46 protein-coding genes (1 of these 46 running past the window's edge) are annotated in these 57671 nt (G+C 62.7%); 26 read left to right on the top strand and 20 right to left on the bottom strand.

Going from position 1 to position 57671, the window contains the following annotated elements; genetic code table 11:
- Nucleotides 1-443, bottom strand: partial view of a M20 aminoacylase family protein gene (locus JQC81_RS15275; RefSeq protein WP_203272661.1) — the 5' end (the start) only. Its footprint begins 727 nt before the window's first position; the window shows 443 of its 1170 coding nt (coding positions 1-443); it begins with the start codon at nucleotides 441-443; its stop codon lies off the left edge, out of view.
- A gap of 99 nt (nucleotides 444-542) precedes the next feature.
- Here JQC81_RS15275 and JQC81_RS15270 point away from each other — a divergent pair, with 99 nt between their 5' ends.
- The 6 genes from JQC81_RS15270 (at nucleotide 543) to JQC81_RS15245 (ending at nucleotide 6484) form a co-directional block, all read left to right on the top strand.
- On the top strand, nucleotides 543-1232 hold the full coding sequence (locus tag JQC81_RS15270) for a phosphoribosyltransferase (RefSeq protein ID WP_203272660.1): 690 nt from the start codon (nucleotides 543-545) through the stop codon (nucleotides 1230-1232).
- Between the two features lie 165 nt (nucleotides 1233-1397).
- Complete coding sequence (locus JQC81_RS15265; RefSeq protein WP_203272659.1) at nucleotides 1398-2438, top strand: ABC transporter substrate-binding protein; 1041 nt, start codon at nucleotides 1398-1400, stop codon at nucleotides 2436-2438.
- Between the two features lie 10 nt (nucleotides 2439-2448).
- Nucleotides 2449-3297 (top strand): ABC transporter permease, encoded by an 849-nt coding sequence (locus tag JQC81_RS15260; protein WP_203272658.1) that lies wholly within the window; start codon nucleotides 2449-2451, stop codon nucleotides 3295-3297.
- Nucleotides 3294-4085: an ABC transporter permease gene (locus JQC81_RS15255; protein WP_376772410.1), complete on the top strand. Its 792-nt coding sequence runs from the start codon at nucleotides 3294-3296 to the stop codon at nucleotides 4083-4085. The genes JQC81_RS15260 and JQC81_RS15255 overlap by 4 nt, the downstream gene beginning before the upstream one ends.
- A gap of 6 nt (nucleotides 4086-4091) precedes the next feature.
- Nucleotides 4092-5159 (top strand): ABC transporter ATP-binding protein, encoded by a 1068-nt coding sequence (locus tag JQC81_RS15250; RefSeq protein WP_203272656.1) that lies wholly within the window; start codon nucleotides 4092-4094, stop codon nucleotides 5157-5159.
- Nucleotides 5159-6484 carry an amidohydrolase family protein gene (locus JQC81_RS15245; RefSeq protein ID WP_203272655.1) on the top strand — a complete coding sequence of 442 codons (1326 nt, stop codon included), beginning with the start codon at nucleotides 5159-5161 and terminating at the stop codon, nucleotides 6482-6484. The genes JQC81_RS15250 and JQC81_RS15245 overlap by 1 nt, the downstream gene beginning before the upstream one ends.
- A gap of 3 nt (nucleotides 6485-6487) precedes the next feature.
- Here JQC81_RS15245 and JQC81_RS15240 read toward each other — a convergent pair whose 3' ends face one another.
- Nucleotides 6488-8362 carry an adenine deaminase gene (locus JQC81_RS15240; protein ID WP_203272654.1) on the bottom strand — a complete coding sequence of 625 codons (1875 nt, stop codon included), beginning with the start codon at nucleotides 8360-8362 and terminating at the stop codon, nucleotides 6488-6490.
- Between the two features lie 80 nt (nucleotides 8363-8442).
- Here JQC81_RS15240 and JQC81_RS15235 point away from each other — a divergent pair, with 80 nt between their 5' ends.
- The gene (locus JQC81_RS15235; protein ID WP_203272653.1) at nucleotides 8443-9366 is read left to right on the top strand and encodes a nucleoside hydrolase; all 924 of its coding nucleotides are present in this window, start codon (nucleotides 8443-8445) and stop codon (nucleotides 9364-9366) included.
- 35 nt (nucleotides 9367-9401) lie between these two features.
- On the top strand, nucleotides 9402-9932 hold the full coding sequence (locus JQC81_RS15230) for an ankyrin repeat domain-containing protein (RefSeq protein WP_203272652.1): 531 nt from the start codon (nucleotides 9402-9404) through the stop codon (nucleotides 9930-9932).
- A 16-nt stretch (nucleotides 9933-9948) separates the two neighbouring features.
- Here the strand turns inward: JQC81_RS15230 and JQC81_RS15225 are convergent, their stop codons facing one another.
- The 6 genes from JQC81_RS15225 to JQC81_RS15200 all read right to left on the bottom strand — a co-directional run bounded on the left by JQC81_RS15225 (nucleotide 9949) and on the right by JQC81_RS15200 (nucleotide 15203).
- A complete protein-coding gene (locus tag JQC81_RS15225) occupies nucleotides 9949-10797 on the bottom strand; it encodes an SAM-dependent methyltransferase (RefSeq protein ID WP_203272651.1) in 849 nt (282 codons plus the stop codon).
- Complete coding sequence (locus tag JQC81_RS15220) at nucleotides 10794-11948, bottom strand: NAD(P)/FAD-dependent oxidoreductase (RefSeq protein ID WP_203272650.1); 1155 nt, start codon at nucleotides 11946-11948, stop codon at nucleotides 10794-10796. The genes JQC81_RS15225 and JQC81_RS15220 overlap by 4 nt, the downstream gene beginning before the upstream one ends.
- Entirely contained in the window at nucleotides 11945-12658 is a 714-nt protein-coding gene (locus tag JQC81_RS15215; RefSeq protein WP_203272649.1) for a methyltransferase domain-containing protein, read from the bottom strand. Before JQC81_RS15215 ends, JQC81_RS15220 begins: the two co-directional genes overlap by 4 nt.
- 7 nt (nucleotides 12659-12665) lie before the next feature.
- Entirely contained in the window at nucleotides 12666-13748 is a 1083-nt protein-coding gene (locus JQC81_RS15210) for a type III polyketide synthase (protein ID WP_312887524.1), read from the bottom strand.
- A 129-nt stretch (nucleotides 13749-13877) separates the two neighbouring features.
- Nucleotides 13878-14798: a DMT family transporter gene (locus tag JQC81_RS15205; protein ID WP_203272647.1), complete on the bottom strand. Its 921-nt coding sequence runs from the start codon at nucleotides 14796-14798 to the stop codon at nucleotides 13878-13880.
- A 93-nt stretch (nucleotides 14799-14891) separates the two neighbouring features.
- Nucleotides 14892-15203 carry a hypothetical protein gene (locus JQC81_RS15200; protein WP_203272646.1) on the bottom strand — a complete coding sequence of 104 codons (312 nt, stop codon included), beginning with the start codon at nucleotides 15201-15203 and terminating at the stop codon, nucleotides 14892-14894.
- Between the two features lie 275 nt (nucleotides 15204-15478).
- Here JQC81_RS15200 and purT point away from each other — a divergent pair, with 275 nt between their 5' ends.
- The gene (gene purT / locus JQC81_RS15195; protein ID WP_203272645.1) at nucleotides 15479-16651 is read left to right on the top strand and encodes a formate-dependent phosphoribosylglycinamide formyltransferase; all 1173 of its coding nucleotides are present in this window, start codon (nucleotides 15479-15481) and stop codon (nucleotides 16649-16651) included.
- Between the two features lie 10 nt (nucleotides 16652-16661).
- Here purT and JQC81_RS15190 read toward each other — a convergent pair whose 3' ends face one another.
- Nucleotides 16662-18128, bottom strand: a complete 1467-nt coding sequence (locus JQC81_RS15190; RefSeq protein WP_246520445.1) for a peptide ligase PGM1-related protein — start codon at nucleotides 18126-18128, stop codon at nucleotides 16662-16664.
- Nucleotides 18129-18407: 279 nt separating this feature from the next.
- Here JQC81_RS15190 and JQC81_RS15185 point away from each other — a divergent pair, with 279 nt between their 5' ends.
- Genes JQC81_RS15185 through JQC81_RS15175 form a run of 3 tightly spaced genes read left to right on the top strand, consistent with a single transcriptional unit; the run spans nucleotide 18408 to nucleotide 22728 of the window.
- Nucleotides 18408-21248, top strand: a complete 2841-nt coding sequence (locus JQC81_RS15185; protein ID WP_203272643.1) for a PAS domain S-box protein — start codon at nucleotides 18408-18410, stop codon at nucleotides 21246-21248.
- On the top strand, nucleotides 21248-21679 hold the full coding sequence (locus JQC81_RS15180) for a response regulator (protein ID WP_203272642.1): 432 nt from the start codon (nucleotides 21248-21250) through the stop codon (nucleotides 21677-21679). Before JQC81_RS15185 ends, JQC81_RS15180 begins: the two co-directional genes overlap by 1 nt.
- Nucleotides 21676-22728 carry a sensor histidine kinase gene (locus JQC81_RS15175; RefSeq protein WP_203272641.1) on the top strand — a complete coding sequence of 351 codons (1053 nt, stop codon included), beginning with the start codon at nucleotides 21676-21678 and terminating at the stop codon, nucleotides 22726-22728. The genes JQC81_RS15180 and JQC81_RS15175 overlap by 4 nt, the downstream gene beginning before the upstream one ends.
- Nucleotides 22729-22818: 90 nt before the next feature.
- Here JQC81_RS15175 and JQC81_RS15170 read toward each other — a convergent pair whose 3' ends face one another.
- Both JQC81_RS15170 and JQC81_RS15165 read right to left on the bottom strand, forming a co-directional pair.
- Nucleotides 22819-25242: a cellulose binding domain-containing protein gene (locus JQC81_RS15170; RefSeq protein WP_203272640.1), complete on the bottom strand. Its 2424-nt coding sequence runs from the start codon at nucleotides 25240-25242 to the stop codon at nucleotides 22819-22821.
- Between the two features lie 201 nt (nucleotides 25243-25443).
- Nucleotides 25444-25686 (bottom strand): hypothetical protein, encoded by a 243-nt coding sequence (locus JQC81_RS15165; RefSeq protein WP_203272639.1) that lies wholly within the window; start codon nucleotides 25684-25686, stop codon nucleotides 25444-25446.
- 512 nt (nucleotides 25687-26198) lie between these two features.
- Here JQC81_RS15165 and JQC81_RS15160 point away from each other — a divergent pair.
- Entirely contained in the window at nucleotides 26199-27842 is a 1644-nt protein-coding gene (locus tag JQC81_RS15160; RefSeq protein ID WP_203272638.1) for a Na/Pi cotransporter family protein, read from the top strand.
- An 8-nt stretch (nucleotides 27843-27850) separates the two neighbouring features.
- On the opposite strand, the gene JQC81_RS15155 is transcribed toward JQC81_RS15160, so the two are convergent.
- The gene (locus tag JQC81_RS15155; protein WP_203272637.1) at nucleotides 27851-28051 is read right to left on the bottom strand and encodes a hypothetical protein; all 201 of its coding nucleotides are present in this window, start codon (nucleotides 28049-28051) and stop codon (nucleotides 27851-27853) included.
- Between the two features lie 140 nt (nucleotides 28052-28191).
- Here JQC81_RS15155 and gcvA point away from each other — a divergent pair, with 140 nt between their 5' ends.
- Complete coding sequence (gene gcvA / locus JQC81_RS15150; protein WP_203272672.1) at nucleotides 28192-29118, top strand: transcriptional regulator GcvA; 927 nt, start codon at nucleotides 28192-28194, stop codon at nucleotides 29116-29118.
- Between the two features lie 17 nt (nucleotides 29119-29135).
- On the opposite strand, the gene mdoH is transcribed toward gcvA, so the two are convergent.
- Nucleotides 29136-31331 carry a glucans biosynthesis glucosyltransferase MdoH gene (gene mdoH, locus JQC81_RS15145; protein ID WP_203272636.1) on the bottom strand — a complete coding sequence of 732 codons (2196 nt, stop codon included), beginning with the start codon at nucleotides 31329-31331 and terminating at the stop codon, nucleotides 29136-29138.
- On the bottom strand, nucleotides 31307-32857 hold the full coding sequence (locus JQC81_RS15140; RefSeq protein WP_246520442.1) for an OpgD/OpgG family glucan biosynthesis protein: 1551 nt from the start codon (nucleotides 32855-32857) through the stop codon (nucleotides 31307-31309). The genes mdoH and JQC81_RS15140 overlap by 25 nt, the downstream gene beginning before the upstream one ends.
- Before the next feature lie 205 nt (nucleotides 32858-33062).
- On the opposite strand from JQC81_RS15140, the gene glmU reads away from it, so the two are divergent.
- Nucleotides 33063-34436, top strand: a complete 1374-nt coding sequence (glmU, locus tag JQC81_RS15135; protein WP_203272635.1) for a bifunctional UDP-N-acetylglucosamine diphosphorylase/glucosamine-1-phosphate N-acetyltransferase GlmU — start codon at nucleotides 33063-33065, stop codon at nucleotides 34434-34436.
- Between the two features lie 110 nt (nucleotides 34437-34546).
- Nucleotides 34547-36373, top strand: a complete 1827-nt coding sequence (gene glmS / locus JQC81_RS15130; protein WP_203272634.1) for a glutamine--fructose-6-phosphate transaminase (isomerizing) — start codon at nucleotides 34547-34549, stop codon at nucleotides 36371-36373.
- 152 nt (nucleotides 36374-36525) lie between these two features.
- Here glmS and recG read toward each other — a convergent pair whose 3' ends face one another.
- The gene (gene recG / locus JQC81_RS15125; RefSeq protein ID WP_203272633.1) at nucleotides 36526-38643 is read right to left on the bottom strand and encodes an ATP-dependent DNA helicase RecG; all 2118 of its coding nucleotides are present in this window, start codon (nucleotides 38641-38643) and stop codon (nucleotides 36526-36528) included.
- A gap of 88 nt (nucleotides 38644-38731) precedes the next feature.
- Here recG and JQC81_RS15120 point away from each other — a divergent pair, with 88 nt between their 5' ends.
- From JQC81_RS15120 to JQC81_RS15110, 3 genes are all read left to right on the top strand, one after another.
- Nucleotides 38732-39028: an FAD assembly factor SdhE gene (locus JQC81_RS15120; RefSeq protein WP_203272632.1), complete on the top strand. Its 297-nt coding sequence runs from the start codon at nucleotides 38732-38734 to the stop codon at nucleotides 39026-39028.
- Nucleotides 39029-39205: 177 nt separating this feature from the next.
- Entirely contained in the window at nucleotides 39206-42727 is a 3522-nt protein-coding gene (mfd, locus tag JQC81_RS15115) for a transcription-repair coupling factor (protein WP_203272631.1), read from the top strand.
- Nucleotides 42727-43602 carry a serine hydrolase domain-containing protein gene (locus tag JQC81_RS15110; RefSeq protein WP_203272630.1) on the top strand — a complete coding sequence of 292 codons (876 nt, stop codon included), beginning with the start codon at nucleotides 42727-42729 and terminating at the stop codon, nucleotides 43600-43602. Before mfd ends, JQC81_RS15110 begins: the two co-directional genes overlap by 1 nt.
- On the opposite strand, the gene JQC81_RS15105 is transcribed toward JQC81_RS15110, so the two are convergent.
- The gene (locus tag JQC81_RS15105) at nucleotides 43599-43943 is read right to left on the bottom strand and encodes a hypothetical protein (protein WP_203272629.1); all 345 of its coding nucleotides are present in this window, start codon (nucleotides 43941-43943) and stop codon (nucleotides 43599-43601) included. The genes JQC81_RS15110 and JQC81_RS15105 overlap by 4 nt on opposite strands.
- A 127-nt stretch (nucleotides 43944-44070) precedes the next feature.
- A complete protein-coding gene (locus JQC81_RS15100) occupies nucleotides 44071-45879 on the bottom strand; it encodes an extracellular solute-binding protein (protein WP_203272628.1) in 1809 nt (602 codons plus the stop codon).
- A 213-nt stretch (nucleotides 45880-46092) separates the two neighbouring features.
- Here JQC81_RS15100 and JQC81_RS15095 point away from each other — a divergent pair, with 213 nt between their 5' ends.
- Nucleotides 46093-46938: an invasion associated locus B family protein gene (locus tag JQC81_RS15095; protein WP_203272627.1), complete on the top strand. Its 846-nt coding sequence runs from the start codon at nucleotides 46093-46095 to the stop codon at nucleotides 46936-46938.
- 72 nt (nucleotides 46939-47010) lie between these two features.
- Here JQC81_RS15095 and hspQ read toward each other — a convergent pair whose 3' ends face one another.
- Nucleotides 47011-47340, bottom strand: a complete 330-nt coding sequence (gene hspQ, locus JQC81_RS15090) for a heat shock protein HspQ (protein ID WP_203272626.1) — start codon at nucleotides 47338-47340, stop codon at nucleotides 47011-47013.
- 208 nt (nucleotides 47341-47548) lie between these two features.
- Between hspQ and JQC81_RS15085 the strand changes: the two genes are divergently transcribed.
- A complete protein-coding gene (locus JQC81_RS15085) occupies nucleotides 47549-48517 on the top strand; it encodes an AEC family transporter (RefSeq protein ID WP_203272625.1) in 969 nt (322 codons plus the stop codon).
- On the opposite strand, the gene JQC81_RS15080 is transcribed toward JQC81_RS15085, so the two are convergent.
- Nucleotides 48514-49722 (bottom strand): UbiH/UbiF family hydroxylase, encoded by a 1209-nt coding sequence (locus JQC81_RS15080; RefSeq protein ID WP_246520441.1) that lies wholly within the window; start codon nucleotides 49720-49722, stop codon nucleotides 48514-48516. The two genes, JQC81_RS15085 and JQC81_RS15080, sit on opposite strands and share 4 nt — an antisense overlap.
- Before the next feature lie 204 nt (nucleotides 49723-49926).
- Between JQC81_RS15080 and JQC81_RS15075 the strand changes: the two genes are divergently transcribed.
- The 5 genes from JQC81_RS15075 to pncA all read left to right on the top strand — a co-directional run bounded on the left by JQC81_RS15075 (nucleotide 49927) and on the right by pncA (nucleotide 55381).
- Nucleotides 49927-51474 carry an ABC transporter ATP-binding protein gene (locus JQC81_RS15075; protein WP_203272623.1) on the top strand — a complete coding sequence of 516 codons (1548 nt, stop codon included), beginning with the start codon at nucleotides 49927-49929 and terminating at the stop codon, nucleotides 51472-51474.
- Complete coding sequence (locus JQC81_RS15070) at nucleotides 51464-52540, top strand: ABC transporter permease (RefSeq protein ID WP_203272622.1); 1077 nt, start codon at nucleotides 51464-51466, stop codon at nucleotides 52538-52540. Before JQC81_RS15075 ends, JQC81_RS15070 begins: the two co-directional genes overlap by 11 nt.
- A complete protein-coding gene (locus JQC81_RS15065; RefSeq protein ID WP_203272621.1) occupies nucleotides 52537-53454 on the top strand; it encodes an ABC transporter permease in 918 nt (305 codons plus the stop codon). The genes JQC81_RS15070 and JQC81_RS15065 overlap by 4 nt, the downstream gene beginning before the upstream one ends.
- A gap of 103 nt (nucleotides 53455-53557) precedes the next feature.
- The gene (locus JQC81_RS15060) at nucleotides 53558-54640 is read left to right on the top strand and encodes a BMP family ABC transporter substrate-binding protein (protein ID WP_203272620.1); all 1083 of its coding nucleotides are present in this window, start codon (nucleotides 53558-53560) and stop codon (nucleotides 54638-54640) included.
- 105 nt (nucleotides 54641-54745) lie between these two features.
- Nucleotides 54746-55381 carry a bifunctional nicotinamidase/pyrazinamidase gene (pncA, locus tag JQC81_RS15055; RefSeq protein WP_203272670.1) on the top strand — a complete coding sequence of 212 codons (636 nt, stop codon included), beginning with the start codon at nucleotides 54746-54748 and terminating at the stop codon, nucleotides 55379-55381.
- Between the two features lie 11 nt (nucleotides 55382-55392).
- On the opposite strand, the gene rimO is transcribed toward pncA, so the two are convergent.
- Nucleotides 55393-56709, bottom strand: a complete 1317-nt coding sequence (rimO, locus tag JQC81_RS15050; protein ID WP_203272619.1) for a 30S ribosomal protein S12 methylthiotransferase RimO — start codon at nucleotides 56707-56709, stop codon at nucleotides 55393-55395.
- Nucleotides 56710-57671 lie beyond the last annotated feature (962 nt).

Here is a 57671-nt window from a genome sequence, read left to right as displayed (position 1 = left end):
CCATCCTCCACCATCGCCTTCGCCCCGCCCCGGCCTTCCTCCGCCGGCTGGAAGATGAAATGGACCGTACCGGAAAAGTTGCGGGTCCTAGCCAGGTAGCGAGCGGCTCCGACGAGCAGTGTGGTGTGCCCGTCATGCCCACAGGCATGCATCTTGCCGGGGAACTTCGACTTGTATGAACGCTCCGCCTGCTCCGGCATCGCCAGCGCGTCCATGTCGGCGCGAAGGCCAATGGTGCGCGTGCCGTTGCCGATCTGCAGGGTGCCGACGACGCCTGTCTTGCCCAGTCCCCGATAAATTCGAAGGCCTGCCTCCTCCAGCAGGGAAGCGACGATGCCGCTCGTCCGCTCCTCCTCGAACCCCAGTTCCGGATGGGCATGGAGATCCTGGCGGAGGCTGCGCAGGAATGGTAGGTCCGCCTGGATGAGGTCCTGAAGGAGCATGGTACTTTGATCCTGGATATGCCGGGTGGAATCGTTCGATAACCCGGCAGAGGACAACCCACAATCATTCTTCCCGCAGCCGACCGACAGGAACGATCAATGCAGCCCTACGAGTTCTGGCAGGAGATCCATCCGCCGTCGACCTTCGACGGACAACCGGCGGATGGGCATCGCGGCTTCTATCCGGCGGAGTTCGAGGATGGACGCCAGTTGCTCCTGCCGATCCGGGAACTGGCGGATGGAGAGCATGCCCTGGCATCTCTCATCATCAACCAGGCTGGTTTTGCCGTGGAGGACGCGCTGTGCGCCGGCCTCGCCGAGAAGGTCCGCGCTTTCGCCCCGGAGGTGGTGGTGGGGCTTCCGACCTTGGGGCTCACCCTGGCAAGAGGCACGGCCAGGAAGCTGGAGCACAGCCGCTATGTTCCCCTCGGAACCTCCCGCAAGTTCTGGTACCGGGAGGATCTGTCCGTGCCGATGACCTCCATCACGAGCCCGGACCAGCTCAAGCGGCTCTATCTCGACCCACGCATGCTGCCGTTGATCGAGAACAGGCGGGTTCTTCTGGTGGACGACGTGATCAGCAGCGGACGTTCCATCGCTGCCGCCCTGGAGCTCCTCTCCTTATGCGGGGTCCGACCCGTCGCCATCGGTGCGGCGATGCTCCAGACGGATGCCTGGCGAGACAAGCTCGCGGCCATCAGCCCGGAATGGCCGGAGCGGGTGGTCGGGGTGCTGCGGACGCCAAGGCTCAAGCGGACGGCTTCTGGGGGCTGGGCACCGGTTTTTTGATTTGCGAGCTTTTTGAGCAGAATGTCTGTAACGTGGGCAAAGTCCGTGAGGGGCAGGGCTTTTCCATGGCCATGGTTGTGTTAATGCCTACGGCACCAGGGCAGGGGCCCCCGACCGGGAGACGACCCTGTCGGCAGCGAAACATTGGAACCTAGGAGATCTGAGATGGTAGGGCGTTGGTACAAACCTCTTGTCAGTACGGCCTTTCTTCTGGCGGCGCTGTCTTCAGCCCCGGCTATGGCTCAGAACAAAACGCTGACGATCTCCTGGTGGGGCTTCAACGGCGACAAGCTGGAAGAGATTGTGCTCAAGCCGTTCCGCGCCCAATGCGGCTGCGAACTGGTCTTCGAGACCGGCAACAACGCCGACCGCCTGAACAAGATCAAGATCCGCGGCGGCAGCGGCGTCGATGTGGTCTATCTCACCGACAGCTTCTCCCAGCTCGGCATTCAGGAAGGCTTGTTCCAGCCGGTCGACCGCTCCAAGCTCCCCAACCTGAACGGCATCTATGAGCTGGCCCGCGCACCGCAGGGGCAGTTCGGTCCCGCCTACACCATCGGCCGCGTCGGCATCATTTACGACAGCGCCAAGGTGAGCGCACCGATCACGTCCTGGAACGACCTATGGCGGGATGACCTGAAGCGCCGCATCTCGCTGCCCGGCATCACCACCACGGCCGGTCCGATGACCGTTCTGGTTGCGGCCAGCAAGGCGGGTGTCGATCCCTATAAGGACGAGAGCGCAGCCTTCAAAGCCCTCGAACAGCTGAAGCCCAACGTGGTGAAGAACTACAATACCGGCTCCGAGCTCGTGAACCTGTTCTCGACCGGCGAAGTTTCCGTCGCGATGGCGCAGGATTTCACCCTGGCCCAGATCCAGGCGGCCGTTCCGACCGTGCGCTGGGCGGAGCTGAAGGAGGGCGACTACGCCACTCTCAACACGGTGAACATTGCCAAAGGCGCGGCGAACCCCGACCTTGCGCATCAGTTCATCAACTTCATCCTCGATCCGAAAATCCAGCAGACGCTGGCCGAGCGCGGCGTGGATGCTCCGGTCGCCACCGCGGTGCAGCTGAAGCCCGAGGAGGCTGCCCGCTGGACTTATGGCCAGAAGATGATCTCGTCGCTCAAGCGCCTCGATTACGAGAAGCTCAATGCGGCCAAGAGCGATTGGATCGACGCCTGGAGCGAGGTCTTCGGGAAGTAATCCAGCGATCATGACCTCAAGACGTTTTTGGCGCCGCAGCGGCGCAACCGGGTGGGCGCTTTCCGCGCCCGCCACGCTCGCCGTCATCGGCTTCCTGCTCATCCCCATCGGGGCTGTGATCGCCGGCACCTTCATGGATCCGCGCGGGGTCTTTGCTCCCTATATTTCCTATTTCAACAGCGGCTTCCGCACGACGGTTCTGTTCCGGACGCTGCAGATTGCCGCCATCACGACGATCATCTCCCTGATTTTCGGCTTCATGACGGCCTATGTGGTCTCCCGTGCGCCGGGAAAGCTGAAGAGCCTGCTCATCGTCGCGGCCGTGTTCCCGCTTCTGACCGGCGTCGTGGTCCGGGCCTTTGCCTGGCTCATCATCCTGGGCCGCAACGGGATCCTAAACCAGACCCTGCTGGGGCTCGGCATCACGAGCGAGCCGCTGGAGATGCTCTATACGCAAGGAGCCGTCATCATCGGCATGGTTTATCTCTTTGTGCCGCTGATGGTGCTCTCGCTTGTCGGCGTACTTGAGAACATTCCCAAAGATGTGCTGCAGGCCTCCTCGTCGCTCGGGGCCTCGCCGCTCGCCACCTTCTGGCAGGTGCTTCTGCCCCTGGCAGTGCCCGGACTGATCGTCGGTGCGGTGCTCGTCTTCACCGGCAGCTTCACGGCCTACGCCACGCCGCAACTGCTCGGCGGCGAGCGCCAGACCGTGCTCGCCACACTGCTGCATCAGCGCGCCATGGTGTCCTTCGACTGGGTCGGAGCTTCGACCATTGCGGCCATCATGACAGTGATCACAATCACCATTGTTCTCGCGATGAGCCACATCGCCCGCCGCATCAATCCCATGGCAACCTGATGTCCGACAGACCTCATCCCTTTCTCATCGTCGTTGCGGGACTGGTCTATCTGTTCCTGATGCTGCCGCTGGTCATCGTGGTCGGCGCAGCGCTCAGCGACACCACCTATCTCACCTTCCCGCCGCAGGGACTGTCCCTGCGCTGGTTCGAAAACATCTTCGAGATCAGCGCTTTCCGGCGGACCATCGTGACGAGCCTGCAGATCGCCTTCCTGGGAACGATGATTGCCCTCCTGATCGGGATCCCTGCTGCCTATGCGCTCAACCGCTTCCGGATCGAGCTCCCGAAGTGGCTCGGGACATTGTTCGTGCTGCCGATCCTTGTCCCCGAGATCGTATTCGGTTTCGCTCTGCTCAAATCGTTCACGGTCGGAACCGGTGCACCGATCTTCCTGTCCCTTCTCATCGGTCATACGCTCATTGTGCTGCCCTATGTGGTCCGTGTGATCAGCGCGAGCCTCGCCTCGTTCGACTTCTCCGTCGAGGAGGCCGCGATCAGCCTCGGCAGTGCGCCTGTGAAGACCTTTTTCACTATCGTGCTGCCGAATATCAGGGCAGGGGTGATCGCGGCCTTCATCCTCGCTTTTATCACCTCGCTCAACGATGTGTCGGTGTCGCTCTTCCTGACCGGGCCGGGGATCAGCACGCTGCCGATCCAGATTCTCGCCCATGTGGAGCAGTTCTTCGACCCGACGGTCGCATCCGTCTCCGTGCTTCTGATGTTCCTCACCGTGGCCGTCATGGCCGTGGTGGAGCGGACCCTCGGCCTCACTTTTCTTGCAAAGTAGCTTTCCGTGACACAGCCCCTCGATCTCCAAGCCGTCTCGGCCCATTACGGAACGACCAAGGTTCTCGAAGACCTCTCGCTCTCGGTGCAGGCCGGTGAGCTCGTTTCGCTTCTCGGTGCCAGCGGCTGCGGCAAAACCACGACCCTGCGCCTGATCGCAGGTTTTCTCAGGCCGACCACGGGCTCAATCCAGCTCGGCGGACGCGACCTGACGCGCCTGCCGCCTCATAAGCGCGATATCGGCCTCGTCTTCCAGAACTACGCACTGTTCCCGCATCTCTCGGTGCTGGACAATGTGGCCTTCGGGCTGAAGCAGAGGGGCCTCGGATCCTCCGAGCGCCGCAAGCGCGCCATGGCCATGCTGGAACGCGTGGGGCTTTCCGCTCTTGCGGATCGAGCGCCCGGGGCGCTCTCGGGCGGTCAGAAACAGCGCGTTGCCTTGGCAAGAGCCCTCGTGATCGAGCCTCCGCTGCTGATGTTCGACGAGCCGCTTTCGAATCTCGATGCGAAGCTGCGCGTCGACATGCGGGTGGAGATCCGCCAGCTGCAGCGGTCGAACGGCACCACCTCGGTCTATGTCACGCACGACCAGGAGGAGGCTTTCTCGATCTCGGACCGTGTCGCCATCATGAGTGCCGGCCGGCTCATGCAGTTCGACAAGCCGGAGATTCTCTACCGGCGCCCCGCCAACACTTTCGTGGCCCGCTTCGTGGGCTTCGAGAACATCATCCCCCTCAAGGTCATCGCACGCGAAGGCGATGTGGTCACCGCTGAAACAGCCGGGGTCACCCTCCGGCTGTCGCAGGCCGTATATGGGGCGATTCCTGACACCTTCCTTCTCGCCACGCGGCCCGACGGCTTGGTGGTGTCGACGGACCCCGCCGCTGAAGGTCTTCCGGCCCGGTTGGGCCTGCGGACCTATCTCGGCCGGGCTTATCAGTATCAGTGCGAGACGGCAGCCGGACCTCTCATCGCCAACGGGAGCCTTACGGCGCCATTGGAGGCCGGCACGGGCGTGAAGCTTGTGCCTATGCCGGAGCAATGCACGATTCTGGCAAGCGAGGGAGCCAGGTAATGGCGTCTGTACTGATCAGGAATGCCTGCCTGCTCCCCATCGACGAACACATGAGTGTCATCGAGACGGGGTGGATCCACACCGAGGGAAGCACGATCCGGGCGCTCGGTTCCGGCGAGCCGCCGCAGGTGGACGGGGCTGAGATCATTGATGCCGAAGGCGACGTGATCATGCCCGGCATGGTCAATCCCCATGCCCATCTGGCGATGACGCTCTTCCGCGGCCTCGGTGAGGATGTCGACGACCGGCTGTTCCGCTACGTGCTGCCGATGGAGCGCAAGTTCGTCACCCCTGAGATGGTGCGCGTCGGTACGCTTCTCGGCGCTCTCGAATCCATCGAGGCTGGCGTCACCACCATCGCCGATATGTACTACTACGAGACGGAGGTCGGGCGGGCTCTCGATCAGGCTGGCTTGCGCGGTGTCGTCGGGCAGACGCTGGCGACCTTCAATCCGCCGGATCACAAGACCATCGACGAGGGCTTTGCGCTGGTCGAGGAACTCGTGTCCGAGTTTTCGGGGCACGACCGGATCACTCCCTCCATTGCCCCTCACGCGCCTTACTCGACCGATATCGAGGTGATGGCTAGCGTCGCCCGATGGGCTGAAGCGCATCGCGACGTGCCGGTGCAGCTCCATCTTGCTGAAATGGACAGCGAGATGGAATGGTGTCGCAAGAACCATGGATTGCGTCCCGTTGCCGTCGTGGAGAAGGCGGGCCTGCTGCTCCCGGGCCTGATCGCCGCTCACTGCCTGCACATCGATCCGTTCGAAATCGAACGCATGGCTAAAGCGGATGTGCGCGTCGCTCATAATGCCCGCTCGAACGCCAAGGCCGGGCGCGGTATTGCGCCTATTGAAGCCATGCGAGCTGCCGGCATCAAGGTGGGCATCGCCACCGATGGTCCGATGAGCGGCAATACGCTGGACCTGTTCAGCCAGTTCGGTTCGGTCTCCATGTTCCAGAAGTTGCTCGGCCACAGCCGCAAGCCCATGCCGGCCGCCCAGGTGATCCGCATGGCGACGCTTGAGGGTGCGCAAGTTCTGGGGCTCGACAGCCGCATCGGCTCGCTCGAGCCCGGCAAGCAGGCGGACCTCATCCGGATCGACCTCTCCGCGCCGCGCCTGCAGCCGGTCTACGACATCTACGCGACGCTCGTGTTCTCAGGCATGCCTATGGACGTGCAGGACGTGATGGTTGGCGGCCGGTGGATCATGCGCGACCGCGATGTGGAAAGCCTGGAGCGCAAGAAGATCATGCGCGATGCCGGGCAGATTGCAATGACCTTCAAGGCCGAGATGGCCCGGATCGACGCGGCGGGCTGACGCCTACCAGACGACCGGGTGCGTCTGCCCGGTCGCCACATTGACGAAACCCTGCGGGGCGGCCTCGCAAGGCGCGACCAGAACCCAGCGCCAAGGAGCGCAGGTGAGGGTGGCGAATTGCAGCCGTTCCGGAAAACCCGGATACCAGCGCGGCGAGAAGGTTGGCTCATAGAGCCATTCGATAGTTTCCGCGGCCGTATAAAGCTGCTGCATGTCAGCATCCAGTTCTTCCGCCAAACGCTGGGTCATCAGTCCACCGATCTCATAGCGCACCTCCGCCAGGACCTTGCCGCCACTGACGAGAACCCAGCCGCCACCGATCTCCGCCACGCGATTGGCCACCATCGCCATGGCTTCATCGGACGAGCCTACGATCCAAAGATTGTGCTTGTCATGCGCCACCGTACAGCCGACCGCGGTGTCAGGTGTCTTGGGCCCGCAGCCGAGCCAGAACATGCGCGAGATCTTTGCCTCACCGGAGAAGCGGTCGACAATGGCAAACTTGGTGATGTTTCGGGCCGGGTCGCGCTGAGCCTCGCCATGCGCGACGTGAAGCTCCATGGTGATGAAGTCGTCATGCCAGTGGAACGGCCGCAGCAGCGCTGCCTGCATGGTGGTCCGGCCCGGCTCTGCGGGAATCGCGAAATCCTGCGGTTCAATGGTGCGCTTGATGTTCACTGTCTTTGAGGCCCAGTCGGGCCAGTCTATGGCAGGCAGGGGACCGAGATACTCCTTGCCCTTCGACACCTGCCGTCCGTCAGCCCAGACCTCCGCGATGGAGACGGTTTCCACATCGTCGAGCAGCACGATATCGGCGAAGCGTCCCGGCGCGATGCTGCCGACCCAGGGCGTCAGACGCATGTGGCGCGCCGGGTTGATGGTCACACATTGAATGGCGATCTCTGGCGACAGGCCGGACTGGATGGCGAGCCGTACATTGTGATCTGTCGCTCCCATCTTCAAGGTATCCGACGCGCTGCGGTCGTCGGTGGCGAAGGCGATCTGAGACCAGTCGGAGAGGCCGCGCTCAAGCAGGCCTTGGATGATCGCCGGCATGGAATGCGGCCTGATCTCGATGAAGATGCCGTGGCGCAGCTTGTCCCACACCTCCTCGGCCGTCCAACCTTCATGATCGGACGCGAGGCCTGCCGCCGCGAAGGCATTGATGGAGTCGAGGTCCCGCAGGCCGGCGCCGTGACCTTCAACCACGCCGCGCTGCTCGAACGTCGCCTGGATCATTCCCCAGAGTCGCTTGTGCGACGGGTTTTCAGGGTTCCAGACGGCAGGCCAGTCCATCACCTCGTCAAGCCCGGCGACCATGATGCTTTGCCTCAGGAAGCTCTCTTGGTCGTCGTAGCCGTAATAGCCGCCACCCCATTCATAGGCTGTGGGCGGCACCGCCGAGCCGGGAAGCGGGAAGATCTTCATGGGCGAGCCATGCCGACGCGCCGTCAGCCAGAATTCCAGATTGTGCGGACCGTCGACATTTGAGAACTCATGGCTTGCCTCACAAGTCCAGGTGTTGCCGCGCGGGAGAACCAGCGCTGCCTCGTATTCCGGCGTGATGTGCGAACTTTCGATATGCTTGTGCACCTCGCCGAAACCTGGACCAGCGGCAAGGTTCGAGCGGTCTTCCTGCGCGAGGGCGGCTCCCGGGAAAGTGCCCGCGGGTCCGGTCCAGGCAATGCGACGGCCGCGGATCGCGATCTCCTGATCATCGAGCCATGTGCGGGTGTGGACATCGAGCAACCGCCCGACGCGCAGGAGCCGATCCGCTGGCCTCTTGCCCAATGCGACCAGAACCAGATCCTGGCGGATTGCCACCTCATCCACGGCATTCACCAGAAGATCGTCGGGAAGTGGGGCGGAACGGGTCACGGCGCACCTGTGGCTATGGTCAAAAGCGGCCCGCTGTCGGATAAGAAACCACACGGACCTGAAAGGTTTCTACCCCGATCATGACTCGCGCAAAACCCCGCCTGACCGTCATCGACACCGATCCCGGCATCGACGATGCCATCGGCATTCTCCTGGCGCTCGCTTCGCCCCAATTCAGCATCGCGGGAGTCACGACGGTGGCAGGCAACATCGGCATCGAAGCCACGACGCGCAATGCAGGCCGCCTTCTCGCATTCGCAGATCGGGAAGATATTCCGGTGTTCCAAGGAGCCTCCGCGCCACTGTCGCGGACAGGCCCCGAGCCGCTGAACCTGCACGGAGAGGACGGCATCGGCGGGGTTGCCCTGCCTGATCCCGCGTGGCTTCCCGAAAGCCAGCATGCCGTGGAATGGCTGGCCAATTTCCTGTTGGAGCAGCCGGCTGGCGCTGTTGACGTGCTCGCCCTTGGGCCGCTGACGAATCTGGCGCGCCTCGCTCTCGAGCGACCCGAGGCGGCAAGGCGCATTGGCCGGATAATCGCCATGGGCGGAGCAATCCATGAGCACGGCAATGTCGGGCCGCGTTCCGAGTTCAACCTGTGGGCCGATCCCGAGGCGGCGGCGGTTGTGGTCGCGTCGGGCCTGCCCCTCGTTCTCATTCCTCTCGACGTCACCCGCCGCGTACGCGCCACACGTGAGTTCGTTGAAACCCTGGCAGCAAACGTAAATCCGATGGCTGCCATGGTGGGCAGCCTCATCGAATCTTATTTTGAAGGTGCGGCGAACCGGGAGAGCCGCCCGCTCCACGATCCTTGCGTGATGCTATACGCCCTTGCGCCCGAACTCTTCCGCATCGAGGAGCTTCGCCTGAGCGTTGACACCGGAAATGGGGAGGCGGCTGGAGCGCTCACGATCAGCCCGGAGGGAAGTCTTGTGCAGGTGGCCCTTGGCGTCGATGGTCCCGCTGCTCTGGATCTTCTCGCCCGGCACCTCACCGCTATCTGAACCAGTACATCGCAGGCGAGAATCGAGAGAGCGCCATGACAGACGAGCCACCGAAGCCGCGCCCGGAGCCGGACGAGGAGACCATCGCCTTCGCTCAGCGCGTTTTCCAGCACGCGCGGGCCGGGCAGGCGCAAGAGTTGGGCGATCTTCTCCACATGGGTTTGCCGCCCAACCTGCGCAACGAGAAGGGCGACTCGCTTCTGATGCTGGCGAGCTATCATGGACATGCCGAGACCGTGCGGCTTCTGCTGCAGCATGGCGCCGATCCGGAACTCGCCAATGATCGGGGCCAGACGCCCCTCGCGGGCGCTGCCTTCAAGGGCGACGTGGCATCGGTGGAGTGCCTTCTCGACGGAGGCGCCGACGTGAACGGCCGGGGTGACGGCGGCAAGACTCCGCTCATGATCGCAGCCATGTTCAACCGGATCGAAATCGTCGAGATGCTGCTGGCGCGCGGAGCCGATCCTCAGGCGCGTGATGCCGGCGGGCTCACGGCAGATGCTCTGGCGAGCGCCATGGGTGCGTCCGATGCGGCGGAATTGCTCGTGCGCTCGGCCAATTCGTAGAGGATTTTTCGCGAGTCTACTTCGGCTTATGCGCCGTCATGAGACCGTAGCGCATCGATCCGGTCAGATAGGCGATCCAGATGCGTGGGACGCTGAGGGCGAAGATGCGGTTCCTGGCTCGGGCGTCCAGCAGATAGCGTCTGTATTGCCGATGGGTCAGGAGCTTCCTTGCCACCCGCCCCGTGCACAGCGCCCAAGTGCGCCTCACCCTGGCGCTGAGGTCTTCGAACCCATCGACCACGAGGCCGGCTTTGCTGGCCCATGCGCAATATTCCGACTCGTTGCCCATACCTGGCAAACGCCCCTCCCGGCAGATCGGCTCCAGCAGGTAGCGTTCCTCCCAGGAGCGGGCGCTATCACGCGCCAGCCAGGCACAGACGGCGAAGCGCCCGCCGGGACGGAGGGTGCGAGAGACCTCGTCGAAGAACCGCTGCTTGTCGGGCATGTGCTCGGAGCTCTCGATGGCGATCACACAGTCGAAGCTCTCGCTCTCAAACGTATTCCCGAGCCAGTCCTGCAGGTTAAAGTGCAGCAGGGGCGATGCGGCGCTACGGGTTTGCGCCTTCCGAAGCTGTACGGACGAGAGCGTGACGCCGGTCACGCGGACACCATAGCGACGCGCGAGCCACTCGGCCGTCGCGCCATAGCCGCAACCGACATCACAGATGTGTTGGCCAGGATGAAGCTCCAGTGCTCCGGCGAGATGGGCGAGGAGGGCCTCGACCGCCTCGCTCAGCGTCTCCCGACCGCTTTTCCAGAGGCCGTGATGGAGATGCTCACCCCAGATCTCGCGGTAGAACGGGTCAAGCTCGTCGTAATGCTCAGCGACAGCAGCGGATGTCTGAACTTTCCGTGGCACGATCATGGCAGTGCCAGTGCGCTTTGCATGGAGCCCTCCCGAAGTCTGGTGAAGGCCGCGACCTGCCGCATGAGGGAAGGCCATGTACGGCAGATCTGAAAGAGCGCCGACTGGCCCGGTCCGTAGCGCGCAGCCTTATTGAGCAAGAAGGCGAGCCGGACCTGCCGCCGTATGTCGGATGCCATCTTCCGATGGAAATCGCCGCCGGTGCAGCTATGGCGAAGAAATATCGAAGCAGCCAGACACCCGCTGTGAAGGGCTATCGACATGCCCTCACCGGTGAAAGAGGGGATAACACCCATCTGATCGCCAAGGCGGTAGAGCCCTTGAGCCTCGATCGCTTCGGGCTGATGAACGAAGCCATAAGGTATCTGGAAGATCGACAGGGGTTTGTCGAAAAGCGCGAGTGCGTCCCGCAGCCGGCCGGCTAAGAGCGGGGACTCACGGACGATATGTTCAGTCAGGCCGGTCCAACTCTTTCCGACATGCTCAAAGCGGTTCCGGGACACGACCAGACACAAGTTGGCGATCCCGCCCTCGATCAACTGCAGACCCGCATAGCCTTCATCGAACAGGACGACCTCGATGGCGCCGTCGAGGGCTGCTCGCTGGCGCTCCGAGAGCCGGTAGTGCATCTTGAAGCCGACGAGATCGTTGATGGATCCCGATGCCGAGCGCTTGACACCCCTGACATCATGCTTGCCGCTGGCCAGAAAGAGTGTTTCCGTCTGGATCTTGCCGAATGGTCCCGCGTCGATCCGAATGCCTGCTTCATCGGCTGCGATGGACCGCACGGTCGCGCCACGCACAACGCGAGCGCCGTACGCCACGGCCTTTTGCAAAAGCGTTTCGTCCAGAACCTTGCGGGAGATTCCGCGGGCCAAGAAGGGCAGCTCTGCGTCAGCCTGTCCCTCACGATGATACAGCCGCAGGCGCGAGATCCGGCTTGCGCCTAGACCTTCGAGATCGATGCCGAGATGGGCAAGATAGGCTTGCGCCTCGACACTGAGGAACTCGCCACAGGTTTTATGACGTAGTTGCAGATCGCGCTCAAGGAGAAGCGCCGAGCGGCCTTCCCGGCCCAGGACGCAGGCGGCCGAGGCTCCGGCGAGCCCTCCGCCTACGATCACGCACTCCTCGGTACGGTAGCCGCTCATTTCAATCGGCTTACGCAGAGGCGGAACGGAACATGCCACCGAATCTCTGCCGTTCCGGGCAAAAGGCCCGCTGCATGCAGGATCCTCTCCCAATCGTCTTTCCGGAAGCTGCGAGCGATGGAGACGGGCCCGTCGTGCTGGACGAAGCGATGCCAGCGAGCGACGCGGGCGAGGGCGCCGAAAGCATGAAACGGGACGGAATGACGGTGCAGGTCGGCAATGTACCAGCCGCGTGCCGCCACCTGTTCCATCCAGCGGATGAAAACTGCCAGCTCCTCATCCGACATGTGATGCGTCGTCTGGGAACTGATGATGAAGTCGATCGGCCGTTCGGGCTCGTAGTCGAAGACGTTGCCGGTTCGGTAATCGATGGAGACATCGGTGGGCGTGACCGCACGGGCAATCGTCTCGCTCATGGGGTTGAGGTCGACCCCAACCAGATCGACGATCCGTCTCTTACGGCGTCTCCAAGCATGGATTTTGCGCAGGAGATCGCCATAACCGTAACCCACATCGAGAACCGTCACACGCCCGCTCGGTGCCAGATTGCGGGTGGCGCGGTCGAGCCATGTCAGGATTGGGCCATGGGTCAGGGTCAAAGCATTGACCGTGGCGAGATCCTTCAGGCAGGCCCGGTAATCCTCGAAACTGACAGCCTCGGTGTCCATCAGCTCCGTCTCGTGGCTGCGCTCGGCGAAGCTTCGGCCCATGGCGGCGTTACCCTGCGATGTCGAACCGGAAGGTTTCGGCGACTAGCCCAGGGCCGAAGGCCATGCCGAATCCTCTCGAATCCGGCGGCGCCTGCTGCATCATGCGACCCAGCACGAACATCAGGGTGGCGGACGACATGTTGCCGAAATCCCGCAGAACCCCGCGGGACCAGCGCAAGGCATCCGGCTCAAGCTCTAGTCCCTGCTCGACCGCGTCGAGGATCGTGCGCCCGCCCGCATGAACGGCCCAGAGGTCGAATTCGTTTTTCTGCTGGCCACGTAGGATGCCTCCGTCATCGTTGCGGGTTGCCTCATGGCGGAGCGATTTCGCGATCTGCTGCGGCACCTCACCGGACAGGCTCATCTGAAAGCCGGCATCGCCGATGCGCCACGTGATGAGATCCCTCGTATCCGGAATGGTCGCGACGCGAAAATCCTTGAGGGCAATGCCGCGTGGCTCGGCCGTCACGAAGCTCGCGGCGCATCCGTCGCCGAAGAGCAGAGCCCCCAGGATCACCTCAAGATCGGAGGTTTCCTGAAGATGAAGGGTACAGAGCTCCAGATTGACGACCAGCACCTTCGCGGAGGGTTCCGACCGGACGATGTGGTGCGCCAACTTCAATGCGTTGACGGCCGCCGCGCAGCCCATGAATCCGACCATGGTGCGCTCGATGGAGGGGGTGAGGCCGAGGCGTGCCATCAGCTGCTGATCGAGCCCCGGAGCGGTAAAGCCCGTGCAGGATGCTACGATAAGATGGGTGAGTGAGGGGAGTTCCTCGCCAAGATCAAGAGCCTCGACAGCCCTCTCGGCAAGATCAACCGCATGGGTTTCAAAACGGCTCATCCGGGCAGCAGTCCCGGCAAACTGCCCCGGTTGGAAGAAACCCTCCTGATCGGCAGCCACGTTCAGGTTCTCACTGGGCGTGAGGGTTGAGTAGCGATGCTCGATGCCGGAGCGCTGCACCATGCGCCTGAACAGAAGCTTGTCCTTTCGCTCGGGCAACAGGTTGTCGACAAAACCGATGAAGGTCTGATGGACGTCATACTCAGGCACAGCCGTGCCGATCCGATTGATATAGGCGCCTGTCACGAAATCCACCCTGCCTGTCTGGCCCTTGACTGAGGACCAAGCCCCAATGATTGCCGCTCAGGGACATAGGGCACGGGGCAGGCGAGTGAACGCGGATGCGGCAGAAGTCGCACCTCTGTGATGTCAGCCTCAGTGCGAGGTGGATGTCGCCGCCGGCGCGGGAGGTACGGTCTCAGGCAAGGAATCTGCCTCCGGCCGGCCACGCTTGAGCGTCTGCTCGCGGGCGAAGATGAACAGGCCGGCTGCAACCACGATCACGATGCCGAACAAGGCCAGTGCGTCAGGCCATTCCTCGAAGAAGATGGCTCCAATTGCCAGGGCCCAGAGGATCTGACTGTACTGGGTCGCCCCGAGGCGGTCGGCCGGAGCGTACATCGTCGCCACGATGAACAGGGCCTGTGCGACGAAGGCTGTCGCGGCAAAGGCGAGGAGCAGGATCCACTGATGCCCTGTGGGCCAGGCAAAGCCCGGAATCATCAGCACCCCAGCCAGGAGGGTCGTCGCCAGGAATACGGTGCTGATCAGGGTGAACCGTTTTTCCGTATGGCCGATCATGCGGCCGGCAATGACCCCTCCGGCTGCGCATAAAGCAGCCGCAAGGGCTGCAATATGACCGGGCAACAGTTCCTTGAAGCCGGGACGTACGATGACCAGCACCCCAACGAAGGCGGCGCACACGGCAAGGCCACGCCGCCAGCGCACATGCTCCTTCAGGATGAAAATGGAGAGGACCGTCACCAAGCTCGGCATGAGGAACAGGAGCGCGAAAGCCTCAGCAAAGGGCAGGCTCCGGAACGCCATGACGCTGAGCGGCGTCGTGGCCGCGATCAGGAAGACCCTGAGCCCCATGAGCCAGGGCCTATTCCAGCGCACCATGTCGAGCACGCTGTCGCCCGTTTTCATGAAAACGGGCGAGAGGATCAGCGGGATGAGATAGCCGAAGAAGGTCACCTCGAACGGGTCGAGGCCATGGCCGATCTCCTTCACGATGGCGTCGCCCCAGGCGAAGACCGCAAAGGCAAGGAAGGCGAGAACGATACCTTTGGCCATGTTCGGGCAATCCCGCTGGAGGAGATGTTAGAAAAGGCAAAGGCGCCAGCCGATCGGGCCAGCGCCACCGGGCGGGAGAACAGGATAACAGGCTTATCGCGGCATGACGAGGCGAGGGCGCTTCCGTTCTACCACCACGACCTTCGAGCCCTCATTACGTTCGGGCATGGAGAAACGGTCTGCCAAGCGCATGGGTCGACGGACCGGAGCCGGAACTGCAGCCTTCATGACCTCGGGGCGGACCTCGTCCTCGGACATTCCCATGAGCTGCGCGGCGATCTCGATCTGGCTCTCAACATCGTCCGTCAGGCCCTGGGCCGCCGCAATCGCTTCCTCAAGGGCAGGAGGGTCGACTCGGGTCACGCGCCGGTTCTGGGTTTCGGAAGATTTCTTCTTGGCTAGCATAGGGTTTCTCCTGGGCAGACCCTTAACTCACGAAGCTCATGTTTGCGTAGTGCATGGTTGAGACGGCAGGGCTGCACTGAGCGCAAGCGAGGCTGAAATCCCCTCGATGCTCATGAACGCCGCTGGACGAAAGCGGATCCATGACGAACCTCGGAAAATGGCCAGGAACAAAGCTTTTTCAGGAGAGGCTCTCACGGTCCGGGATCGACTCGACCCTATGGATCGGCTACGGAATCCGATGTATCGCCGTTCGGTTACAAACGAAGGAGCGCCTCGTGTTCACTGCCAAAATTCTCCTTCTCGGCTCCGGCGAACTCGGCAAGGAGTTCGTGATTTCGGCCAAGCGGTACGGCTGCCATGTGGTGGCCTGCGACAGCTATGCCAATGCACCGGCCATGCAGGTCTCCGATGAGGCCGAGGTCTTCTCCATGCTCGATGCCGATGCCCTGCGGCAGGCTATCGAGAAGCATAGGCCTGACTTCATCGTGCCGGAGATCGAGGCGATCCGCACCGAGGTGCTGCAGGAGTTCGAGGATAAGGGCTTTTTAGTCGTGCCTTCAGCCCGTGCGGCCTCTCTGACCATGAACCGGGACCGAATCCGCGAGCTTGCCGCCACCGAACTTGGGCTGCGCACCTCCAAGTACAGATATGCGGAGAGCCTGGAGGAGGTGAGGGCCGGGGCCGAGCATACGGGTCTGCCCTGCGTCATCAAGCCGGTCATGTCCTCCTCAGGTAAAGGCCAGAGCACCGTTCGGACGGCCGACCAGCTGGAGCAGGCCTGGAACGATGCCGTGGCGAACATGCGGGGCGACCGCAAGAAGGTGATCGTCGAAGAGTTCGTCGCTTTTGAGTATGAGATCACCCTGCTGACGGTCCGCTCCCGCGAGGGCGTATCCTTCTGCGCGCCCATCGGGCATCGGCAGGAGCGGGGGGACTACCAGGAATCCTGGCAGCCGACGCCCATGACCGACAAGCTGCTCGCCGAGGCTCAGGAGATGGCCCGCAAGGTTGTCGACAACCTGGGTGGCTACGGAATCTTTGGAGTCGAATTCTTCGTCACACAGGACGAGGTGATCTTCTCGGAGCTTTCGCCCCGTCCGCACGATACGGGACTCGTCACCCTCCTGTCCCAGAACCTTTCCGAGTTCGATCTCCACGCCCGTGCCGTCCTGGGACTGCCGATCCCGCAGGTTCGCCTGAATGGACCCACCGCATCGGCCGTGATCCTGGCGGACCGTGAGGCCGAACGGTTCTCGATTCAGGGACTGCGTGAGGCGCTGGAGCTTGCTTCCGGGGACGCTGACGTGGAGGTCCGCCTGTTCGGCAAGCCCACGAGCCGCAAGCACCGTCGCATGGGCGTTGCACTGGCGTCCGGCAGCACCGTGGAAGAGGCCCGCGAGCGGGCACGCCAGTCAGCCGATCGGGTGCAGATCACTTACGAAAGCTGATGCAGCGGAATCAGACCGTTGTGCTCTCCCGGTCGAGCACTTCGGTCGTGCGTCTGTAGAGCGCTTCCGTTTCCTCATGAGATGGAGCGATGCAGAGGACACCAAGCTTGCCGAATTCCGACAGGGCGCCGATCAGGTGGAAGACCACGCCCTTCTGGCAGGCTCCATCGAAGTGCAGCCTGTTGATTGCCGCAATGTCGATCAGGTCGCCGGGGGTGAGACCACGATAGAGCGGCGATTCGAGGTTGTCGGAGGCGTAGTAGCAACGGGGCTGACCGGCCGGGGTGAGGAAGCTTCCGGTGGCTGGGTCGTAGCAGCCATCCGTCAGGAACTCGAGCATCATGAACGGATGCGTCGTTCCCCCGCGCCTCAGGTTGATCTCAATGGCGTAGTGGCGCCACTCGTTGCCTTCCAGCACCGACAGGAAATCGATGGCGAAACGCCCGCAGACGCCTTGCTCGGCAAGCGCCCTGGCCGCTTTGAGGCCATCCTGCTGAATATCGAGGCGGTAGTGCTTGTCGGCCGGAAAGGTACAGCCGAGGAAGACCTGCCCGCTGTCGCCCCCGAGAACCTGATCGTGGGTCGAGACAGGCTCGAGCTGCCCGAGCGGGTCGATGCGGAACTGGGCCGAAGGGGAGCGCTTGACCTCTCCTTCAATGAACTCCTCCACGATCCCGCCCATGGCGCGGAGCTTCTCCTCGAACAACTCCCAGGTCATGTCCTTTGCTTCGAAGGCAAGGTGAGGAAGGCGGCTGCGGACCCAGCCTCGCAGGTCGGACACATTGGGGGCTCCCCCATAGGCGAACACCGCATTGCCCTCGCCTGAAAACCCCTCATTGAGCTTCACGACCGCTCGCTTGATGGCAGGCCGGCGCTGCCTTAGCTCCAGCAGCGCGTCCACGATCTGATCCGGCGTGAAGAGATCCTCCAAGCCTTCGGGCATCGCGATGCCGGCCTCACGGAAGATCTTCCTCGAGCCGCTCTTGGAGCCTAGCGACAGAAGGTCGGGATCGCAGCCATAGATCGGCAGATCGAGGCTGAGCGCCAGGTCGCGCTCCAGTTCCGTGACGTTGAAGTAGATCATGTAGGCGGCGGACGGATCGGGAATGGAGTCCCGGATCCGCTGCTGCAGGCGAGGGCGCTCGATGATCTTCTCGGTCAGGGAGGTGCGCGAACCATCGTGGCAGGAGAGAAGGGTCAGGCGCTTCCGGGCGTGCTGCGCAGGGATTCCCGGCAGCAGGTGCAGGTAGTAGTCGACGATCGGCTCCGGGACCGGATGGCTCGTCACATAAATGATCTGCGTCCGGGGCAGCCGCAGGAGCATCAGATAGCAGAGCATCCGCTCTTCATAGTGATGAACGCCCGAGATGTTGGCGAGAACCTCCCGATCCATGGTCAGGCTCGGAACGATGACGACCGTCCGTGGCGTGTCCTGATCCGAAAAGCCACGGAACATGGCAGCCAGGCGAGCCTGCAACTGGGCGAATTCCCCGGCTTCAGAGGAAGGCGCTGATGGGCTCGCTCCGTTCATCATCAACCCTGCATACCCTTCTATAGAGGCAACGGGCCTCAACTTTCAGCGGAACGCTTGTGGTCAAGGTTTTGTTGCGCCGCAGGCGGGATGCCGAGAGTGCCGGATTAGTCACAGATCTGGTCGTCTTTGGCGCATCCCATGGCTCTCGGACAAACAGGGCCTAAATACGCATAAGCTCCGCCCGGCTCAGACAGGGAGGCTGGCTGCTGTCCAGCGCAAGTTTTGAAGACGATTAATTTTGAGGCGCTGTTCAGCGCATCCCCCAATCCGTACGTGCTTCTAGACCTTTCCCTCAATATCGTCGGGATGAATGATGCCTACCTCAAGGTCACCATGCGCGAGCGGGAGGACCTTGTCGGGCGCAACATGTTCGAGGCCTTTCCCAGCGATCCGGACACGCCAAGCCATCGTCAGTTGCGCAACTCCTTCGAGAAAGTGATCCGCGAGAAGTTGGCCGATCATATTCCGATCATCGAGTACGCCATTCCCCTGCCCAACGGCCAGGGTTTCGAGGAGCGCTTCTGGAGTGCGACCCACACGCCGCTCTTCAACCATGCGGGCGAGATGACCTTCATTCTCCAGCATACGGTCGATGTGACCGAGCTGCAGCGTTTGAGAGTTCTGACGCGAAGCTCTACCGTTCCTCCAGTGCATTCCGCCTTGATCGAGACGGACATGTTCCGCAGGGCTCAAGCGGTGCAGGAGACCAATCAGGCTCTGACAGAGGAGCGCCAGCACCTGCGTGGCCTTTTCGAGCAGGCTCCCGGCTTCATGGCGGCTCTTAGCGGTCCGGATCATGTTTTCACAATGGCGAACGCCGCCTATCTGCGCCTGGTCGGTCGTGATGACATCGTGGGCAAACCCGTGCGGCAGGCTCTGCCCGAGGTCGTCGACCAGGGATTCGTCGAGTTGCTGGATCGTGTTTATGACGGCGGACAGCCCTTCGTCGGCCGCAGGATCCGGATCCTGCTGGCGGCTCGTCCAGGTGGCACGCCGGAAGAGCATTTCCTTGACTTCCTGTATCAGCCTCTCCTTGGTCCAGACGGGATGGTGTCGGGCATTTTCGTCCAAGGACATGATGTAACAGAGCAAAACCGAATTGAGGATGCGCTGCGGGCGAGCGAGGCTCGCTTGCGCCTTGCAATCGATGCCGGTCGAATGGCGATTTGGGAGCTCGATGCCGCAAGCGACACGCTGGTCGGCTCGCCGGAACTGTACCAGCTTCTCGGATTCGCCCCCGACGCACAGCCTTCCATCGAGGCGATTCGCGCTCGTTACTACCCTGGGGAGCGTGAGCGCATGCAGGCGGCCGCGCGAGATGTCATGGCCCGCGGTGAGCGGTTTGTGGAGGTTGAGTTTCGCTATATCTGGCCTGATGAATCGATCCGTTGGCTACTGCTGAGAGCCGAGATGAAGCTCAATCCTGACGGAACGCCCTCCAAGATCGTTGGCGTGGCTCTCGACATCACCGAACGGAAGCGGAGTCAGGAAGCTTTGCGCGAAAGCGAGCAGCGCTTTCGCTTGGTGGCAGAGAGCGCTCCGGTCATGCTGTGGATGAGCGATCAACTTGGAAAGTGTGTCTACCTCAACCGCGCGCAGCGGGAATTCTGGGAGGTCGAAGACGCTGACGTTCAGGATTTCAACTGGGGTCCGACGGTCCACCTAGATGACCAGGAAGGCCTTCTTGCTTCGCTGACCCAGGCCGTGCAGACCCATTCTACCTTCACGACCGAGGCCCGTTTCCAGCGCAGCGACGGACAGTACCGGATCATCCGAAGCGATGCCCAGCCGCGCTTCGGCTCAGAGGGCGAGTTCCTTGGGATGATCGGCGTTAACGTGGACATCACGGAAGCCCGTCAGGCCGAAAAGGCGCTGCAGGAGAGCGAAGAGAGATTCAGGGTCATCGCGAACTCGATCGATCAGTTGATCTGGGCGACGCAGCCCGACGGCTTTCACGATTACTATAATCAGCGCTGGTACGAATACACGGGTGTTCCCGAGGGGACGACCGATGGAGAAGGATGGAATGGGATGTTCCATTCAGACGACCAGGACAGGGCCTGGGGTGTCTGGCGCCGATGCCTGGAAACAGGGGAGCCCTACCACATCGAGTACCGGCTTAGGCATCGCTCGGGCGAGTACCGCTGGGTTCTGGGGCGAGCGCAGCCGCTTCGCGGCAGCACAGGACGCATCGTCCGATGGTATGGCAGCTGCACGGACATCCACGATCTCAAACAGGCCCAGGAGGAGATACGGCGGCTTGCATCCATGCTGGCCGAGCGGGTTGCCGAACTGGATGAGGCGAACGAGGAGATCCAGCGCTTTGCCTATATCGTGAGCCACGATCTCAGGGCGCCCCTCGTCAATGTGATGGGTTTCACGAGCGAGCTCGAGGCAGCCCAGGCCGAGGTGGAGCGCTTCTACCGGCAGGTCCTTGGAAAGGATCCTCATCTGGTCACGCCAGAAGCCCGCATGGCCATTGAAATGGACCTGCCGGAGGCAATCGGGTTCATCCGCTCTTCGACCGTCAAGATGGACAAGCTGATCAACGCCATCCTGAAGCTCTCCCGCGAGGGGCGGCGTGTGCTCATGCCGGAGCCGCTCAGCATGCGCCAGCTGCTCGAAGCCCAGTGCCAAAGCGTCGCACACCAGCTCCATGGGCGCGGCGCGGAGCTGCTCATTGAGGCTGTTCCAAACCTCACGAGCGATCGGCTCGCCATCGAGCAGATCTTCGGCAACCTGATCGACAACGCCGTTAAGTATTTGGACTCCAGCCGCCCTGGGCGGATCGTAGTACGGGGCAGGGACCATGGAGTAAGTGTCCAGTTCGAAATCGAGGATAACGGGCGAGGGATCGCTCCCCAGGACTTCGAACGAATCTTCGACCTGTTCCGGCGCTCCGGTGTGCAGGACCAGCAGGGAGAAGGCATCGGGCTTGCGCATGTGCGTGCGCTCGTGCGAAGGCTAGGCGGCACGATTACCGTGTCATCGCGGCTGGGTGAGGGCTCGACCTTCACGGTCGTTCTGCCAAAATACATTTCCATGACTTCGGAAGCTGCCTGATGCCCCAGCAACAGCCTGTCACCATCATCATGGTCGAGGATGATGAGGGGCACGCCCGCCTGATCGAGAAGAACATTCGCCGTGCGGGGGTCTGCAACGAGATCCGGACCTTCCCGAGCGGGACGAGTGCCGTCGACCACCTGTTCAGCGAAGAAGTCCGCAACGCCGGACCATTCCTGGTTCTGCTGGACCTGAACCTGCCGGACATGAACGGGGTGGACATTCTCATCAAGCTGAAAGCGGACGAGAAGTTGAAGCGCGCACCTGTGGTTGTGCTCACGACCACCGACGACCAGCGCGAAATCCAGCGCTGCTACGACCTTGGTGCCAACGTCTACATCACGAAGCCGGTTGAATACGAGTCGTTCTCACAGGCCATCCGGCAGTTGGGGTTGTTCCTGTCCGTCATCCAGGTTCCAGAAACCCTATGACTGAAGGCAATACAGACAGCCCGCAGATCCGGCTCCTGTACATCGATGATGACCACGGCCTTGGTCGGCTCGTCGAGCGCACCCTTTCGCGCCACGGTTTCCATGTGAGGCATGCGTTGAGCGGCGACGAGGGCTTGAGCCATCTCGCTGCGGAGCGTTTCGACGTGATCGCCCTGGACCACTTCATGCCCGGCAAGGAGGGGCTGGAAGTTCTCACGGAGATCCACAAGCTGCCCGACCCTCCACCTGTGGTCTACGTGACTGGCACTGATGAAGGCCGAATTGCGGTTGCCGCGCTCAAGGCGGGTGCTGCCGATTACGTCATCAAGGATGTCGGCGGCGTCTTCCTCGATCTCCTGCGCACGGCTGCCGAGCAGGCGCTTTCCGCCGCTCGCCTCCGGCGCGAGAAGGAAGCGGCCGAGCGTGAAATGCGCGAGGCGCGGGAGCGCGCGGAGATGCTCCTTCGCGAAGTCAACCACCGTGTCGCCAACAGCCTCCAACTCGTTGCATCCCTCGTGGCCATGCAGCAGAGGGCCCTGGGGAGTGACACGGTCGCCAAGGACACCCTCACCGAAACGCAGAGCCGGATAACAGCCATATCGCAGATTCATCGGCGTCTCTACACATCGAACGATGTGCGTTTCGTCGAGATGGATACCTATCTGCAAGGGCTGATCGAGGAATTGGAAGGTGCCATGAGGGCCGCAGGTCGCGTCCACACGATCACCGTCTTGGCGGAACCAATCGCCATTCCAACGGATAAGGCCGTGTCGATCGGTGTCATCGTGACGGAGCTCGTCACCAATGCCTTCAAGTATGCCTACCCGGAGGGTGCGTCGGGCGATATCCGCGTGGCTCTGTCGTCTTCCGGCGAGGAGGTCGTTCTTGTCGTCGAGGATGACGGCATCGGCTGGACGGGAAACGGAAAAGTGCAGGGAAGCGGGCTCGGTACGAGAATCGTGAACGCCATGGCGTCCAACCTGCATTCCGCCGTCAGGTTCGACCTGCAGCACGCGGGAACACGCGCCGTTCTGCCCTTCGCGATCTGAGGGGGATCTTTGAAGGCGTCATTGTCATAGAAAAGAGGCGCGCATGCGCTGCGCACCTCTCATTGCATGGAGTGGTGACGACGGGACCGGTCAGATCACGTAAAAGTAGCTGAATTTCAGTTCGACACCGGCCTTGAGCTTGGCGAACGCGACAGCCTGTCCGTTGCCGGATCCATCTGCATCGTAGGAAAGAACACCGGTGGTCTTGTCGTAGATCACGTGGTCGTTCTTATCCTTGGCCTCGTCGAGGCTGAAGAAGCTCTTTTTCAACTGCTTCGGCTTCGTCGCGTTGCCTGAGCCCAGCTTCTTGAAGATCGCGTTGTCGAGCCAGAAGCGATCATTCTTCACGTCGAAATCGGTGATCGTATCCAGGTTTGCCTTGGACAGGGCGGTGTCGAAGATGAAAGTATCTTTGCCCTTCTTGCCTGTCAGAATGTCCTTGCCTTCGCGTCCGGCGATCTCGTTCGATCCATCATTGCCGATGATGGTGTTGCCGATCTTGTTGCCGGCTAAGTCGATGGCTTTGTTGCCGCTGAGCGCAACCAGCTTCTTGGTGCTGCCGGCAAGCGTGTAGCTCTCGGTCGCAGTTACCTCCTTCATGCCGGCAAGCTCACGGTTGACCAGGCTGAGGGCACCCGCGACACCCGGATCGAGAGTTCGGTCTGTGCCGATCTTGAGTCCCGCCATGAGCAGATTACTATTCTCGACGACCAAGTCGAAGGGAGTGCGCACCGTAAATCCGACCGTGGTCGTCTGGCCCTTCGCAAGGTTGCCGTTCCAGGGGGCATTCTTCAACTCGTAGAGAGAGCTCGTGCTGCCGTCCTGCACCTTCTTGAGCTCGGCGCCCCAGATGGATGTGATCTCGTAGGCACTGTTCAGGAAGAGGTTCCAGCCCCCAAGGCTTGCATCGGCTTTGACCGCGACCGTGACCTCAAAGCCACCCCACCAGTTCTTTCCGGGTGTGATCACGAGCGGCCCGGCGCTCACGCCGCTGCCGGCTGTGGGCTCCGCCGCCTCGAAGAGGGCGCGATACTTCTCTTCGAGGCCAAGGTTGAACCGGAAGTCGAAGCCTTGGTTGAAGATGTCCTTGCCGTCATCGAGGCCATCGGTGTCGCCGTAGATGATATCTGCGCCGCCGCCGCCATAGAGCTTGTCGGAGCCGACACCGCCGACAACGATGTCAGCGCCACCATTGCCGAGGCCCAGATCGTCACCGCGCCCGCCGATCAGGATGTCGCGGGCATTGCCTCCGTAAAGCTCGTCATGGCCATCATTGCCATTGAGCTGGTTGAAGCCCTCGTTGCCGTACAGGCGGTCGTCACCCGTACGCCCGATGAGAGTCTCGGCACCGTTGCTGCCGAACAGATCGAGCGAGTTGCTCGCACGGCCCGAATTGCGACCATTTCCTCCCGCTGTGCCCGTCCATGTATCCTGCAGGGCGGTCGGAACAGGGGAATTCTCGGCGAGGGCGAGGACCTCCTTCATCGACATCCTCTTGCCGTCGGCAAACACGAAGGATGCTCGGGTGCTGTCGCGCAAACCGCCGAAGTCATTGATGATGATGGCGTCGTGAGTCGTGGCGCCCTTGCCCAGGATCAGCACGATCTTGTCATGGCTGGAGGTCTCAATGCGGTTTGTCACGCCACGCACGAAAGTCGCGCCGATGATCTCCGTCGAGCTGTAGCCAATGACGATTGTGTCTTCATCCGGCCTGAAATCCCAGATCAGATCGACACCGTCGCCCTTCGCATAAAAATAGGTGTCGGCACCGTCGTTGCCGTAGAGGTTGTCGCCGATCGTGACTTTCGTGAGGGTTCCGCCATCCCAAGCCAAGCGACCGTAATCCGTACCTCCAACAATGGTGTCGTTGCCGCCTTCACCCTGCATCTCGTCGTTGCCGCGGCCGCCGTGAATGATGTCGTCGCCGTCGCCGGCTTCGATCAGGTCGTCGTAGGAACCGGTCACATCCGGGCCATTTCCGTCCGGAATGGTCGGGTCTAGAACCGGCTGTTGAACAGGAAGCTGGGATGCGACTGCAGTGATCTTGTCGTCAGGTGTGTCGAGACGGAACCCGAAAGTCTGCCCGCTGAGGAGACTCAGCCGAAGCGGCTCACTCGATGCGGGATCGGACAGCGTGAACGTGGTGCTGTAGACCCCATTCGACCCGAACTCCACGAAAGCGTCGTAGGGCCCGCCGTGACCATTCACGTTGCTGGATTCGAAGCCGGCCTTGTCGCCGATCACGCCGCTGCGGCTGATCGAGGCGCCCTCGACGTTCAGCGTAGTGTTCTCGTTGAGATCCAAACCTGCAATGTTGAAATAGAGCGCTTGCAGAGTCGACAGGTTGGGATTGCTGCCCGGAGCGACGGAAACGTCGAAGACCAGCTTGCCACCAGCTTCCGTGATCCTGATGTTGAGGTCCGACTTCCCGTCCGCATGAACCGTGATGAAGCTGGTCGTCCCGGCAGAACTGCTCTGCCCGGTATTCTGCACGCTCGTTTCTACGGTAGCCATGACCTGCCCCAACGCCACGTCATATCTTGTTAAGGTTGGCCATACCTGATCTAGGGTTTAATTCAAATCGATTAGAGACATCTCTTTGAAATTACAGGCGATGTGTCACATCTTCCCCACAGGAATGTGCTGAAAACAGCGACGACATATGTTATTCCGTTGCTGAAAATATCAGATACGACTTTGGCTCTCTATATCAGGCTATTCTTCCATACGCCGCCGCTTCTGCGCTCCTGACAATCTTGAGCGGATTTCACTCACAATGAGATTCAACTCCCTCTGCAGCCGGTTCAGTCGAGACAGGACTTCATGATCAGCCATGTGAGGGGCAGCCGCGTCATCCTCCCTGCTAGGAACCTGCTGGGTCATGCTGCGCAGCTCCTCCAGAGTCGTCGGGCCGATATTGGGCACCGTCAACCATTGGGCGTCGGAGATGCTGGCCACCTCACGGATCGTCGGACATCGGCCCTGGAACTCTGCCAGGATGGCTCCCCGGACACGCCCGGAGCATTTCTCAATCGGGAATGGATCGTCCAAACCCATCTCATACCCTCGCATACTCACCAGTGGGATAGTGTCCATCAAGACTTCGACCCTCGAGACTTCGGCCCTCAAGACTTCAAACCTTAAGACTTGGCCGTGTCGATGTTCATGCGTACCGGCTAATTGTGGAAAAGAGCAGACGTCATTCCGGGGATGAGAGCATGCGTTGGGAGTAGCCAAATTGTTCCACGGCTACATCCGGTTGTCCCTCGGAGGGTAGGCGAAGCCAAATCTTTGAACCTATTAAGTAATTAGGGTTAGATCACTGCCAGGGCCAAGATGCCTCTCGATCTACCCTCATTGGGCAAAGTTCTGCGGCAGACCACCATTATTAGCCGGCAACCTTATTGCCGTCCTGGCTCTTGCGGGATAAGCAAGTCGATCGTGCCACATTGTGAGTTTTCGAGGACTGAATGTCTGCCACCTCCGTCTTGATCCACCTGTTCGGTGAGATTGCCCTGCTTCTCTGGGGCATCACGATGGTCAACAGCGGAGTGCAACGCGCTTTCGGCAGCGATCTGCGCTGGATCCTGGGAATGGCCCTGAGAACCCGCCTGCAAGCCTTCCTGGCAGGCGTCGGCGTCACGACAGTTCTCCAGAGCAGTACGGCTACGGCCCTGATGGTAGCATCCTTCACGGCCGGCGGAGCGGTGGACATCGTTCCAGCCCTTGCCGTGATGCTGGGCGCCAATGTGGGCACGACCCTGATCGTGCAGGTGCTGTCCTTCGATGTGTCGCTGATCTTCCCGGTGCTTGTCTTCGGTGGGTTCATGGCCTTCCGGCGCGGAAAGACGAGCCGGACGAAAGATCTGGGGCGCGTCGCCATCGGACTTGGGCTGATGCTGCTGTCGCTCCACCTGCTCAGCGAGACGATTCACCTGATCGAGAACTCGGTCGTCCTCAAGGAACTTCTTGCATCCATCGCCGCGGACCCATTGATCATGGTGTTCCTGTCGGCATTCTTCGCCTGGATGGCCCATTCCAGCGTCGCTGCGATGCTGCTTGTGATGTCCCTAGCCGCAGCTGGCGTTATCGGACCGGCAGCAGCTCTCGTGATGGTGCTTGGCGCCAATCTGGGCAGCGCACTCAATCCCTTCCTGGAAGCCATGGGAGGCGACCCCGCTAAGATCCGGGTGCCGGTCGGCAATCTGGCGACGCGGGTCGTCGGTTGCGCGGTGGCGCTGCCGCTGATCGATCCGATTCTGGCTGCCATGACGATGATCGACCCGGACCCGGCGCGTCTTGCAGCGAACTTCCACACGATCTTCAATGTGGTGCTGGCTGCCATCTTCATCCTGCCGCTGCCATGGATCGCAAAGCTGCTCGTCAGGCTGTTCCCGGAAAAGCTCCAGGCCTCCGATCCGGGCGTGCCGCAATATCTCGACAAGGATGCCCTGGATACGCCTTCAGTCGCCCTGTCCAACGCAGCCCGGGAGGTTCTGCGGATGGTCGATACGGTCGATGCGATGCTGCGCAGCTCACAGGATCTCTTTCGGGAGGACGACATCAGCCGCGTCGATCAGGTCAGCCGGACTGACGATGTACTGGACCGGCTGTTCAGTGCCATCCGCCGTTATCTCAGCTCCATCAATCACGAAGCTCTGAGCGAGGCGGAGGCGAAGCGCCTCTCGGACATCCTCGCCTTCGCGATCAATCTGGAACATGTGGGAGACATCATCGACAAGAACCTGATGGAGCTGGCCGCCAAGCGCATCAAGAACCACCTGCGCCTGCCCAAGGACAGCCTGGAGGACATCGCCAGCATGCATGCCAAGTTGCTGGAGCACCTGCAACTGGCGGCGTCCGTTCTCATGTTCCAGGATATCGGCTCGGCCCGCCGGCTCGTCTCCGAGAAGGAGCGGTTCCGAGATCTTGAGCGGGCGGTGGCCCAGAAGCATCTCGATCAGCTTCGGTCCGGCCGGACGGCAGGCGATACAGGCACGCTTCAGCTCGACATCGTCCGTGACTTGAAACGAATCGAGGCTCACATCGCCTCCACCGGCCATTCCCTGCTGGAGCAGAGCGGGGAGCTGAAGCCGAGTCGCCTGACATCCTGAACGCCGGGCTACTTCTGATCCTTCAGGATCCGCCAATCCATGTAGCGGACCGGTTCGGGCAGTCCGATATCGCGCCGCTCATGGTCGGACAGATGGCTCAGATCCGAGATAACCGTATCGTTTCTGAGAAGACCCGGGCGCAGCCAGAGCTTCAGGCGCAGCCAAGCATTCTCGATACCGCGCGAGCGGCGAGTCTCTTCGTACCTCATGACAGCCTACCGATTTGTTTGGCCAGAGGGCTTTCAGCACCCTCGATTGAGCACCTGTACGGTGCTCCTGTTTCAGGAGCTTGACAAAGCAAATGCCGATAGGCTGGCATAAGGCAGCCTTATGGATAATCATGCCCAAGATGCCGTCGAAATTGCCTCCTATGAGTGCCGTCCGAGTCTTCGAGGCAGCCGCGCGGCACCAGAGCTTTACGCGGGCGGCCGAGGAACTGGGCATGACCCAAGCCGCCGTGAGCTATCAGATTAAGGTTCTCGAGGACCGGATCGGCGCGCCCCTGTTCGTTCGCTTGCCGCGCCAGGTGGTCCTGACGGCGAAAGGGCGGCAACTTGCTCCTGCCGTTACAGAGGCGTTCGAAGCATTGCGCACTGCCTTTGCAGGCATCGAAGCATCGGCTCAAACGGTTCTCTCGATCTCGACGCTGACCACTTTCGCAGCCAATTGGCTCGTTCCCCGATTGGGGCACTTCCAGCAGCTTCATCCGACCATCGCCGTTCAGATCAATATCTCAGGGCAGGTGGTGGATTTCGGCCAGAGTGACTTCGACCTGGGGATCAGGAGCGGCAACGGGAACTGGCCCGGCCTGGAGGCGCATCTTCTGTTTCCGAACCTGTTCACGCCGGTCTGCAGTCCCGAGCTCATCCGGGGCATCACGCTCAAGGAGCCATCGGATATCCTGAAATTCCCGATCATCTCGCCGAACGATCCGTGGTGGCAGGACTGGTTCTCGGCCGCAGGGGTGAAGGACTTCGACCCGTCGCAGCGCCCCGACAACTATCTTGGCGCTCAGCAGTTCGAGGGCATGGCCGCCATGGCGGGGCAGGGCTTTGCCCTGATCAACCCGTATTTCTTTCCGGCGGATCTCGCGGCAGGTCGCCTCGTTCAGCCCTTCGACCTGCTCGCCACGTCCGAGCGGGGTTACTGGCTGGTCTATCCCAAAGCCCGCCGGCGCTCCCCAAAGATCGAAGCCTTCCGCGACTGGGTCCTGAGTGAAGTGGCAGCGGATGCGGAGAAGACATCCGCCCTCAGCCCCGTGGAGGCTGGGGCCTGACAGGCTCTGGATCCGGGTTACTCCGCAGCTTGGGCTTCGGCCGGTTTGGGCTTCAGATGCACCAGCATGTCGATGAGAGCGCGGTCATGGAGGACGACCATGCGTTCCTTGTTGTGGAGCCAGTTCACCGCATCGTCGATGGTCTCGGCATCAACGAGCTTGGCCTCCGCAAGGGCGCGTTCCGTCTCGATGATCCCGCGCTTGCGCGCCGGCGCCGGCGGAAGCATCTCGATGTGGCGCTCCCTCAGGGTCGGATCCTCGTAGATGGCCCTCAGGCTGTCCGCGTCGTCGAAGCCGAAGGTGATGTTGCGGGCCTGAAGCTCGTTGGCGCGCGTGGCGATGGCCGGAGGCTGATACTCCTCAGGCGTCCTGAGGAGCCCAAGCCGCTTGAGGGCGAGACCCGCTCCCAACTGGCCGCTGAGCCAGGACAGAGGGATCGCCAGAAGAAGACCGATGATCGTCGGTGACATCCACAGGAAGAGGGACGTGGCGATCATGAACGCCGAGAGACCCGCAAGGGCTCCCAGCACCGTATGAGCCCTGTGGCGACGGACGATGTCCTTGAACGGAATGGAACCGTCGTCGCGACGCTGCGGCTGCCAGCCCGTATCGCGTCCGAGCAGGATCTGAAACACCGAACCGGACTGGATGAGCATGAGGATCGGCGCCAGGAGGGCCGACAGGATGATCTCGATGGTCGAGGAGATGATCAGCCGGATGCCGCCGCCCGATGCGCGCCGATCGCTGCTGCGGATGAGCATCAGGATCAGGCCGAAGAGCTTCGGCGCAAGCAGGATCCCCATGGTCACGGCGAACAGCGTGAGGGCTCGCTCGGGGTCGAAGCGCGGCCAGATCGGATAGAGGCGGAAGTCACGGGCGAAATATTCCGGCCGGATGTAGGTGGTCTGCAGGACCAGGGCGATACCGACGATCAGTTGGAACAGCCAGAACGGCGAGGCGAGATACGACATGATGCCGGTGGCGAAGTGTTGCCGGGTCGGCAGCTTCAAGCCCTTTGCCGTGACCACCCGCATGTGCTGGAGATTGCCCTGGCACCAGCGCCGGTCACGGGCCGAGAGGTCGATGAGGGAGGGTGGGCTTTCCTCATACGATCCCTGCAAGTCCGCCAGCATGTAGACCGACCAGCCTGCGCGGCGGAGCAGGGCCGCCTCCACGAAGTCGTGGCTGAGGATGTGCCCGCCGAAGGGCGGTTTGCCCTTCAGGTCCGGCAATCCGCCATGGGCCGCGAAGGCCTTGGTGCGGATGATGGCGTTGTGGCCCCAGTAATTGCCATCGCGTCCCATCCAGACCGCAAGGCCCATGGCGATCACCGGGCCAGTGACGCGGGCGGCATATTGCTGGAGGCGGGCAAAGAGGGTGTTGCGGTTGATGATCAGCGGCAGCGACTGGATGATGCCGGCGTCGGGATCGGCTTCCATGGCGGCAGCCAGGCGCACGATGCACTCGCCGGTCATGAGGCTGTCGGCGTCGAGCACCAGCATGTGCTCGTAATGCCCACCCCAGCGGGAGACGAAGTCCGCGATGTTGCCGGCTTTGCGGTGATGGTTCTTCTGGCGATGGCGGTAATAGAAGCGCGCGCCGGGTCCCAGGCGCTCCCTCAGGGCGAGAAAGGCACGCTCTTCCGCAACCCAGGCATCCGGGTTGGTGGTGTCCGAGAGGATGAAATAGTCGAAACTGTCCCCGAGCCCGGTCGCCTGAACCGATTCATAGATCGCCTCCAGAGCCGCGAAGGTGCGGTCCGTCTGCTCGTTGTAGACCGGCATCACTATGGCGGTCTTGTGCAGGAGCGTCGAAGGCAGGGGGCCCTGATGTCCTGGGCGACGGAGCAAGGCGAGGAAACCCAGGAGCGCGCTCGTGAACGCAACGGCGATCCACGAGAAATTGACCGTGAACAGGCCGAGGAGCACCCACTGGAGCGCCGTGGTGCGGCTGACCGACACGACCTGATACATTTCCCAGGTGCCGTAGGCCGTAATCAGGAGGCCGCCGCCGAACACGAAGAGGCGCGCGAGCCATGTTCCGAGCTTCGGATGCTGCAGAAGGGGCTTGCGCTCCTCGGACGCCGACCAGCGCCGGAGCGACTGGGTCGGCATGTCGAGGTGCTTTTCGGGAGGCATAGCGGCTGCAGGCCGCTCAAGGGCGGCTACATTTTCCTTCGAATCGTGACTTACGGTGTCCAACGATACAGCCATGTCTCGCTAATCGGTTTCCCGCCTGCTTCTAGGATCAGGCGCATCTCACACGCGTTTTCGTTGCCCGGGTCAAGCTCGAATGCGACACGTACTGTCTTTCTCTCAGGATATGGCAAAAGTTTGAGGTTTTGGAACGTTCCGGGGCCAACGGTTAAGACGGATTTTAGGTCCCCCGGGAGGTTGTCACCCAGAACGTCGCCACTGAAATCGACCGCGAACCTCCGCCGGCGGCCTCCGCTGCCCCGGCCAGAGCGGGTCTGGGTGACGGTCGCGAGCGGTGGCCGCTCCGGTGCGCTCCAGCCCCAATACTGCCGATAGGCCAAGGCAACCTCGGAGCCTGCCGCCATGGGCGCTCTTGGGCGCCAGTAGGTGAGAATGTTGTCGTTGATCTCGGCGTCGGTCGGGATTTCCAGCAACTGCACGCTGCCCTGGCTCCAATTGCCCAGAGGCTCGATCCAGACACTCGGCCTGCGCTCGAAACGCTGCTCGTCATCCTGGAAGGCCTCGTAGGACCGCTCCCGCTGCAGCAGGCCGAAGCCGCGGGGAGAGTTGTCGACGAAGGCGGAGATCTGGAGCGTCTCCGGATTCTGAAGCGGCCGCCAGAGCCATTCCCCGGATCCGTTCAGCATCTGGAGCCCTGAAGAATCGTGGACAGCGGGTCGGATGTCATCCGCGTTGAGTAGGTCGTTTGGTCCGTAGAGATAGGTCGACGCAAGGCCACCCAACCCGACGTGCTCCAGGTTGACCCGGGGAAACAGGGTCGTCTCTACGTCAACGATGGTCATGTCGCCAGGGCGGAACGTCATGCGGACCGCACCGGTGGTCGACTCCGAATCGAGGACCGCATGGGCCGTGATGCTGTTGCTGCCCACGGCCGGGCGCTCCAGCCAGAAGGCGCGGAAGGCAGGGAATTCCTCACCGCGGGCTTCCGCCGGGCGCAGGGTCAGCGCCCGCGCGATGGCACCGTAGTTCTGCCCACGGGCAATGGCGCGGAAGAAGGTGCCGCCCTGCACGACGGCAAAGTCGAAGGGCCTGCCGTTGCCCATTTGGGCAATCAGCTTGAAGCCGGAATAGCGGATGTCGCCGAGGTTGTTAGGCAGATTGATCCGGCCAAAGTCGAATTGCGCGGGGTTGTAGCCGATCCGGCGAACAGCCCCATCTTCGACCAGGAAAAGCTCGACCCCGTCCCGGAACACGAATCCGCGATGGAGCGGCTCGACGGCGATTCCGCGGGACTCGGAGCTCCAGATTGGCGGCTGTGTGTAGCGAAGGGCTGCGTACTGCTCCGGATTGAGATTCGCGAAGACGTCCGGCAGGTCGTTGGCGGGCGCAGCGAACGGCTTCTTGGCAAGCTGGCGAGCAATGTCGACCACGACCGCCGGATCGAAGCGTTGATTCTCCCCCATCCTGGCCGAAATCGTCTCCTGAGGCGTCTGCGCTCTGAGGGCTGGCGCGAATGCCAGCCCGGCGGCGGAGGCACCGAAATAGGCCAGCATATCGCGCCGGCGAGGATGGAAGGGGGACATGCCCCTTGGCGGTACCGGCACAGTTATACTCTTGCGTGTACGAAGGCTCTTCAGCCAAACAAGTGGAATGCCTTATACATATCGTCAATCGTGAGCACGAAGTAAACGCGGCCATTGGGCAAACTGCCGGATTGCTCATGAAACGATTGCCGATTTACCCCTTCTGATTTAGCTGCACGGCAGTGCCTCACCGGATTGAAACTGTATGACCCTGTCTCACACCTCCCAAGTGTCGTCTCGGAGCTGCCTGGCCATTGTGCTCGCGGCAGGTGAGGGCACCCGGATGAAATCCGCAAAGCCCAAAGTGCTGCATCAGGTCGCGAACCGCTCCATGCTGGGCCATGTACTGGCGACCCTGACCCAGGCGGGCGCTACCAGCACTGCCGTCGTGATTGGGCCGGATCGTGACGATGTGGCCAAGGAGGTCCAGAAAGTCTCGGCCCAGGCCAGAATCTTCGTTCAGACGGACCGGCTCGGCACCGCTCATGCGGTTCTGAGCGCCCGGGAAGCGCTGGCGCAGCCCACCGATGATGTGATCATCGCGTTCGGCGATACGCCCCTGATCCTGCCCGATACCTTCATCAAGCTGAGAGCTCCCCTTGCGGAAGGGGCTGCCGTGGTCGCCATGGGCTTCGAGGCCAAGGACCCAACCGGCTACGGCCGCTTCATCACCTCTGGCAACGAGCTCTTGGCCATTCGCGAGCATCGGGATGCCAGCGAGGCCGAGCGGGCGATTACTCTGTGTAACGGCGGGCTGATGGCAATCCGAGGCGACCTGGCCCTGCCACTCCTCGATCGGGTGCAGAACAAGAATGCCAAGGGCGAGTACTATCTCACCGACATCGTCGAGATTGCCCGCAGCCTTGGTCACAGGACGGCGATTGCCGTTGTGTCGGAGGAGGAGGTGCATGGGGTCAACGACCGGGCGCAGCTCGCGGCCGCCGAGCGCATGATCCAGAACCGTCTGCGCCAGGCCGCCATGGCGTCCGGCGTCACGCTGATTGCTCCGGAGACGGTGTTCTTCAGCCATGACACCCGCTTGGGGCAGGATGTGGTGGTGGAGCCTCACGTGGTCTTCGGGCCGGGCGTGGTGGTGGAGGAGGGAGCCATCATCCACAGCTTCAGCCATCTGGAGGGCGCGCGGATTGCTTCGGGAGCAGGAGTCGGCCCCTTCGCCCGCCTGCGCCCCGGTGCGATGATCGGTCCCAAGGCCAAGGTCGGCAACTTCGTCGAGATCAAGAACACGGATCTCGGGGCAGGCGCCAAGGTCAGCCACCTGACCTATCTCGGCGATGCGAGCGTGGGGGCAGAGGCGAATATCGGCGCCGGCACCATCACGTGCAATTACGACGGCTTCGGCAAGTACCGGACCGAGATTGGGGAAGGGGCCTTTATCGGCTCGAATTCCTCCCTCGTGGCTCCTATTGCCATCGGCAGGGGCGCCTTCGTGGGCTCCGGGTCCGTTATTACGGACAACGTTCCTGATGATGCCTTAGGTCTCGGCCGTGGACGTCAGACCATCAAGGAAGGCTGGGCCATCGGATTCCGGGAAAAGGCTCAAGCCGCCAAGAAGAAATAAGGCTGTTTGTCACAATAGGTTACGCAAGTTGATTCTGCCCTTGAGGCCTCCCTTTGTAAGAGGGATCTCAAGCGTAGCGTTGGTCGCGTCGCAAAAGGAAGTTCTTTATCATGTGCGGAATTGTTGGAATCATTGGGAAAACGCCGGTTGCTCCCCAGATCGTGGAGGCGCTCAAGCGGCTTGAATACCGCGGTTACGATTCCGCTGGCGTCGCGACCCTGGAGGAGGGCCACCTCGACCGCAGGCGTGCCGAGGGTAAGCTGCGAAACCTTGAGACCAAGCTCTCCCAATCCCCGCTCTCGGGCGTCATCGGCATCGGCCACACCCGGTGGGCCACCCACGGCAAGCCCAATGAGATTAATGCCCACCCGCACGCCACCGACAAGCTGGCGGTGGTTCATAACGGCATCATCGAGAACTTCCGAGAGCTGAAGACCGGGCTTGAGGCCAAAGGCATCCGTTTTGAGACCGAGACCGACACCGAGGTGGTGGCCCAGCTTGTCACCCACGAGATGCGGCAGGGCCGCGGACCGATTGAGGCAGTAGCCGTCACTCTGCCGCGCCTGCGCGGCGCGTTTGCGCTCGGGTTCCTGTTCTCCGGCGAGGATGATCTGCTGATCGGAGCACGCCACGGCGCTCCTCTCGCCATCGGTTATGGCCAGGGCGAGATGTATCTTGGTTCCGATGCCCTGGCGTTGGCCCCGTTCACGGATGAGGTCGCCTATCTCGATGATGGTGATTGGGTAATCCTAACCCAGAGGGGCGCTGACATCCGGGATGAGAGCGGTAAGCAGGTGCAACGCACCCGTCACAAGATCCCGGCCGGGTCCTTCATGGCCGACAAGGGCAACTACCGCCACTTCATGGCCAAGGAGATCCACGAGCAGGCCGAGGTGGTGGGGCGCACGCTCGCGCATTACGTCAACTTTGCTGGCGAACGGGTTGAGCTTCCTATTGAGTTGCCCTTCGACTTCAAGGATCTGAACCGGATCTCCATCTCCGCCTGCGGCACCGCCTATCTGGCGGGGTTGATCTCGAAATACTGGTTCGAGCGGCTGGCACGCATTCCGGTCGAGATCGATATGGCGTCCGAGTTCCGCTACCGGGAGGCTCCTCTGGAGCCGGGCGGCTTGGCGCTCTTCGTCTCGCAGTCGGGCGAGACGGCAGACACTCTGGCATCCCTGCGTTACGCTACGGCGGAGAAGCAGCATACGCTTTCCGTGGTGAACGTGCCGACCTCCACTATGGCCCGCGAGAGCAATGTGGTTGCGCAGACCCTTGCGGGTGTCGAAGTGGGCGTCGCCTCGACAAAGGCCTTCACCTGCCAGCTCACCGTGCTCCTGTCGCTTGCCATCGCGGCGGGACGGGCGCGTGGAACGCTGAGTGCAGAGGACGAAAAGGAACTGGTGAACGCCCTGATTGCGGTGCCGGGCCAGATGACCGAGGCGATCAAGCGGGAGCATCAGATCGAGGTTCTCTCCCGCGAGCTCTCGAAGGCCAAGGACGTGCTCTATCTCGGACGCGGCACCTCGTATCCGCTTGCGATGGAAGGCGCCCTGAAGCTCAAGGAAATCTCCTATATCCATGCGGAAGGCTATGCGGCCGGCGAGCTGAAGCACGGACCTATCGCGCTCATCGATGAGACGATGCCGGTCATCGTCATCGCGCCGCACGACAACATTTTCGAAAAGACCGTATCGAACATGCAGGAAGTCGCCGCCCGCGGTGGCCGCATCATCCTGATCACTGACGAGAAGGGTGCCCTGGAGACAGGCCTCGACACCATGGCCACCATCGTGATGCCGTCCGTACATCCTGTCGTGGCGCCAATCATCAATGCGGTTCCGATCCAGCTGCTCGCCTATCACACGGCCGTGTTCATGGGCAAAGACGTGGACCAGCCGCGCAACCTCGCCAAGTCCGTGACGGTGGAGTGAGACAGGCCTTTGCTGTCATTCCGGGCTCGGCCTGTGGCCTCCCGAAATGACAGTGCTGTAAGAGGCACAACGCTGATCGCTCTTTCTTCAGTCGTCGTGTTCATGGATTCCGGGCTCTGCTACGCGTCCCCGGAATGACAGTGGGAGTTGTTCTACCCCGCTCTCAACAGCCGGATCGCGGAATCGCGCTCGAACAGGTAGAGCAGCACCCGCAGCGCCTGACCACGCTCGCTCACGAGATCTGGATCCCGGTCCACGATCAAGCGGGCATCATCCCGGGCCACGCCGAGGAGATCGCCGTCCACCTCAAGCCGGGCCAGCTTGAAGCCCGGGGTGCCAGATTGGCGCGTGCCCAGCACCTCGCCTTCGCCCCGAAGGCGCAGATCTTCCTCGGCGATCCGGAAGCCGTCCTCCGTCTGGCGCATCATTTCGAGACGAGCCTGAGCGACCTGACCCAGCGGGCCCTTGTAGACGAGGAGGCAGGTGGAGGACTTCGAGCCGCGTCCGATGCGGCCGCGCAACTGGTGCAATTGCGCGAGGCCGAAGCGCTCCGCATGCTCGATGACCATGATGGTGGCATTCGGCACGTCGACGCCGACCTCGATCACCGTGGTGGAGACTAGGATCTTGGTGGCGCCGCTGGAGAAGCGCTCCATGGCGGCGTCTTTGTCCCGGCCAGCCATCTTGCCGTGCACCAGGCCGACCTTGTCGCGGAAGAAGCCTTGCAGCATCTCGAACCGTTCCTCGGCGGCCGCGAGATCAATAGACTCGGATTCGCCCACGAGCGGGCAGACCCAATAGACCTGATCGCCACTGGCAATCGCCCGGCCGATGCCGCCCACCACCTCGTCGAGGCGGTCGATGGCGATGAGCTTCGTGGCGATGGGCTTGCGGCCTGCCGGCTTCTCGCTCAGCACCGACACGTCCATGTCGCCGAAATAGGTGAGGGCCAGGGTGCGTGGGATCGGGGTGGCGGTCATGACGAGAATGTCGACGGCCTCGCCCTTGGAGCCCAATGCCAGCCGTTGATGCACGCCGAAGCGGTGCTGCTCGTCGACGACCGCGACGCCGAGATCGTGGAACGCCACGCCTTCCTGAAACAAGGCATGGGTGCCCACCGCGATCTGAATGCTGCCATCGGCAAGGCCCGCGAGGATGTGCCTGCGTGCGACACCTTTCTCGCGGCCGGTCAGAAGAGCGATGGTCAGCCCCGCCTGTTCCGCCATTGGCGCAAGCCGCTCGTAATGCTGGCGGGCGAGAATCTCGGTCGGCGCCATCATGGCAGCCTGCCGTCCGGCCTCGATGGCGCTCGCCATGGTGAGCAGGCCGACGACGGTCTTGCCCGAACCCACATCGCCCTGGAGCAGCCGCAGCATCTTCTTGTCGGACACGAGATCATGGCGAATGTCCTCGACGGCTTTTTCCTGCGACCCCGTGAGACCGAAGGGCAGGGCAGATCTCAAGCGCTCGACCAGACGCCCGTCGCCCGCATTCACCCGCCCCGGCAACCGCCGCATGCGGCTTCGCACGAGGGCGAGAGCCAGCTGGGAGGCGAGCAACTCGTCATAAGCCAAGCGCCGACGTGGGGAAGATTTGGCGAGCGCATCCTCGGACAGCTGAGCGGCATTGTCAGGCCGATGGAGAGCAAACAGCGCCTGTCGGAAATCCGGCAGGGCATTGCGCTCCATCCAGGCAGGGTCCTGCCATTCGGGCAGATGCGGGACCTTTTCAAGGGCAGCACCGATAAACTTGCCCACCATGCGCGAGGAGAGGCCCTCGGTGAGACCATAGACAGCCTCGACGGCCGGCAGGTTCTCGATGCCGCGATCATCGAGGATCCGGTCCGGGTGGACCATCTGCCGGCGCCCATCCCAGAGCTCGATCTTTCCAGAGATGTAGCGGCGCTCGCCCACAGGCAGGATCTTTTCGAGACGCGCCTTCTGGCCGTTGAAGAAGATCAGCGTCACGTCACCCGTCTCGTCCTCCACCAGAATCCGATAGGGCGCCCGGCGGCCGGGCGGGGGCGGTCGGTGCGCGACGACGCTGACCGAGAGAGTGACCGGCTCGCCGACCGGTGCATCCGCCACGGAGCCCTTCATCTCACGGGAAATGCCGCTGCTCGGCAGATGAAACAGGAGATCCGCAACGCGCGTGGGCTTGCCCGGCTCGCCGAGGAGGCGGTCGAGCAGGGGGGCGATCTTTGGCCCGACGCCCGGCAGGGTGTTGGCCGGGGCGAAGAGCGGATCGAGAATGGAAGGACGCAGTGACATTCAAATGGGGTGTAAGTCGAGGGGAGATAGCTATATAGCGATCAAGCCGCCCGGAGGCGACGCAATCTTATCGGATCGGAGCAATGTCATGAGCGGAACGACACGCAGCAGCGCGGGCCTCGACGTTCGCCGCAGGCAGATCCTGTACCGCTCCTGGCACCGGGGCATGCGGGAGATGGACCTGATCATGGGCCGCTTTGCCGATGCGGAAATCGGGGAACTCTCCGAGGAGGACCTCGCCGAATTCGAGCGCCTGATCGAGGTGACTGACCGGGACCTGCTCGGCTGGATCACCGGCGAGATCGAGACGCCCTCGAACTACGACACACCTCTGTTCAAGCGTCTCAAAGCGTTCCACACCCACACGTCGCCAATCCACAGCTGACACATTGTCATTCCCGGCCGGACCGGAGCGGAGGGGAAGGGAATCCACTCACACGCCTGCACGATGGATCCCTTTCCGATCCTGATGGACCGCCAGGGATGACACTGTAAAACCTCTCATCCTCCGAACCGGGCGGAAACGCCCGCGTTCCCTTTGATCTCTGGCCTGATATTCACCATGAAGCCTGCCCTGACCCGTGCCCTCGACGCCCTCAAGAAGGGGCAAAGCCTCACCTTGTCAGGGACACCTGACGGCTTCGATGCGCTTGCCGTCGCCGATCTCGCTCGCGGCCTCTCGGGGCAGGTAGAGGGTCCGGCCGTTCTGGTGCACGTGGCCCGGGACGGGCAGCGGCAGCAGAACTTCGCCAACAGCCTCGGCTTCATCGCGCCTGAAATCGAGATTCTGACCTTCCCGGCCTGGGACTGCCAGCCCTACGACCGGGTGTCGCCGAACGCCGCGATCACCGCGCAGCGCATGACGACCCTGGCGCGGCTCGCCCGTTCCAAGACCTCCGAGGACAAGCCACGCATCCTCTCCACGACGGTCAACGCCCTCGTCCAGCGCGTGCCGCCGAGGGCTCGCATCGCGGCGGAAACGTTCTCGGCAGCGCCTGGCAACGTGGTGGACACGACCCAGCTGGTCAATTGGCTAGAAGCCAACGGCTTTCTCCGGACGGGGACCGTGCGCGACACGGGCGAATACGCGGTGCGCGGCGGCATCATCGACCTTTTCCCGGCAGGACTGCCTAACCCGGTTCGCCTGGATTTCTTCGGCGATGCCCTGGAGTCGATCCGCGCCTTCGATCCGGAGACCCAGCGCACGGTCGGCACCCTGCGGGCTCTCGATCTCGTTCCCATGAGCGAGGTGCAGCTGACCACCGAGAGCATCAAGCGCTTCCGTCAGGCCTATGTGGCAGCCTTCGGGGCGCCGACCCGCGACGACCGGCTCTATGAGGCGATCAGCGAGGGGCGGCGCTATCCCGGCCTCGAGCACTGGATGCCGCTGTTCCACGACCACCTCGACACGCTTTTCGACTATCTGCCAGGCGTCCCGGTGGTATTCGATGCGCTGTCCGATGATGCGGCCGCCGAGCGGTTGTCGCAGGTGAAGGACTACTACGATGCCCGCCGCGAGGGCATGGGCCAGAACCAGGCGGGCGTGGCGCCTTACCGTCCGCTGCCGCCGGATGCGCTTTATTTCAAGCCGGAGGAGTGGTCGGAGCGCACTGCCGCCCTTCCGCTCGCACGCCTGACGCCCTTCGCGCTGCCGGAATCCTCTGGCCGGCTCGTCATCGACTGCGAGGCGCGGCAGGGCCGCAACTTCATCGCCGAGCGGGCGGATGAGAACGCCAATGTGTTCGAGGCGGTGATCCGGCACATCCGCGACCTGCAAGCTGCCAAGAAGCGCGTGATGCTCGGTGCCTGGACCGAAGGCTCGCGGGAGCGGCTCTGTCACGTGCTGCAGGATCACGACCTGCGCCAGACGAAGCCGATTGCGCGCTTCTCGGATGCGCTGGCTTATCCGCGCAACGAGATTCCGGTCGGCATCTGGCCCCTGGAATCGGGCTTCGAGACCGCCGATCTGGCTGTCATCAGCGAGCAGGACATCCTGGGCGACCGTCTGGTGCGCCAGAAGCGGAAATCCAAGCGGCCTCAGGACTTCCTCACCGAGGTGGCGGCACTGACGCCCGGCGACCTCGTGGTGCACGTGGACCACGGCATTGGACGCTTTGAGGGGCTGAAGACCATCGAAGCGGCAGGCGCGCCGCATGACTGTCTCGAGCTGCACTATGCCGGCGGCGACCGCCTGTTCCTGCCGGTGGAGAACATCGAACTCCTGACCCGCTATGGGTCGGAGGAGACGGAGGTTCAGCTCGACAAGCTCGGCGGCGGAGCCTGGCAGGCCCGCAAGGCCCGGATGAAGCAGCGCATCCGCGAGATGGCGGGCGCGCTCATGAAGATCGCCGCCGCCCGCATCCTCAAGGACGCGCCGCGGCTGACGCCGCCGGAAGGGCTCTACGACGAGTTCGCGGCCCGCTTCCCTTACGACGAGACCGAAGACCAGCTCAACGCCATCGAGGCGGTGCTGGACGACATGGGTTCCGGCCGCCCGATGGACCGCCTTGTCTGCGGCGACGTCGGCTTCGGCAAGACCGAGGTGGCGCTGCGTGCGGCCTTCGTGGCCGCCATGGGCGGCAAGCAGGTGGCCGTCGTGGTGCCCACGACGCTCCTCTCGCGCCAGCACTACCGGACCTTCTGCGACCGCTTCCGGGGTCTGCCGCTGAACGTGGCGCAGGCCTCCCGCTTCGTGCCGGCCGCCGAGATGAAGAAGACCAAGGAGGGGCTGGCGGACGGATCCGTCGACATCGTCATCGGCACCCATGCGGTTCTGGGCAAGGCCATCAAGTTCAAGGATCTCGGCCTCATCATCGTCGACGAGGAGCAGCATTTCGGCGTCAGCCATAAGGAGCGCCTGAAGGAGCTGCGCGCGGAGGTCCACGTGCTGACACTATCGGCCACCCCGATTCCGCGTACTTTGCAGCTGGCTCTCACCGGCGTGCGCGAGCTGTCCCTGATCACGACGCCGCCGGTGGACCGGCTGGCGGTTCGCACCTTCATCACGCCCTTCGACCCACTCCTCATCCGCGAGGCGCTGCTACGCGAGCGTTATCGGGGCGGGCAGGCGTTCTACGTGGTGCCGCGCCTCGACGATCTCGGCGACGTGAAAGCGTTCCTCGACAAGGAAGTTCCGGAGGCCAAGGTGGCTGTGGCGCACGGCCAGATGGCGGCGGGCCAGCTTGAGGATGTCATGACGGCCTTCTACGAGGGCAAGTACGACATCCTGCTCTCCACCACCATTGTGGAATCCGGCCTCGACATCCCAACCGCCAATACGCTCATCGTGCACCGGGCCGACATGTTCGGCCTGTCGCAGCTCTATCAGCTGCGCGGCCGCGTCGGGCGCTCGAAGACCCGCGCCTATGCCCTGTTCACGGTGCCGGCCAACAAGTCCTTGACCGTGCAGGCCGAGCGGCGCCTCAAGGTGCTCCAGACCCTGGATACCCTAGGGGCCGGCTTCCAGCTCGCCTCCCACGACCTCGACATTCGCGGCGCGGGCAACCTGCTCGGCGAGGAGCAATCGGGCCACATCAAGGAAGTGGGCTACGAGCTCTACCAGCAGATGCTGGAGGAGGCGGTGGCGCAGCTCAAGGCCGGCATCGAGGAGCCGACGGAAGACCAGTGGTCGCCCACCATTGCGGTCGGCGCGCCGGTGATGATCCCGGAGAGCTACATCGCCGATCTGCAGCTGCGTCTCGGCCTCTACCGCCGCCTCTCCACCTTCGAGACCGACCAGGAGATCGATGCCTTCCGGGCAGAGCTGGTGGATCGGTTCGGGCCAGTGCCGTCGGAGGTCGATCAACTGCTCAAGATCATGGCTATCAAGGTGCTCTGCCGACGGGCAAATGTGGAGAAGGTGGATGGCGGGCCAAAGGGCATCATCATCTCGTTCCGCGACAATTCCTTCGCCAACCCGACCGGCCTCATCTCCTATGTCACCGAGCAGGCCTCCTTCGCGAAGGTACGCCCGGACATGAAGATCGTGTTCATTCGGGACATCGAGACGCCGGACGAACGCATCAAGGCGGCGACCACGATCCTGCGCAGCCTCGCCAGGATTGCGGAGAAGAAGGCGGCCTGATGATCGAAGCCTGGGCCTTGGTTGAGAAGGGCGCCGTGGTCGACAGCCGCGACGCTGATCGCCTCGTGCCCTGGTGGAGCTTTACGAAAACGGTTCTCGCCGCCGCAGCCCTGGTGCTGATTCGCGATGGCCTCATCACTCTGGATGAGCCGGTCGAAGGCAGGCCCTACACCCTCCGCCAGCTGCTCCAACATCGCTCAGGACTGGCAAATTATGGTGACCTTCGCGCCTACCATGAGGCGGTCGGGCGCGGCGACGACCCTTGGCCAGTGCCGGAACTCCTGAACCGGCTCGACGCGCAAAAGTTGCGCTATCCGGCAGGCGAGGGGTGGGACTACTCCAATGTCGGATATCTGGTCGTCGGCCAGCTGATCGAAACCATAGTCGGGTCCGACCTGAATGCCGCCCTGCAGCGGCTTGTCCTGACGCCGCTCGGGATCAGGAACGCGCGTATCGCACGGGACCGGGCGGATCTTGCGGATGTCAGTATGGGCAGCGCGAAGGGCTATCACCCGGCCTGGGTCTACCACGGCCTGATGGTGGGGACAGTGGCAGATGCGGCGCTTCTGCTGGACAGATTACTGGAGACCAGCCTGCTGACGCTCGGCTTGTTGCGGGAAATGCTCACTCCGTTCGTACTTCCCGGCCCCATTGCCGGGCGCCCTTGGCAGAACCCCGGTTATGGGCTGGGCACGATGACCGGCGATACCACCGCGGGTCTCAATGTGGGCGGACACACGGGAGGAGGGCCGGGCAGCACGATTGCGGTCTATCGGAGCCTTGGCGGTTCAGTGTCGCGAACAGCCGCTTTCTTCAGGACGAGCGAGGATGAGGCTGTCACGGAAGAAGGAGCCTTCCGGCTCTTGGACGGCTAAAGATCCGGCGCTGCGGCGACGCGCACGCTGAGCTGGTTCTGGAGCATCGTGGCGGCTCCACTCACGCCTCCCGTGATGATGACCGGGGTTCCGGTCTCTCCCAGGTTCTTGCGGAGACGGCGGGCGAGGTCGAGGAAGCGCCTGCGCTCCGCCCAGTCGGCGTGGCGGGGCATCTGCAGCACGACGGCAGCCGGGCTGGGGATCAGGGCCAGGACGTCGTCGGCAGCCTCGAAGGGGGTGGTCACGCTCGCATAACCCATGCCGGCCAGTTCGGCGGACAGAGCGCCATCGGGGGGGCGCTCGCCGCTATCGACAACGAGGACCTTCGGCATTGCGTTCATGACGATACCCTGCATTTAGACGCGACAGTGGGACAGGAGGTACTCACCTAACGTCGAAGCAGGGCATTAGTTTCATCATCTACATGAATGGAAGCTCAACAATAGACGCGTCGGAGTGCGCTTTGAATCAGCGAGGCTGCTTCCACCACATATCGATATTGGTCCCCATGAGCGGCACGGTCTCAGGCCTCCTGAGATCGCTGCTGTAGGCAAGCCATTGATCCTGCAGATAAAATAACGGGACCACATAGAAGCCCGACAGCAGGGTACGGTCGAGAGCCCGGACGGCCGAGACGAAATCTTCCCGGCCCTTGGCCTCCAGCAGCGCATCGATCAGACGGTCGATCGCAGGTGAGGCTACTCCGGCATGGTTATGCGACCCGCTCCTTTGCGCCGCTGCGGAGCCCCAGCGGTTACGTTGTTCGTTGCCGGGGGAGAGAGAGGCCGCCCAAAGCCATTGGACCATGTCGAAGTCGAATCGGGCCAAGCGCCGCCAGTACTGCACGTCATCGACGAGGCGCACCCGCGCCTGAATGCCAATCCGGCTTAAGGACTGCGAGAAGTTGAGGGCGAGCCGCTCCTGCTGGCGGGAATTGACCAGCATCTCGAAGGTGAAGGGCTCGCCTGTCCCCTTCTTCCGCAGGATATCGCCTTCGAGCACCCAGCCGGAGTCGCTTAGAAGCGCAAGCGCCTTGCGGGCCATGTCCCGATCGCGGCCCGAGCCGTCGCTTGCCGGCGGTTCCCAGCGGCCTTCCAGAATGTCGCCCCGGACAGACGATTGCGTTTCTGCCAGCAGGACACGCTCGCGGGCATCGGCGGGGCGGCCCGTGGAGGCAAGATCCGAACCGGAGAAGTAGCTGTTGGAGCGGGTGAGCTGCCCGAAGTAGAGATTGCGGTTCACCCAATCGAAGTCGAACAGGTAGCTCAAGGCTTCCCGGACGCGCACGTCCTCGAAGAGAGGCTTGCGAGTGTTGAAGACGAAGCCGTTCATGCCCTTGGGCAGCCGGGTCTCTATGGTTTCGAGAAGGACGCGCCCGCTCTTGACGGCCGGAATGTCGTAGCCGGTGGCCCATTGGCCCGGATCGCCCTCGATCCTGAAATCGTAAAGCCCTGCCTTAAAGGCTTCGAACAACGTATTGGCGTCGCGATAGAAATCGTATCGGATCTCGTCGAAATTGTAGAGGCCGCGGGTAATGGGCAGATCCTCGCCCCAGTAGTCCTTACGGCGTGTCAGCACCACCCGCTCCCCCGGTTTGACCTCGGTGAGGACATAAGGGCCCGAGCCGATGGGCGGAGTGAGGGTGGTCTTGTCGAACCTCTCGGGATCCGTCGCGTGAGCCGGAAACACCGACATCATCCCGATCAGGAGCGGCAGTTCCCGATCATTGGAGCCCGAGAGATCGAACCTGATGCGGTGCGGATCGATGATGTCGACCGCCTTGACCTGACTGAAGCTCGACCGATGGAACGGCTTGCCGTTCTTCTTCAGCATCTCGAACGTGAAGCGCACATCCTCGGCCGTGAGCGGGTGGCCGTCGGAAAACCGGGCGCGGGGATCAAGGTGGAAGGTGATGGAGCTCCGGTCCTCCGGCATCTCAACGGAGCGGGCGAGAAGGCCGTAGATCGTGAAGGGTTCGTCGGTGGAGCGCATCATGAGCGGCTGCAGCACATAGCGCGGCACCACATCCGGCGCGACGCCCAGGACGATCAGGGGATTGAGGCTGTCGAAGGTCCCCTGCAGGGCCAACGTGATTCGGCCGCCCTTTGGCGCCTGCGGATCGGCGTAGGGCAGGTGCTCGAAGCCGGGCGCAAGCGCAGGTTCCCCGTGCATCGCGATGCCATGCCGCACTGGCAGCGCCTCCTGGGCGGCGGCCCCGAAGGCCACGAGGGCAAGAGCAGCCGAAAACAGCAGATTTCTGATAAGCCAGCGGCCCATGGCTCTCCCGATGCCAATTCTCACCTGAGCAATGTTGTACAGAATTTTGCCCTGGGTGACTGGAAACCTACCACACGAAAGGTTAAAGGAGCGCCACGCGTCTTGTCTTCGCCACATTGGGCGAGGATTTGACCACGTCATCACAGGTTAAGAACGCGCCGGATCAACGGCCACTTCGAAAGCCGACCTTTCGACTGAAGAGGATCTAACGACATGTCTTTCGCGACACGCTTCGCGAGCCTGGGGGGGACCCGTGGCCTGGCAACAGCTCTGGCCGTTCTGGTGAGCGCACCCGTTCTGGCCCAGACCGCTCCGGCTCAACCTGCTCCGGCTCAGACCGCTCCGGCCCAACGGCCTGCGGCTCCGGCAGCCCAGCCGGCACGTCCCGCCGCTCCGACCGCTCAGCCGGCACGTCCCGCCGCTCCAGCCCAGGCCCAGGGCGCTCAGCCGCAGCAGAATGCCGGTCCGACCGTCGTGCAGGTGAAGGCCGAACCATCGCAGCCGGAATGGACGAAGGTCTGCGGCAAGGACCAGAACACCAACACCGAGATCTGCTACACCACCCGCGATTTCGTGTCCGATCAGGGCCAGCCGGTTCTCGCTCTCGCCGTCTACGACGTGAAGGGTGCGCAGCCGCAGAAGGTTGCCCGCTTCGTGATGCCGCTCGGCCTGCTCCTGCAGCCGGGCCTGCGCTTCACGGTTGACCAAGGCCAGGCGGTTGCCGGCCGCTACGTCATGTGCCTGCCCAACGGCTGCTTCGCCGAGGCTCAGGTGAAGGACGACTTCATCGCCGCCCTGAAGAAGGGCGCCAACCTGAACGTCAGCGTGCAGAACCAGATGGGCCGCGAGATCACCTTCGCCGTCCCGGCTGCCGGCTTCGGCAAGGCCTTCGACGGTCCCCCGATCGACCCGAAGGTGCTCGAAGAGCAGCAGAAGAAGCTGCAGGAAGAGTTGCAGAAGAAGAGCGAAGAGATGCGCCAGCGCATGCTCCAGAGCCAGGGCACGCCTGCCGCCCCGGGTGCAACCGCTCCAGCCGCCCAGGCAGCTCCCAAGCCGTAAGGCCAGACAGCTTTCATCAAACAGAAACGCCGGGCCATGAGCCCGGCGTTTCTGTTTGATGCGCGCTTGTTCTCAATTCGCCAGGATTGGGTGGGCCCTGTAGGTGCCGTTCTTCTGGCGGGTGAACATCTCGCCGATCATCGGGTTGCGCAACGGCTCGCCTGACTCGTCGGGCAGAAGGTTCTGCTCGGAGACATAGGCGATGTACTCGGTTTCCGCGTTCTCGGCGAAGAGGTGGTAGAAGGGCTGGTCCTTGCGGAGCCGGACTTCCTCGGGGATCGAGAGCCACCACTCCTCAGTGTTGTCGAATTCAGGGTCGACGTCGAAGATGAGCCCCCTGAAGTCAAACACCCGGTGGCGGACCACCTGGCCGATCGCGAATTTGGCTGAACTCGCTTTCATGGTCTTAACTCCTGGTCCTTCATATAGTCATCTGGACGGAAATCTCCAAACGCACCCATCTCACGATCAGGAGAGCAGAGTTCTTCCCGGCCAGCCCTGCATTTTAGGACTATGGGTCTGCCGATAGGTGGGATTGCCGCAAGGTTGGAACCTTGCCAGAAGAGATGCTCACGCCTCCGTCTGCCCGTCCATCTGCCTGGAGCCGCCCATGTCCGACCTGATCGGGCTGTTCAACCTGCTCGCCCCCTTCTTCGGCCTCATCGGGCTCGGCTTCTTCTGCGGCAAGGTGGTGAAGCAGCCGGAAGCCGGGCTCGCATGGATGCAGTTCTTCCTGATCTATGTTGCGCTGCCCTGCCTGTTCTACCGGCTCATCGCCGACAAGCCCCTGGACGAGCTTGCGAACTGGCCCTTCATCCTGGCGACGACGTTCTCGACCTTCTGCGCCTTCGCGCTCTCCTTCGCAACCGGATGGCGCTACACCAGGGACTTGCCGCAATCGGTCATGCAGGGGGTGGCCGGGTCCTATTCGAATATCGGCTATATGGGGCCGCCGCTGATCCTTGCGGCGATCGGCGCCTCGGCCAGCGCCCCGGTGGTGCTGATCTTTGTCTTCGACAACTTGTTTCTGTTCTCCGTCGTGCCGCTCCTCATGTCCCTGGCCGGGGTCGAGAAGTTGAGTCTTGCGGCCACGATCCGCAGGATCGTCTGGCGTGTCGTGACTCACCCCTTCAACATCGCGACCGCCATCGGCGTGGCGGCGAGCTACCTGCATCTCCAACTGCCCCAGGCCGCCGACCAGATCGTCACGTGGCTCGCGGGGGCTGCCGCGCCCTGCGCCCTGTTCATCCTCGGTGTCACCGTGGCCTTGAGGCCCCTGCGGCAGATGCCCGGAGAGGTGCCGGTTCTGGTCTTCATCAAGCTGATCCTCCACCCGCTTCTCGTCTGGGTGGTACTCTCGGCCCTGGGCGACTTCGGCCCCGCCTGGATCTATGCGGCGGTCATCATGGCGGCGCTGCCGCCGGCGCTGAACATCTTCGTCATTTCGACCCAGTACAACGTGGGCGTGGAACGCGCCTCGGCCTGCGTGCTCATCGGCACGATTGTCTCGATGCTGACCCTGACCGTCATCCTCTACATCACCAAGACAGGCGCCATGCCTTACGACCTGTTTCCCTAACCGGTCGAAGCGCCCTGCATCAGCCGGGGAGCGCCCACCCGCGGCAGAACCCCCTCGCGCATGACAACCCGGCGCAAAGGACCGATATTGCTGAGCGCCAGGAGGCCGGCCCCGCGCAGGAAGTCCGTTGGCAGCATGCCGGTTAGAAGAGTACGGTTCAGCCCGTCCACGGCGGCCGTCCGCAGGCGGACATCGAGGTCGCGGCTGCTCTGATAGCGGGTCAAGGTTTCCTCGGACCCGGGCTCATGCCCCTCGTTCTGCCCGTCTACGACCGCATCCCGCAGGGAGGCGACATCGCGGAAGCCGAGATTGAGGCCCTGCGCCCCGATGGGCGGGAAGACATGGGCTGCCTCGCCCACGAGAGCGACCCGCCGAGCCCAGTAGCGGTTCACCGAAAGGCCGGTCATCGGCACGAGGCCCCGTGGGCCGTCGACGCGCATGACACCGAGGTGTGACTGAGCCTGCCGCTCGATAGCGGCCGCCAAAGCCGCCTCGTCGAGTTGCGACAGGCGCTCCGCCTCGGCCTTGCTCGTGACCCAGACGAGGCTGGAGCGGCGGCCGGGCAGGGGAACGAGCGTGAAGGGCCCATGGCGGGTATGGAATTCCGTCGAGGTTTCCCTGTGGTCCCGATCATGGGCGAGGATAACGGTCACGGCGGATTGGGGATAGGACCAGGTGCGGGTTCCAATCCCGGCAATCTGGCGCAGCTTGGAATTGCGCCCGTCCGCGGCGACTACGAGGCTCGCCCTGACGGTTCCGCCACCGGCCAGCGTCAGGCTGGCTCCGGTGTCGCTCGCCTCGAAGCCGGTTGCGAATTCCGGCACGTGGGTCAGGTTCACGCAAGCCTGCGCTGCCTCGGCGAGCTTCTCGACCAGGGCGGTGTTCTCGATGTTCCATCCGAAGGCGTCGAGGCCGATCTCTCCGGCCCGGAACGAGGCCGGAGGAGGACGGAACAGGCTGCCCGTGTCGTCGACGATCCGCATGGTCTCGAGCGGAGCGGCCTCCCGAACGATGGCGGGCCATGCTCCGAGCGCCTCCAGAAAGCGCACCGAGCCGTTGAGAAGAGCGACAGTGCGGCCATCCCGGCGCGTATCGAGCCCTCCGACCAGAACGGTCTTGAAGCCGTCGCGGGCAAAAGCCACGGCAGCGCTCAGGCCGACGGCCCCAGCGCCGACAACAGCAACGTTATAGGTGCTTTCGGTCAAAGCCTTGCCTCTTAACCATTTTTGTGCACGGGGAGCGGACTCACAATAAACCATGGATTCGCCATTGCCGACCGGTGCGCCGCATCCCTATGATCGGCTCACGAAGGAGTGACGGACCTCTACGGCGCTTGCCAGCTTCCGTATGAGCCATCATTCATGTGCAGATTCCGACCCGGGTTCAACCTTTAAGTCAGAGACGCTTGTGTGAAGGCAGACGTACCACCCTCGGGAACGCCCCTCGTCGAACTTAAAGGGATCAGCAAGCGTTACGGCGATCTTCTCGCGAATAACGGAATCGATCTTTCGATCGAGCCGGGCGAGATTCAGGCCCTTCTGGGTGAGAACGGGGCGGGCAAGTCGACCTTGGTCAAGATCCTCTACGGGGTGATCGAGCCGAGCGCCGGCGTGATTCGCTGGCAAGGCCGTCCCGTGACCATCGGCTCGCCTGTCGAGGCGCGGGCGCTCGGCCTTGGCATGGTGTTCCAGCACTTCTCGCTCTTCGACGAGCTGAGCGTGGCGGAGAACATCGCCGTGGCGCTCTCCAGCGAATGGAGCCTGTCCAAGGTTCGAGAAAAGCTTGGAGAGATCAGCCGGACCTACGGTTTGGCGCTCGATGCGGACAGGGCCGTTTGGACCCTCTCGGCCGGCGAGCGTCAGCGCATCGAGATCGTTCGATGCCTGCTTCAGAACCCGCGCCTGCTCATCCTCGACGAGCCGACCTCGGTGCTCACCCCGCAGGAGGCCGAGCATCTCTTCACGACCCTCGACAGGCTCTCGGCAGAGGGCTGCTCCATCCTCTACATCTCCCACAAGCTGGAAGAGGTACGCCGCCTCTGCCGCCGCGCCACCATTCTGCGGGCAGGGCGGGTTGTGGCCACCATCGATCCCCGGGCGAGCAGCGCCCGCGAGATTGCCGCCCTGATGGTGGGCAGCGCAGTGGGCGAGATCCGCACCGATGCGCCGCATCACCCGCAGGGGGAGATGCTCAGGGTGTCGAACCTGTCGATGCCGCCGGCCGGCTTACACGGGCAGGCGCTGCGCGACATCAGCCTCGTGGCACGGGCCGGCGAGATCGTCGGCATCGCCGGGGTTGCGGGCAATGGCCAGAGCGAGCTCTTCGCCGCGCTGTCGGGCGAGCGCCTGCCGGATCGGGCTGAGTCCGTCGTCATCAACGGCAAACCCTCGGGCACTCTGGGTATCGATCCGCGCAGACGCCTTGGCGCAGCCTTCGTGCCGGAGGAGCGGCTGGGCCATGCGGCCGCTCCGAGCCATAGTCTGAGCGAGAACACACTGATTTCCCATGCGGCTACCGAGGTGAGCCGGTCCGGCTTCATCCTGATGAATGCCGCTAGGCGGGTCGCCCGGTCCATTGTTCAGAGCTTCGACGTGCGCACGCCCGAAGGAGACCCGCAGGCTCGTAAGCTCTCAGGCGGCAACCTGCAGAAATTCGTCATCGGCCGCGAGATCATCCGACGCCCAAAGCTCCTCATCGTCGATCAGCCGACCTGGGGCGTCGATGCGGGCGCGGCCCGCCTCATCCGTCAGGCGCTGGTCGATCTGGCGCGGGAGGGGAGCGCCGTGGTCGTGGTCAGCCAGGATCTCGACGAACTGTTCGAGGTAGCGGACCGGATGGCCGTGATCCACCAGGGCACTTTGAGTCCGCTGAAGCCCATCGGCGAATGGACCAAGGAAGCCGTGGGTCTTGAGATGCTCGGCGTTGCTCAGGCTCAGGGAGGCGTCCATGCGGTTTGAGCTGACGCCTCGCACCAACTCTTCCACGGTGATGCGCATTTTCGCGTCCATTGCGGCTTTCATCACGGCCTTCCTGATCGCAGGCTTCGTGATCTGGCTCATGGGCCGTTCGCCGCTCGCCGCCTTCGATGTATATGTCCTCCAGCCTCTGAGCGATCCCTGGTCGCTCCAGGAACTCATCGTGAAGGCGACCCCGATGGCGCTCATCGCCATCGGCCTGTCCTATTGCTTTCGCGCCAATCTCTGGAACATCGGCGCAGAGGGTCAGTATGTGATCGGGGCCGTGCTTGGGGGCTGGCTCGCGCTTCGGACCCATGGCACCGATGCCGGACTTTGGGTGCTGCCGCTCATGCTCCTACTTGGTATCCTCGGCGGCGCTCTCTGGGGCCTGATTCCAGCGTTCCTGAAGACCCGGTTCGGCGTGAACGAGATTCTGACCAGCCTCATGCTGGTCTATGTGGCGCAGCTGACGCTCGACTATCTCGTGCGCGGCCCGTGGCGCGATCCCCAGGGCTTCAACTTTCCACAATCCGTCACCTTCGATCCGGCCGCTACCTTGCCGCCGATCCTGGAGGCCGGCCGCGTCCATTATGGCGCTGTCTTCGCAGCTATCGCCGTCGTGGTTACGGCCGTCATCCTCGGCCGAACCCTGTTCGGCTACCGCCTCAAGCTCACCGGCGACGCTCCCAGGGCGGCCCGCTTTGCCGGCTTCAGCTCCAAGGCGACGACGCTGGCCGTCTTCGCGATATCCGGCGGGCTCGCCGGATTGGCCGGCATTTCCGAGGTCTCGGGGCAGATCGGCCAGCTTCAGCCCTCGATCTCCCCGGGCTATGGCTTCACGGCCATTACAGTCGCGTTCCTCGGGCGTCTCAATCCCATCGGCATCCTGGTTGCTTCTCTCGTCGTAGCCCTGACCTTCATCGGTGGCGAGAGCGCGCAGATCATGCTGAAGCTGCCCCTCGATCTCACCCAGGCGTTCCAGGGCATCCTGCTGCTATGCGTGCTCGCGGCCGATGCCATGGTCAGCTACCGCATTCGTTTTGTGACACGGGGAGGGGGCAAGTGACCACTTTCGAGGCCATTCTCCTGACCATTGTGACCGCCTCCACGCCGCTGCTGATCGCAGCTCTCGGCGAACTCGTGACGGAGCGCTCCGGCGTCCTGAACTTGGGTGTCGAGGGCATGATGGTGATGGGAGCCGCCTGCAGCTTCGCTGCTGCTGTGACCTTCGACTCCACGCTTCTGGGCGTGGCCGCCGGCATGTTGGCCGGCGCTCTCATGGCGGCGCTCTTTGCGCTGCTCGTTCTCGGCTTTGCCGCGAACCAGACAGGTTCGGGCCTTGCCCTCACGATTTTAGGTCTCGGTCTCTCCGGACTGATCGGCGCTCCGTTCGTCGGCGCGCGGCGCGATCCCATCGCGCCGGTCGACATCCCGGTCTTAAGCGACATTCCCATCGTCGGGCGTTTGTTCTTCGAGCAGGATCTCTTCGTCTATGCGTCGATCGTGCTGACGGTCTTGGTCGGCCTTTACCTCATGCGGACCCGCTCGGGCCTGACCCTGCGCTCCATCGGCGAGAACCACACCTCGGCCAATGCGCTCGGCCTGCCGGTCTGGCGGGTGCGCTTCTGGGCCATCCTGTTCGGGGGCGCCTGCGCTGGGCTGGCCGGGGCCTATCTGGCCCTCGTGTATACCCGGTTCTGGTCGCCCGGAATGACCGCAGGACGCGGCTGGATCGCCCTGGCCCTGGTCGTCTTCGCGGCCTGGCGGCCTGGCTGGGTGCTGGTCGGCGCCTACATTTTCGGGGCAGCCACGGTGCTGCAGCTTCACGCCCAGGCCGCCCAATTCGGAGTGCCATCGCAGGTGCTCTCGGCGGTGCCGTATCTCGCCACCATCGTCGCCCTGCTGCTCCTCTCCATTCGGCATGGCCGGGCCATCGGAGCCCCCGGTTCCCTAGGGGTGCCCTTCGTGCCTGACCGGTGAGCAACCCGGTGTTCATCTGACCAAAGTGTAGGCAGAGGAATTCTTGCCATAAGCCTCCAGACCTGCGACGGAATATTGGAAACCTAACCTCGAAGGAACGAGCATGTTTTCAGGGAAAGTGTTTGGAGCCTTGGCAGGAGCAACGGTCCTGGCTCTGTCGGCCACGGGCGCAGTTGCCCAGCCAAAGGATAAGATCAAGATCGGCTTCATCTATGTGGGTCCCGTGGGCGACCACGGCTGGAGCTACCAGCACGACCAGGGCCGTCAGGCTATCGAGAAGGCTTTTCCAGGCAAGGTCACGACCACCTTTGTGGAAAGCGTGCCGGAAGCCGATTCCGAGCGTGCCATCGAGCAGCTGGCCCGCACCGGCCATGACCTGATTTTCACGACCTCCTTCGGCTTCATGGAGCCGACCCTGAAGGTCGCCAAAAAGTATCCGAACATCAAGTTCGAGCACGCCACCGGCTTCAAGCGCAACCCGAACCTCTCGACCTATGCGGCGAAGTTCCACGAGGGCCGCTACATCATCGGCCAGATCGCCGGCAAGATGACCAAGTCGAACACCATCGGCTATGTGGGTGCCTTCCCGATCCCGGAAGTGATCGCCGGCATCAACGCCTTCTACCTCGGCGCCCAGTCGGTGAACCCGAACGTCAAGATCAAGATCGTGTTCGCCAACACCTGGTACGATCCGGCCAAGGAAGGCGATGCCGCCAAGGCGCTCCTCGACCAGGGCGTCGACATGCTGGCCCAGCACACGGACAGCCCGGCTCCGATCCAGGCCGCTGAGGCCCGCGGCAAGTTCGGCTTCGGCCAGGCTTCTGACATGGAGCGGTTCGCTCCCAAGGCTCAGCTGACCGCCATCATCGACGACTGGTCCCAGTACTACGTCGCTCGCGCTAAAGCCGTTCTCGACGGCACCTGGAAGTCCGAGGACACCTGGGGCGGCCTGGCCTCCAACATGGTCGTGATGGCGCCCTACAAGAACATGCCCGACGACGTGAAGAAGCTGGCTCAAGAGACTGAGGCCGCCATCCGCTCCGGTCAGCTCAACCCCTTCAAGTGCCCGATCATCGGCCAGGACGGCAAGGAGATCGAGTGCAAGGGCCAGGGCGCCCTGTCGGACCAGCAGGTGCTCGGCATGAACTTCTACGTGAAGGGCATCGAAGACAGGATCCCGAAATAAGCCTTCGCGGATTTCAGCAGAATGGGGCAGCCGGGAGACCGGCTGCCCTTTTTGCTTGGGCCGCTATATTCCATGGCTGAGGAACAGTGATCGGAAGGACAGGGTATCGTGAGGCCGGGTGAGCAGGACATCCTTATCGTGGTGGACGTTCAATACGATTTCCTTCCCGGCGGCGCGTTAGCGGTGCCTGATGGTGATGCCGTTGTTGCGCCCATCAATCGCCTCGCCAAAGCCTTCCAGCACGTGGTGCTGACGCAGGACTGGCATCCGCAGGGACATGCCTCCTTCGCTTCAAGCCATGCCGACAAGCAGCCTTTCGAGCTGACCGACCTGTCATATGGTCCTCAGGTGCTCTGGCCCGACCACTGCGTACAGAGCACGCCGGGTGCCGAGATCTCGCAAGACCTCCACATTCCGCATGCGCAGCTCGTCATCCGCAAAGGCTACAACGCCGGGATCGACAGCTATTCCGGCTTCAAGGAGGCGGATCGGCAAACCTCTACAGGCCTGGAGGGCTATCTCAGGGAACGCCGGTTCCGCAGGGTATTCTGCGCGGGACTGGCTCTCGATTTCTGTGTGGCCTGGACAGCGCTCGACTCAGCTGCGGCCGGATTCGAGACTTATGTGATCGAGGATGCCTCACGGGCCATCGACACCGATGGCTCGCTTGCCAAGGCGCAAAACGACATGAGCGCTGCGGGCGTACTGATCACCCGCAGCGCTCAGATTGTCGATACATAGGGGCAGGGGCCTCAGATCACCGTCCCGTGCAGGTCGTATTCGTCGGAGCTCTCGATCGTCACATTAACGATCTCACCAGGCTTCAGCGGCCTCGTCGAGGCTACATAGACGGCGCCGTCGATCTCGGGGGCGTCGTACTTCGTGCGGCCGGTGGCGACCGTTGCGCCCTGCTCGTCGATGATGACCGGCAAGGTCTTGCCCACTTTGCTTTTAAGGATCTCGGCGCTGACCTTCTGCTGGGTCTGCATGAAGCGATGCCAGCGCTCCTCCTTCACCTCGGCCGGAACGGCACCGGCGATGTCGTTGGCTGGCGCGCCCTGCACGGGCTCGTACTGGAAGCAGCCGGCACGGTCTATCTTGGCCTCCTTCAGCCATTTCATTAAGAAATCCACATCCTCTTCCGTCTCGCCGGGGAAGCCGACGATGAAGGTCGAGCGGATGGCCAGGTCCGGGCAGATCTCGCGCCATTTATGGATACGCTCCAGGGTCTTCTCCTGGTTGCCGGGGCGGCGCATGGATTTCAGAACCCGCGGGGAGGCGTGCTGGAAGGGGATGTCCAGATAGGGAAGGATCTTCCCCTCGGCCATCAGCGGGATCACTTCGTCCACATGGGGGTAGGGGTACACATAGTGCATGCGAACCCACATGCCGAGGTCGCCCAGTTCCTTGGCCAGTTCGAAGAAGCGGGTGCGGACCTCCTGGTCCTTCCAGAGGCTCGGCTGATACCTGATGTCGAGACCATAGGCGCTGGTGTCCTGCGAGATCACCAGGAGTTCCTTGACGCCAGCCTTGGCAAGCCGCTCGGCCTCGCGCAGCACGTCGCCGATGGGGCGGCTGACGAGATCGCCGCGCAGCTTCGGGATGATGCAGAAGGAGCAGCGATTGTTGCAGCCCTCCGAAATCTTCAGGTAGGCATAGTGGCGCGGGGTCAGCTTCACGCCCTGCGGCGGGATAAGATCCACGAATGGGTCATGAGCCGGCGGCACAGCCTGGTGCACGGCCGACACCACCAACTCATAAGCTTGAGGGCCCGTGATGGCGAGAACATTCGGGAACTGGTCTCGGATCTGCTCGGGCTCGGCGCCCATGCAGCCAGTGACGATGACTTTGCCGTTCTCGGCCATGGCCTCGCCAATGGCTTCCAAGGACTCGGCTTTGGCGCTGTCGAGGAAGCCACAGGTATTGACGATGACAACGTCGGCCCCGTCATGCTCCTTGGTTAGCTGATACCCTTGGGCGCGGAGTTGGGTAATGATGCGCTCGGAATCGACCAGGGCCTTGGGACAGCCTAGGGATACGAACGAGACTTTGGGCGCGGGAGCATTCATCCAGAAATCCACTCATTTAAACGAAACTGACCTTCATAACGCGCCCGCATAAAGCCAATTCCGTGCGAATTTAGGGCGGGACGACGTTGCAAATCCACGTCCCACGAGCTCAGACTTGCAAGGGTGATCTCTTGGATCTGTCCCGCGCCTGATGAAAGCGTTCGAAAGATCAAGGAACAGGTGGTCTGAGGACGGTTATGTGCCTTTACAACAAAGGGTCCGCCTTTACAACCTCCGGCATTGACGCAAGACGTGGAGAGTCTTCCTACCTTCGACCAGTACTTCCCCGCCTCCCATTCCACAATCCACTAATACTACAGCTAGGTTTTACGTCGGCGGCGGGTGCGTTTGCGCCAGTGGCATTCTCGCGCCCGCTGCTGATGGCGCCAATGCCACACCGACCAGTGCTCCACTGCCGCAGCCGAAGGTGGCCGCTCCCACACCAGATGCAAAAGCAGCTGTTTCACCTCGGGCACGGTGAACGGCAGCAGCTGCACGGTGACGCGCTTGACGCGGACTCTCCCCGATGGCGTGCTGGCGCACGATGGTGAGATAGGCATGCGCCAGCATAGACAACGTGATGTGCGGGTGCCAGCCCGTCCACAAGCTGCTCTCGAAGAATGTCTACCTCCCGCAGGGCGGTATTGGCACGGTGTCTTTCTTGCGCGGAAACATTTTTTTAGCAGAAGTAACTCGGACTTCGGGACCGCCTTTTTCAGCAGTCTCCTGCAGAGTGGATAGAGGCAGCTCGTGCCAAGCTAGCAATCGTGGCGGGTGGAAAAAGGCCATTCTTGAAGCGCCTGCGGGGTCAGCGGGCATACTGTCTTTGGTTGCCTCTGCTGCCGTCCTTATTGGCAATGCAATTCCGCCGGCCGCAGCCTCGAGCTAAGTACAGCGTCGGAACTCATGTGGGATGTGCACCGATGATGGTGCGCACCTTGTCCGGCGTGTTGTTGCAGCGG

The sequence above is a fragment of the Microvirga arabica genome, assembly GCF_016811235.1.
GTDB classification, from domain to species: Bacteria; Pseudomonadota; Alphaproteobacteria; order Rhizobiales; family Beijerinckiaceae; genus Microvirga; species Microvirga arabica.
This window is presented reverse-complemented; position numbering and strand designations above follow the sequence as displayed.

What these genes read in the sequence shown, in the direction of transcription:
- JQC81_RS15260 (WP_203272658.1), top strand. Translation starts at nt 2,449, where the DNA reads ATGACCTCAAGACGTTTTTGGCGCCGCAGCGGCGCAACCGGGTGGGCG.
- hspQ (WP_203272626.1), bottom strand. Translation starts at nt 47,340, where the DNA reads ATGAAAGCGAGTTCAGCCAAATTCGCGATCGGCCAGGTGGTCCGCCAC.
- JQC81_RS15200 (WP_203272646.1), bottom strand. Translation starts at nt 15,203, where the DNA reads ATGCTAGCCAAGAAGAAATCTTCCGAAACCCAGAACCGGCGCGTGACC.
- JQC81_RS15220 (WP_203272650.1), bottom strand. Translation starts at nt 11,948, where the DNA reads ATGAGCGGCTACCGTACCGAGGAGTGCGTGATCGTAGGCGGAGGGCTC.
- mfd (WP_203272631.1), top strand. Translation starts at nt 39,206, where the DNA reads ATGAAGCCTGCCCTGACCCGTGCCCTCGACGCCCTCAAGAAGGGGCAA.
- JQC81_RS15160 (WP_203272638.1), top strand. Translation starts at nt 26,199, where the DNA reads ATGTCTGCCACCTCCGTCTTGATCCACCTGTTCGGTGAGATTGCCCTG.
- recG (WP_203272633.1), bottom strand. Translation starts at nt 38,643, where the DNA reads ATGTCACTGCGTCCTTCCATTCTCGATCCGCTCTTCGCCCCGGCCAAC.
- JQC81_RS15245 (WP_203272655.1), top strand. Translation starts at nt 5,159, where the DNA reads ATGGCGTCTGTACTGATCAGGAATGCCTGCCTGCTCCCCATCGACGAA.
- JQC81_RS15175 (WP_203272641.1), top strand. Translation starts at nt 21,676, where the DNA reads ATGACTGAAGGCAATACAGACAGCCCGCAGATCCGGCTCCTGTACATC.
- JQC81_RS15225 (WP_203272651.1), bottom strand. Translation starts at nt 10,797, where the DNA reads ATGATCGTGCCACGGAAAGTTCAGACATCCGCTGCTGTCGCTGAGCAT.
- mdoH (WP_203272636.1), bottom strand. Translation starts at nt 31,331, where the DNA reads ATGGCTGTATCGTTGGACACCGTAAGTCACGATTCGAAGGAAAATGTA.
- glmS (WP_203272634.1), top strand. Translation starts at nt 34,547, where the DNA reads ATGTGCGGAATTGTTGGAATCATTGGGAAAACGCCGGTTGCTCCCCAG.
- JQC81_RS15180 (WP_203272642.1), top strand. Translation starts at nt 21,248, where the DNA reads ATGCCCCAGCAACAGCCTGTCACCATCATCATGGTCGAGGATGATGAG.
- JQC81_RS15100 (WP_203272628.1), bottom strand. Translation starts at nt 45,879, where the DNA reads ATGGGCCGCTGGCTTATCAGAAATCTGCTGTTTTCGGCTGCTCTTGCC.
- JQC81_RS15085 (WP_203272625.1), top strand. Translation starts at nt 47,549, where the DNA reads ATGTCCGACCTGATCGGGCTGTTCAACCTGCTCGCCCCCTTCTTCGGC.
- JQC81_RS15155 (WP_203272637.1), bottom strand. Translation starts at nt 28,051, where the DNA reads ATGAGGTACGAAGAGACTCGCCGCTCGCGCGGTATCGAGAATGCTTGG.
- JQC81_RS15110 (WP_203272630.1), top strand. Translation starts at nt 42,727, where the DNA reads ATGATCGAAGCCTGGGCCTTGGTTGAGAAGGGCGCCGTGGTCGACAGC.
- JQC81_RS15230 (WP_203272652.1), top strand. Translation starts at nt 9,402, where the DNA reads ATGACAGACGAGCCACCGAAGCCGCGCCCGGAGCCGGACGAGGAGACC.
- gcvA (WP_203272672.1), top strand. Translation starts at nt 28,192, where the DNA reads ATGCCGTCGAAATTGCCTCCTATGAGTGCCGTCCGAGTCTTCGAGGCA.
- JQC81_RS15265 (WP_203272659.1), top strand. Translation starts at nt 1,398, where the DNA reads ATGGTAGGGCGTTGGTACAAACCTCTTGTCAGTACGGCCTTTCTTCTG.
- JQC81_RS15070 (WP_203272622.1), top strand. Translation starts at nt 51,464, where the DNA reads ATGCGGTTTGAGCTGACGCCTCGCACCAACTCTTCCACGGTGATGCGC.
- rimO (WP_203272619.1), bottom strand. Translation starts at nt 56,709, where the DNA reads ATGAATGCTCCCGCGCCCAAAGTCTCGTTCGTATCCCTAGGCTGTCCC.
- JQC81_RS15205 (WP_203272647.1), bottom strand. Translation starts at nt 14,798, where the DNA reads ATGGCCAAAGGTATCGTTCTCGCCTTCCTTGCCTTTGCGGTCTTCGCC.
- JQC81_RS15095 (WP_203272627.1), top strand. Translation starts at nt 46,093, where the DNA reads ATGTCTTTCGCGACACGCTTCGCGAGCCTGGGGGGGACCCGTGGCCTG.
- JQC81_RS15170 (WP_203272640.1), bottom strand. Translation starts at nt 25,242, where the DNA reads ATGGCTACCGTAGAAACGAGCGTGCAGAATACCGGGCAGAGCAGTTCT.
- JQC81_RS15235 (WP_203272653.1), top strand. Translation starts at nt 8,443, where the DNA reads ATGACTCGCGCAAAACCCCGCCTGACCGTCATCGACACCGATCCCGGC.
- JQC81_RS15140 (WP_246520442.1), bottom strand. Translation starts at nt 32,857, where the DNA reads ATGTCCCCCTTCCATCCTCGCCGGCGCGATATGCTGGCCTATTTCGGT.
- glmU (WP_203272635.1), top strand. Translation starts at nt 33,063, where the DNA reads ATGACCCTGTCTCACACCTCCCAAGTGTCGTCTCGGAGCTGCCTGGCC.
- JQC81_RS15120 (WP_203272632.1), top strand. Translation starts at nt 38,732, where the DNA reads ATGAGCGGAACGACACGCAGCAGCGCGGGCCTCGACGTTCGCCGCAGG.
- JQC81_RS15270 (WP_203272660.1), top strand. Translation starts at nt 543, where the DNA reads ATGCAGCCCTACGAGTTCTGGCAGGAGATCCATCCGCCGTCGACCTTC.
- JQC81_RS15215 (WP_203272649.1), bottom strand. Translation starts at nt 12,658, where the DNA reads ATGGGCCGAAGCTTCGCCGAGCGCAGCCACGAGACGGAGCTGATGGAC.
- JQC81_RS15060 (WP_203272620.1), top strand. Translation starts at nt 53,558, where the DNA reads ATGTTTTCAGGGAAAGTGTTTGGAGCCTTGGCAGGAGCAACGGTCCTG.
- JQC81_RS15105 (WP_203272629.1), bottom strand. Translation starts at nt 43,943, where the DNA reads ATGAACGCAATGCCGAAGGTCCTCGTTGTCGATAGCGGCGAGCGCCCC.